Origin of the sequence: Pararhodobacter sp. CCB-MM2 (genome assembly GCF_001691415.1) — a bacterium.
Taxonomy (GTDB): Bacteria; Pseudomonadota; Alphaproteobacteria; order Rhodobacterales; family Rhodobacteraceae; genus Pararhodobacter.
The window spans coordinates 1-56,913 of record NZ_LRRR01000002.1 but is presented as its reverse complement, the minus strand read 5'-3'; the positions used below and the strand labels follow the sequence as shown (position 1 = coordinate 56,913).

The window sequence follows — 56,913 nt, the reverse complement described above, 5'->3', positions numbered from 1 at the left end:
CTCGGTGCCGAAATGCACGAGCGGCAGCGCCATGGCGATCGAGGTCGCGCCGACCAGATGCGAAACCGCGAACGAGGCGCGCGAGACTTCCTCTTTGGCGATGCAGGCCATGGTCGTGGTGCCGCCGGGGCCGCCGTATTGCTCGGGGACCATGATCTGGATCAGCCCGAGGTCGCCGAAGATCGGCACCAGCGAATGGGGCATGTGGTCGTCCTGGTCGATCTTCGCGGCGATCGGCGCGACTTCCTTCTCCGCCATGCGCCGCACGGTGTCGCGGAACATCAGCAGGTCTTCATCGATATGGGTGCTATCCAACATGGCCTGTCCTCCTCTGGCTAACCAAAGGTGTAATGGACCTACCAATGCGAGTCAATGTTGGAATCAGGTGCTTTGAGGGGTGCTCCAGAGGCGGCGATGAACGCGGTCCAGATGCTCAGAGAGTTCGGCCTTCGCGTCCTCGAAGCGCCCCGCCTGCAGATGCGACAGGAAGGCGCGACGCGAATTCACCAGCTTTTCGCCGTCCATGTCGGCCACGCGCAGGCGCAGGTAGGTCTGGATCATCTCGGTCTGAGCATCGATGGTGAATTCCAGAGCCCGATTGCCGGTCAGTGCCGCGATCTCGTGATAGAAGGCTCGCGCCAGAGGCACGCGCTTCGAGGCCTCGCCCTGCGCAACGGCCTCGGCGGTGGCGGCGACATTGGCCTCCAGCGCGGAAAGGTCCGGCGCCTTTCCCGATTGCGCGAGCCGGTCCAGCACCATGCCGAGCATCATCACCCGCGCTTCCAGCAGATCATCGAGGCTTATCGCGTTGAGGATCACCAGATCGTTCAGCGCGGCACTGATGCGCGCCGCACTGCCCTCTTCGATGAAGGCGCCGCCATGCGCGCCCTTTCGGGTCTTCAACATGCCGGCATTCTCCAGCGCCCGCAGGGCCTCACGCACGACATTGCGGCTGACATCGAGCTGCTTGGCCAACTCCCGCTCGGCCGGCAGCTTGTCGCCCGGCCGCAACTCGCCGGCGGCCAGCTTGTCCCGGATGCGCTGGACGACGATCTCGAAGGTGCGATCACTGCGGACGGGGTCGAACAGGGCGTCGCCCGCTGCCTTGGCCATGAGAGTCTCCGTATGCTTGCAGGACGTGAACAGGCGACCACCTTGCCATGACGGGGCCAGCGGGGCCAGTGCAATCGGCCTTGCGTCGCGTAGGCATCATTGGTAGGTCCAAATATAGATTTGGAGCCGCGATGACAGAGTCCCCCTCCCCGGCGCCCTCGCCCATCGGATCCGATGGCCGCTCGCGGATCGCCGCCGCGGCGATCGGAGCCGCCGCGCTGTTCACGCTGGCGGACATGCTCAGCCATCGGCATGGCTTTGCCGTGATGGCCGGGGCGCTGGTCTTGCTGCATGTCGCCCTTCGCTGGCCTGCGATCCGCTTCAATGCGCGGGCCATGCTGCTGGCAGCGCTGCTCATGGCGCTGGGGTTTCTGGCGAGCGGAGGCACGGCGGACGCTCTCGCCCTAGCCTTGAGCCGGGCGCTGTATCTGCCGGCCTTGCTGGCGGTGATGACCGTGCTGAGGGTCGCGGCACAGCGATCCCGTCAGGTCGGAGTCGCGGCGCGCTTCGTGGTGCAGCAACCCCCGGCCCGCCGCTATGCCTTCCTCGCGACGGGGGCACAGCTTCTTGGCATCCTGTTGAACATCGGCGGCTACCAGCTGTTGCTGGGGATCGCGCTGGGTCAGCGGGACGCGCCCGCCGCCTCGCCGCGTGCGGCCGAGATTCGCAGCCGGCGCATCGCCTGCGCGGTGATCCGCGGCTTCAACGGCACCGTGCTCTGGTCGCCGGTCGGGCTGGCGGTGAACCTGCTCATTCCGCTGATGCCGACCCTCGATTGGCTGGGCTATCTTCCCTACGGGCTGGCGATGCTGGCGGCCTTCACCCTGCTTGGCTGGGGGTTCGACCGCATGGGCCCCCGGCCCGCGGCACCCTTCCCGCCTCCCGCGGGCGAAGGGGCCTGGTCGGCGATTCTGGCCCTGCTGGCGCTGGTTCTGGCCATCACCGGCAGCGCCGCGGCGCTGGATGCCGTTGCTGGCATCCCGATGCGAGCGGCGATCCTGATGGTGATCCCGCTCATGGCCCTCCTCTGGGTGTTGTTGACCGAAGACGGCCCTGCCCCCGGACGCGCGCGCTCGCTGGCGGCGCAGACGGTGCGCGCGCTGCCCGGCTCGGCGAACGAGATCGGTCTTCTGGTCGCCTCAGGCTTTTTGGGTCTGATCGTCGCGCAGATGATCCCGCCAGAGGCCGTCCGCGACCTCGTGAACCTGTTGTCGTTGGGGCCAGGGCGGCTGGGCGCACTGGTGGCAATCACCATCACGCTGGTCAGCTTGGCCGGCATCTCGCCGATGATCAGCGGCTCGGCCTGCGCCGGTGCGGTGATCGCCTCGGGCGTTGCCATGCCCGAGCCGATGTTGATGGTGGCGACGCTGGGCGGCTGGGTTGCCGCGGCGATGCTGTCGCCGATGACCTCCACCGTCGCGATCGCAGCGGCCGAGACTGGCCAGCCCACCAGCGTCGTCGGCTGGCGCTGGAATGGCGTGTTCACGCTCAGCTTCCTCGGGCTGATCATCGTGGCGCTGCTGATCTGGGAGCGTCTCCTCTGAACCACGAATAAGGCCGGCACACGCGGTGCCGGCCCTGTCTCTCCCAACCACACTCCGGTGTCAGAAGTCGATCTGGCTGTAGATCTCGTCCCACAGCACCTGCGCAAGGGCCTCGGGATCTCCGTGGATGCGTTCCGCGGCAAGCTGCTGCCAATGGGCCAGGTTGCGCTGATAGGCCTCGGTGATGGCCTCGGCATCCGTTGCCCCCCGGGCCTGGGCGGCGGTGATGATGTCGGGCAGCCCTTCGGCGTTGATGCGGTCCAGCGCCTCGCGGATTTCGGGCACGGAATCGTTGAAGGTGACGCGACCCTCGTATTCGGCCCGGACATCGTTGTCGTCGGCGATATATCCGTCGATGGTGGCGCGGGCCACGATACCCGGCATTTCGCGCAGCACGGCCTGCTGCTGCTCCGCGCTCAAGCCGTCCCAGGCGTCGCGGTTCCAGGTAACGAGGCCGAGCCCCCCCAGCACGCCCAAAGGTTCGCCGAGGACCGAGCCGATCACCTCGCCCAGCGAATATTGGCGCAGCCAGGCGATCGGACCGACCACGCAATCCAGCTGACCGCGCTCGAGCGCCTCGTACATGTCGCCCGCCCCCATGTTCACCGGCGTCCCGCCGAGCGCCTGCGCGATCCGCGACATCGCCCCCGAGCCACCGCGCATCCGCAGCCCCTCGATATCGGCGAGGCTTGAGACATTCTCTCGGCACAGGAGCCGGTAAGGCGTCGGCACATGACCGCCGAGGAACACCAGATTGTTGTCGGCGAACTCATCGCGGCATTGCGGGCAATCCATGAGCATCGTCTGCAGCGAGGCCCCGGCGACGGCGATCGGATCGGCGCCATAGGGCATCATGTCCGAAATCACCACCGAGTTGGGCAGGTCGGAGGGCGCGTAGACCGGGATCACGAAGCCCAGATCGGCGATGCCGTCACGGACGCCGGCCAGCATGTCCTGCCCGCCCAGAAGTTGTCCGCCCGCGAAGATCTTGATTTCCACCTCGCCGTCGGTCGCCTCGTTGATGGCGTCAAAGGCAGGCTGCAAGCCGATGGTGTTGTTGGCCGCCTGTGGCGGGACGAATGTCGCATAGTTGTATTCGTTGGCGAAAGCCGGTGCCGTCGTCAGCCCGAACACCGCCAGCGCCGTCGTGGCGCGCAAAAGCGTCTTCATGTCTTCCTCCTCCGTTGAAACTGGGGCCGGGGCTCAGCTCATCAGACCCGGCAGAAACAGGGCGATCTGCGGAAAGATCACCAGCAACGCGACGACGATCAGTTCGCACACGAGGAACCAGCCGATGCCGCGGAAGATCTGGGTCAGGGCCACCCGGTCGCCGACCACTGTCTTGATCGTGTAGACCGACAGGCCCACGGGTGGGGTGATCAGGCCGATCTCGACGAATTTGATCGTCAGGATGCCGAACCAGATCAGATCGAAACCGCTCTGGTCGATGATCGGCAGCATCACCGGCAGCGCGATCAGCATGAGCCCGATCGGATCGAGGAACATGCCCAGAAACAGGAACACCAGCCCGCAGAACAGCACCACCGAATAGCCCTGCAACCCTCCGGCCCCGAACAGGTCGACGATCGCGTCGGGCACGCCCGAGAGTGCGACGAAGCGCGACAGCATCACCGCTCCGATCGAGACGAAGAAGATCACTGCGGTGCCGGTCACCGTGTCGATGATGCTTGCCCGAAGGACGGCCCAGCTGAGCCGGCGGTAGAAGGCCGCGATCAACAGCGCGAGGAAGGCACCCAGGGCCCCGGCCTCGGTCGCGGTGACATAGCCGCCATAGAGGCCGCCGATCACGCCGAGGATCAGCAGCGGCATCGGCCAGACCTGCGCCAGCGCCTGCATCCGCTCGCGCAGGGTCGGGTTGATGTCGACCGGGGGCGCAAGGTCGGGGCGGGCCAGGCAGCGCAGCCAGATCATCGCGGCATAGACCGCGGCGGTCAGGATGCCGGGCAGGATGCCAGCGATCATCAACCGGCCGATCGAAGCCTCGGCGAAGGTGCCGTAGAGGATCATCAGGATGGAGGGCGGGATCAGCGAGCCGAGCGTGCCCGCCGCTGCAACCACGCCCGTCGCAAGCCCTGGGTCGTAGCGGTAGCGCAGCATCTCGGGCACGGCGATCCGGCCCATGGCCGAGGCGGTCGCGACGGACGAACCCGAGGCCGCGGCAAAACCTGCACAGGCAAAATTCGAGGCGATGGCGAGACCGCCCGGTAGCCGGCACAGCCAGAGCCGCGCCGCCGAATACAAGGAGCTGACGATGCCGGAATGATAGGCCACCGCCCCCATCAGCAGGAACATCGGGATCGCCGAGAGCGACCAATGGGCCACGAACTGATAAGGAATGGTCCGCAGCGACCCCAGTGCCGGGCGCTCGCCCAGCAGGGCCCAGAGGCCGACGATGGACACGCTCATCAGCGCAAAGGCAATCGGTACGCGCAGGGCGAGCAGCACGAGGATCCCGGCGAGCCCGAAGCCCCCGATCGCGACATCAGACATCGAGCGACTCCCGGTGGTGCGGGATCGGGGCCTCGTTCCTCACGAGCGCCCGGATCAAGTCAAAGGCCTGCAACAGGCAAATCAAGGCGGTAGTCGCCATCGACAGTGGCACGAGCCAGCGGGTGGGCCAGACCGGGATCGTGCCGGTGCCCGCCTCGACCACGGCCATGCGGCTTGTCTGGCGCAGGGCTTCCTCGGTCGAGACCCAGATGAACAGGCCGAGAAGGGCCACACAGCCCAACAGGACCAAGAGGTCGATCCCCTGCTGCACGCGAGCCGGCACGGCGGCGGTGAACAGCTCGACCCGAATGTGATGACCGTGAGCCTGTGCCACGGGGATCGCCAGAAAGACCAGCGCGACCATGTACCAGAAGGACACGATCTCCAGCGTGCCGGAGAAGGGCACATGAACCTCGCGCAGGATCACGTCGAGAACGACATGTCCCAGCATCGCGATCAGGGCGAGCCCCGCAATCACAAGGTCCAGTGTGATGAGGCCGTCGATCGCTCGACGCAGGTGCCCCCGCTGCATACCTCGCTCCTCCCTGCTGAGTATCAGACTGGCCAATGAATGGCCTAACCATTTAAACATTGCAAGAAGAAACCTTCCGCGCAGATACACCTTGGTGCCGCAGGCGCGGGCCTACCGCCGGTCGATGGCTCGACCAGCCGCCTTCGAGGGCTCACTCGGGCGTCGAAAGCTCGCGCGAGAGCATGTAGGTGTGGAGCCGCTCCATATGCGAAATCATCTCGGCAATCGCGGCCTCGGTGTCGCGTTCACGCAGGTGCCGCACCACCTTGGTCCGCGAGGCCGCGACATCCCAGCTACGGTCCACGCCGATCTGCTTGATGTAATAGGCCAGCGGCTCGGTGACGGCGGACATCAGGATCTCCATCGCCTTGTTCTTGGTGGCGCGGGCCAGCAGGGCGTAGAACTGCACCGTCAGCGCCGTCCGGTCCTCGATCTGCGATTCGGAGGTCTTTTCGCGCGTGGCAGCGATATTGGCTTCGAGTGCCGCGAAATCGGCCTCGGTCGCCCGCTCGCAGGCAAGCCGAATGATCTCTTTCTGCAGGCATTTGCGCGCTTCAGTGTAGTCGGCCAGCGACAGCCCCCCCAGCGACAGCAGGTCCGAGATCGTCTGGTTGATCGGACGCACATCGCCGTGCATCACCACCGCGCCGCCCTTCACCCCCTTCTGCAGCGTCAGGACTCCGCCGATTTCCAGCGTCCGGAACGCCTCGCGCACGGTGGCGCGGCTGACCTGCAGCTGCTCGGCCAGATCCCGCTCGGAAGGCAATTTGTCGCCAGCGGCGATCCGACCCGCCTGAATCTCCGACCGGATCTGGTCGCAGACCTCTTCGAATGCGCGTTTCGTCTTCACCGGGCGAAAGCCCATCGCTGAGGACATATCCTGTCTCCTTGAGTACCTGACCAATTATCGGCCCAATCGATTACCCAAGGCAAGGGTCAGTTGACTTATTGGTTCTACCATTTAATGTTCGCCGCATTCCAGCACGTGACGGAGGAGAGAGCGTGACAGCGGAACCGACAGGGCGCCTTGCGTCCATCATCACCCCCGATGCGACGATCGATCAGGCGCTGCTGCAACAAAGGGCCAGTGCGGCCGCGGCCGGCTTTCGGGCCCTCGGGCTCCGAGAGGGCTCGACGGTTGCCATCCTGATGCGCAACGACATCCCCTTCATCGAAGCGTCGATCGCGGCACAGAAGATCGGCGCTTTCGCGGTGCCGATCAACTGGCACTCCACCGCCGCCGAGATTCTCTATGTCCTGAACGACTGCCGCCCCGATCTGCTGGTCGCGCAGGCCGATCTGCTGGCCACGCCGGGGCTGACCCTGCCCGAGGGCCTGAGAGTGATCGCCGCCGCGACGCCCCCGGCCACGGCCGCCGCCTTCCGCCTGTCGCCCGAGGCCTGCGCAGTGCCGACCAGCACGGCCGACTGGGACGCGTTCATCGCCGCGCATCCGCCGCGGACGACGCCCGACGCCGCCGCACGCGGGGCGATCATCTATACCTCGGGGACCACCGGCCATCCCAAGGGGGTCAAGCGCGTGCCGATGGATGCCGACCTGCTGGCGCGCAATGTCCGCTGCTTCGTCGACACCTACGGGCTGGCCCCAGATGTGCGCACGCTGCTGGTGACGCCGCTCTATCATGCCTCGCCGGGCGGATTCGCGCGCTACGCGGCAACGCGCGGCGAGCTTCTGGTGCTGGTGCCGCGCTTCGACCCCGAGGAATTCCTCGCGCTGATCGAGAAGCACCGCATCAACACCATCACCGCCGTGCCGACGATGTTCATCAAGCTGCTGAAGCTGCCCTCCGAGGTGCGCGCGCGGTATGATCTGAGCTCGCTCCGCTGGGTCAGTCACACCGCCGCGGCCTGTCCGGTCGATGTGAAGAAGGCGATGATCGACTGGTGGGGCCCGATCCTGCACGAGGTCTATGGCGGCACCGAGGTCGGCATCGCCATGCACTGCACCTCGCCGGAATGGCTGGCGCATCCGGGGACGGTGGGTCGTGTGGTCGAGGGCGCCGAGGTGCGCATCCTTGGCGAGGACGACCGCGTCCTGCCTCAGGGCGAGACTGGCGAGATCTATGTCCGCAATCCGAATTACGCCGATTTCACCTATATCAACCGCCCCGAGGCGAGGGCCGAGACCGAGAAGGACGGCTTCATCAGCATCGGTGACGTGGGTTGGCTGGACGAGGACGGCTTCCTGTTCCTCGGCGATCGCAAACGCGACATGATCATCTTCGGAGGCACCAACATCTACCCGGCCGAGATCGAATCCGCGCTGGTCCAGCATCCGCAGGTGGCGGATTGCGCCGTCATCGGCCTGCCGGATCCCGAATTCGGTGAGATCGTCTGTGCCTGGGTTCAACCGGCCCGGGGCGCCAAGCCGAACGAGGCCGAGATCGCGGACTTCCTCGGCCGCACCCTGGCCCGCTACAAGCTGCCGCGGCGCTACCTGTTCGTGGACAGCCTGCCGCGCGAGGAAAGCGGCAAGCTGATGAAGCGCAAGCTGCGGGAGGCGATGGTTCCGGGCTGAGGCCCGGAACCTTCTGCAACCTCAGAGATCAGGAAAGGACGGCGGGCGCTTTTCGGCCATCGCCGTCATCGCCTCACGGAAATCGGCGCTTTTCAGGCTGGCGGCGAGTTCGCGTTCGCCGCGGGCCAGGATCTCGGCCGGCGTATCGAAGCGCAGTCCCTGCAGCTGCCGCTTGATCACCGCCGCCGAGCGGGGCGAGACCTTGGCCGCCATCTCCGCCGCGTAGGCCTGCACGGCGCCTTTCAGGTCAGCGTCGGGGAAAACACCGCTCACCAACCCGATGCGCTCGGCCTCATCGGCGCCAAGCTTGCGCCCGGACAGCAGGAGTTCCGCCGCCCGCCCCTGCCCTACGATGCCCGCCAGCGCCCAGTCGATCCCCTTCTCGGCAATCAGGCCGAGGCGGGCGAAGGCCGCGATGAAGGATGCACTCGCGCCCGCGAAGCGAATGTCACTGTAAAGCGCCAGCGCATAGCCGATGCCGACCGCGGGGCCGTTCACGGCGGCGATCACCGGCTTGGGAACGGCGGCGGGCATGGCGAACTTGCCCTTCAACTCGGGCCGGGCTTCGGGCCAGGGATCCACGTCCGTCTGGGTGATCGCGGCTTCGCCCGTGCCCAGCTGCTTCAGGAACCCTGCATCCGCCCCGGCGCAAAAGGCCGCGCCCGCGCCTGTCAGCACGATAACGCGCACGGCGGGATCTCGGCTGCCCTCGATCAGCGCCGCGCGCAGGTCGGCCTCCATCTCGGCCGTCCAGGCATTGCGCCTTTCGGGCCGGTTGAGGGTCAGGGTCTGAACACCCTCGGCCCTGTCGCTCAGCACCGCTGTCATGCGGCACCTTCCAGTCCGACCTGCCCGCCCGCCAGAACGGTGACGCCGCGTTCGACCGTGGTCGCCTCGAAGAGCAGCCCGCCCGCCTCGGCCCAGATCGCCACCTCGAGCGTCTCGCCGGGATAGGTCGGGCGACTCATGCGGGCCGAGACCGCTGTGAGGCGCGCCGCGTTGCCCCCGGCCTGATTGTCGACCACCGCGCGCAGGGCGTGGCCGAGCGTGCAGAGCCCGTGCAGGATCGGACGGTCGAAGCCCAGCTTCGCCGCCATGGCGGGATCGGCGTGCAGCGGGTTCATGTCGCCGTTCAGCCGATAGAGCAGCGCCGCCTGCGACAGCGTGGCGATCCGCACGGTGGCATCGGGCGATCGATCCGGCCGGGACGGCGCCGGCGCCGGGCGCGAGGCGCTGCCGCCGAACCCGCCGTCCCCCATGCACATATAGGTCGACAGGACCCGGGCCACGGGGGCGCCGGCGTCGGTGGCAATCTCGCGCGTGACCTCGACCACGGCGCCCTTGTCTGCGCCCCGGTCGTACAGCCCCGAGATGACATTGCGCGCCACCAGCGCCGTGTCCAGCGGCACGGGCGCCAGGATCTTCAGCGCCTGCGCGCCATGCAGGACCTTGCGCGCATCTAGCCCCGCGCGGCCGAACCACATGCCGGGCGAACCCAGCACCACCGGCATCAGCGGATAGGGCACGAGGCCCTCCTCGTAGACATGCCGCAACTGGTTGGCGTCGGTCGGCTCGGCGCCCAGCCCTAGGCCCAGACCGTAGAGGATCGCCTCGCGCGCGGTCACGCGGAACGGGATCGGATCGAAGGTGAAGGAGCGGAGCCCCTCGTCGGTGATGCTCATGCACGGGTCTCCTCGTCGATGCGGTGCGCCAGCGCGGCGCGGATACGGGCGCGCGGCGCGGTCTCGCCCCCCAGCGCGGTGGCAAGGTGCAGAAGGCGTTTGAAAACGCGCCCGATTTCCATCTCGTCGGTCATGCCCATACCGCCATGCAGCTGCACCGCGGCCTCCCCCACCTCGCGGAAGGAGCGTGCCAGACCCGCCAGCGCGCGGTCGGTCATCCCCTCGGACGGCGGAGTGTCGCCCGGACACAGGATCGCGGCGAGGCCAAGCGCCAGCTCCCGCTCCACCAGCATGTCGGCGAGACGGTGCTGCAGCACCTGAAACTGCGCGAGCGGCTGCCCGAACTGGCGCCGCTCGCCGAGATAGCGCGCGGTCAGTGCCAAGGCGCGGCTCAGCGCGCCACAGCCTTCGGCGGCATGGCAGGCCAGCCGCTCGGCCCGCGCGCGGGCCACGGCGGCAACCGCCGGGGCGCCCTGCAACAGGATCTGCCGATCGGCAGGGGCGGCGCGATCCGACAATCGGCGCCCGTCCAGCCCCTGCCAGAACCGGCCCGGCGCCTCAGCGGCAGCGCACAGAGCCAGCGTCCGGGCCTCGGGGTCGAACACCAACAGGTCGGTGACCTCGTCCCCGCCCGCGACCGCCGCGGCAGGATCGTCCCACAGCGCGAGGATGCGCCTCCCCTCGGCCACGGCGGACAGAAGGTTTGCATCGGCGCCCGCGCTTGCCGCGAGGGGCGCGGCAATCAGCGCGCTTTCGATCAGGGGTTCGCGCAGGCCGATAGCACCGATCTCGTGCACCAGCGGGAGGCAGGCGGCCAGCGGCAGAGCCAGCCCGCCCGCCTCCTCCAGGAGGCGCAGCGCGGTCCAGCCCTGTTCGGCCATCGCCAGCCACATGGCGGGGGAAAAGCCCGACGGATCCGCGCGATAGCCCTGCGACAGCCAGCGCGCGCCGGCCTCGGCCAGCAGGGCCGCATCGGGGGCCGGGGTGAAGAGGTCCAGGAGGCTCATGCGCCCTCCGCCAAGGCTGCACGCGCGATCAGCCCGCGTTGAATTTCGCTGGAGCCGCCATAGATCGTGGAGGCCCGGTTATAGAGGTATTCCTCGAGCACGCCCTCGGCGCCCTCCCCCGGAGCGGCCCCATGGCGCAGCGCGTCGGCCCCGAGAGCTTCGCGCAAGAGGCGCGTCAGCTCTTGCTGGATCTCGGTGCCGCGCAGCTTCAGGATCGAGGCTCCGGCGCCGATCCCCTCGCCGCGCGCCTGCGCCGCGAGATAGCGCAATTCGGTCAACTCCAGTGCGGTCAGGGCGATGTCGGCCTCGGCGATCTGCGCCAGAAGACCGGCATCCGCGTCCGCCGCCAGCCCGCGCAACCGCGCCAATTGTCGGCGCGAGCGCCCGACCCCGGTGATGTCGCTGCGCTCGTTCGCCAACAAGAAGCGGGCATAGTCCCAGCCGCGCCCCGCCTCGCCGACGAGGTTCTCGACCGGGACCGACACATCGGTCAGGAAGACCTCGTTCAGGCTGTGGCTGCCGTCGATGCCGATGATCGGCCGCAACTCGATGCCGGGGCTGTCCATGTCGATCAGCAGCATCGAGATCCCCTCCTGCCGCCGCGTGCCGCCGCCGGTGCGCACCAGCGCGAACATGCGGTTGGCGTGCTGAGCCTTGGTGGTCCAGATCTTCTGCCCGTTGACGATCCAGCGATCGCCGACCCTGTCCGCCCGCGTCTGCAAGGCCGCAAGGTCCGATCCCGCGCCGGGTTCGGAGAACCCCTGACACCACCAATCCTCGGCCCGCTGGATGCGCGGCAGATAGAAATCCTTCTGCGCCTTGCTGCCGAAGGTATAGAGGACCGGCCCGATCATCTTGGTGCCGAAAGCCGGCACCTTGGGTGCGGACCCCAGCCCGCATTCCAGCGTGAAAAGATACAGTCGAACCGGATCCCAGCCGGTACCCCCGTATTCCTTCGGCCATGTCGGCGCAGCCCAGCCCTTGGCATAGAGGGCGCGCTGCCACTGCAGGACCTCGTCCTTCGTTGCATGGCGGCCAAGGTCGGCGTTGCGCCGCGCCTGTGCAGGCAGGGTGTCCCGGATGAAAGCCCGGACTTCCGCCCGAAAGGCCTGTTCCTCGGGCCCCAGCAGCGCGTCGATCGGGTCGGCACCCATCAGATTGCGTCCCAATGGAACACGTCCATCGTGGTTTCCGGCCCCGCGAGATCGCGCTTGACCGAGGGCAGGAAGACCTCGCGGATGCTGTCCTGCGTCCAGCCCTCGGCCCGATGCAGGCCCCGGACAGGGCGCGGCTGGCTCATCACGAAGATCTCGTTGCCGCGTACGGCGAAGACCTGACCGTTGACATCGGCCGCATCGTCCGAGGCAAGGAAGACGCTCATCGGCACCAGTTTCTCGGCAGTCATGTGGCGGCGCTTTTCGGCGAAGGCTTCGGGGTCGGATGTCGGAACCGAGGTGACCATCCGCGTCAGGGCGAACGGCGCAATGCAGTTCGACCGGACCCCGAAGCGGGCCAGATCGATCGAAATGGAGCGCGAAAGCCCCGCGATCGCGGCCTTTGCGGCGGCATAATTGGCCTGACCGAGATTGCCGATCAGACCCGCGGTCGAGGTGAAATGCACATAGGAGCCCGAGCCCTGTTCGCGGAACACCCCCGCCGCGGCGCGACTGACGTTGTAGCTGCCATAGAGATGGACCTTCACCACGCTGTCGAAATTCTCGAAGCTCATCTTGTGAAACAGCCCGTCGCGCACGATGCCCGCGTTGTTGACCACCGTGTCGAGCCGCCCGAACCTATCGAGCGCGCACTGCACGATAGCCGCGGCCTCGCCGGGGTCGGCCACGGAATGGCCATCGGCCACGGCCTGCCCGCCCTGCGCCTCGATCTCGCGCACGACTTCTTCGGCGGGGGAGGATCCGTCCCCCTGCCCTGACAGGTCCGTCCCGAGGTCGTTGACGACGACCTTCGCGCCAGCCGCAGCATAGCCAAGCGCTAGCGCGCGCCCGATACCGCGCCCCGCGCCGGTAATGATGGCAACTTTTCCGTCGAGCGGCTTCATGAGTTCCTCCGGTCTTTCTTTCAATGGTTCCACCTTTAAGACGGCACAGAGAGGCGCAATCACCCGGCTGGCCGGTCCCGGTGGATCAGCGGTCGTCGATGGCGGGCAGCGAGCCCTCGGGGAAATGGCGCAGGATCGCCGTGTGCACCGTTTCCAGATGCGCATTCATCTCTTCGATGGCGCCGGCAGCATCGCGGGCGCGCAACCGCGCCAGCACCGCGCGGCGCGACACGATCACCGGGGCCGTCGCGTGAATCCCTGCCGCCTGAACGAAACGGCGGACGATCTCGTAGATCGGGGTGATCACCAGCACCAGCACCGGGTTCTGCGTCGCTTCGGCCAAGAGATGGTAGAACTCGGCCGTCAACTCCAGCAGTTCCTCGTCGCGGCGGGCGATCAGCGCGGTCTCGGTGGCATCGATGTTGCGCTCGATCCGGCGCAGGGCCTCCGGCGTGGCGCGGCGCGCGGCGTTGTCGAGGATCACCTTCATGATGCCGATACGCGCCTCGGTCAGGTGATCGAGGCTGATCGACCCCAGCGCCATCATGTCCCGAAACGAGCGCAACACCGGCTGCTCTGAGGGCTCTAGCACGAAGGCGCCGCCATGGACCCCCTTCTGCAAGCCGATCAGCCCGGCATTCTCCAATCCGCGCAGAGCCTCGCGCACCGCATTGCGCGAGACGCCGAATTGCACGGCCAACTCGCGCTCGGGCGGCAGCTTGTCGCCGGGGCGCAAATGTCGCCCCTCGATCTGGGCGCGGATCTGCTCGGCGATCATCTCGAATGCGCGCGTGCCCGAAACCGGTTTGAACGCCATGAACAGCCCTCCGCCTGTGATCACCGCTCCAGCCCCAGAATGCCCGTCGCCTGGCTGGCCAGCGTGCCGCCATTGCCATGCACGAGGGCCAGCGTGCAATCGGAAACCTGCCGCGCGCCCGCCTCGCCGCGCAATTGCTGAACGGCTTCGATAATGGTGAAGATACCGTACATGCCGGGATGCGTGCACGACAGCCCGCCGCCGTTGGTATTGACCGGGATCCGTCCGCCGGGACGGGTGTGCCCCTCGGCAAAGAGCCGTCCGCCCTGCCCCTTGGCGCAGAAGCCGAGGTCCTCCATGAACAGGATCGGGTTGATGGTGAAGGCGTCGTACAGCTCGACCACATCGATATCCGCAGGCTGCACCCCGGCCATGCCGAAGGCCAGCGGACCCGAGATCGCCGCGGGCGTGACCGTCAGATCCGGCATCTCCATGATCGACTTGTGGGTATGGGCCACCCCGAAGCCGCGCACCCAGACGGAGGTCTTGCGCATCCGCGCCGCGCGGGCGGCCGAGACCAGCACCACCGCGCCGCCGCCATCCGTCACAAGACAGCAGTCGCGCACACTGAGCGGATCGGCGACCATGCGCGCGGCCAGCACCTCGTCCACGGTCAGCGGATCGCGCAGAAAGGCGTCGGGGTTGCGCTGCGCCCAGTCGCGCATCGATACCGCGACCTCGGCCAGATCGCGGCGGGTCGTGCCGTGTTCGTGCATGTGTCGGGCGGTGGCCAGCGCATAGGCGGTGATCGGATTGCGCGGCTGGTACGGGGCCTCGTAGGGCTGGGGCTCGACCGGCGAATGCAGCTTGCCCGAGGCGGTGCGCTGGTTCGATCCGTAGCAGATCAGCGCCACCTCGCAGAGCCCGATGGCAATCGCCATGCTCGCCGATTGCAGATAGGCCACGAAGGCCGAGCCGCCGAAATTCGTGGCGTCGGTCACACGCGGCACGATGCCGAGGTATTCCGCGACCGAGGGACCGGCCAGCAGATTGTTCATGTTGGTGGTGAACAGGCCGTCGACCTCGGCCAGCTCGATGCCGGCGTCGTCCAGGGCGATCTTCACCGCGCGGGCCATGATCTCCATATGCGTTTCGCCCGGCGCCTCGCCCAGACCGTAGAGCCCGACACCCGCCACCGCGGCGGTGCTGCGCAGATCCATGCTCATGCCGTACCCTCCTTGCGGAAGATGACGCGCGGGGTGTCGTCGATCTCGGCGCGCAGGCGGTCGCCTATGTGCAGGGCGTCGGGCGCGGTGCCGACCACGGTCGAGATCATCCGCACGCCCTCGGCCAGCTCGACCATCGCATAGAGGTAGTCGCCGCCCTTCTCGGGCTTCTGGCGCACGGTGGTCGCGGCGTAGAGGTGCCCCTTGCCCGAGGCCTCGACCCAGGCCAGTCGGTCGGCGCCGCAATGCTTGCACAGCACGCGCGGCGCAAAGCCATGCCGACCGCAGGCCTCGCAGCGCTGGATCATGAAACGGCCCTCGGCCAGATGGTGGCGGAAACGGGCGTCGGGCCCTTCGGGAAGTTCGGTCATCGGGATCACATCAGGTTGGGCAGGAAGGTGACGATCTGCGGGAAGCCGATCAGCAGGGCCATCACCAGCACCTCGGCCACGAGGAACAGCGACACGCCGCGGAAGATAGTGCCGAGCGGCACGCGGTCGCCGACCACCCCCTTCATCACGAAGACATTGAGGCCAAGGGGCGGCGTCAGCATTCCGATCTCGAGGTATTTGACGATGATGACGCCGATCCAGATCGGATCGATATCGGCGGCATGGAAGATCGGCAGCACCACCGGCAGGGTCAGCAGCAGGACACCAAGCGGGTCGAGGAAGCAGCCGAAGATCAGGTAGACGACCGAGGCCCCCAGCACGATCACCAGCGGGTCGGTGCCCATCTGGTCGATCAGACCGGCGATCTCGTAGGGCAATCCGGTCAGCGCGAGGAACCGTGTGAACAGCAGCGCGCCGGTGGCAATGAACAGGATCGAGGCGGTGGTCGACACAGTCTCATAGAGGCTGCGGCGGATCACCTCGGCGCTAAGGGCGCGGCGCAGGGCAGCAACGAGGAAGGCGAGCCCCGCGCCGAGCGCCCCTGCCTCGGTTGGTGAGACGAGGCCCGAATAGATGCCGCCGATCACGCCGAGGCTGAGCACCGGCAAGGGCCAGGTGCGCCACAGGATGCGGCGGGTTTCGGCGGGCGGCAGAGCTTCCGGGGCGAGGCGTGGCGCCATGCCGGGCCGCAGGCGCACGGAGAGGTTTATGACGAGGGCGTAGGCCGCCGCGGTCAGCAGGCCCGGGAGGATCCCCGCGATCAACATCTTGCCGGCCGAGACCTCGGCGAAGATCGCATAGACGATCATCATGATCGACGGCGGGATGATCGCGCCTAGGGTGCCGACCGCCGAGGCGACTCCGGTGGCCAGCGCCGGCGAATAGCCCGCGGCGAGCATCTCGGGAACGGCGATGCGGCCCAGGGTCGCGGTAGTCGCCATGCTGGACCCGCAGGCGGCGGCGAAGCCCGCGCCGGCGAAGTTGGTGGCGATGGCGATGCCGCCCTTGAGACGCCCGAACACCAGCCTGAGCGCACGGAACAGATCCGTCGTCAGACCGGAATTGCCCGCCAGCGCGCCCATCAGCAGGAACATCGGCACGGCAGTCAGCGTCCAATGGGCGGTGAATTCATAGGGCAGGTTCTGCAGGATCGAGGCGGCCGGACGCGGACCGCGCACGGCCCATGTGCCGCCGAAAGCCACCGCCGCCAAAGCGAAGCCGATCGGCACGCGCAGCGCCATCAGCGCCAGCAGGATGCCCACGGCCAGAAGCCCGATGGTGGTATTATCCATGCGACACCTCCGAGGCGCGCAGCGGGCGCCCGGCCAGTGCCAGAAAGGCCTGCAGGCAGAGGGTGATGAAGGTCGCGCCGTATCCGGCCACCAGAAGCCAGCGCGCGGGCCAGAGCGGAAAATCGATCACCGACAGATCGGTGTATTCGCCGGTGCGGGTCTTGTGCAGCGCCGAGATCAGCGAATGCCAGGTCAGCAGTCCGGTGATCCCAGCAGCCACGAGCAGCGCGAAGACGCTGACCACGCGCAGCACCCGGGGCGGCAGCGTCATGGTGAAGCTGTCGACGGTCAGATGGCCGCCCTCGACCTGCACGAAGGCCAACGGCAGGAAGCAGACGGCAATCATGTAGTAATTGGTCACCGTCTCGACCATGCCGACAGTCGGTCGGCCGAGCAGCGCGCGCGACAGCACGTCGGCGCCGATATGCAGCATCATCAGGATCACCGCGATGGCACCGGCCAGGAACAGCAGGCGCATCAGGTGCCGGGTGACGCGGGTCAGGCCCGTCATGGGAACATCCCTTGCCCTTGGTGCGGAAAGTCGCCGCGCCGCCCGGTCGGCGGCGCGGCCGAGGCTGCGTCACTCGGACGGGTAGTCGGCGTAGATCTCGGTCCAGAAGACCTCGGCGATGGCGGCTTCATCCTCGTCGGACGGCAGCAGCGCGTTCCAGCGGTCGATATAGGGCATGAAGCGGTCGACGATGGCTTGGGCGTCGGTCACGCCCCGCTCGGCTGCCCGTTCGGCCGCGCCGGTGCCATTCTCGGCGATCCAGCCCGCCAAGGCCGCCTGCACCGCGTCATCCACGGGCGCGACCGTGCTGCCATGGGCACGCGCCGCCTCCAGCGCGGCGGCATCCTCCTGCGCATAGGCGATCGCACCATGGGCCGAGGCCTCGGCAGTGGCATGCAGGATGGCCTGGCGCTCCTCGGGGGTGAACTCGGCCCATTTGTCGTGACTGAAGGTGAAGATCGAGCCGCCGAAGGACGCTCCAGAGGACAGCTCGACCACATGATCGGCGATGTCGATGAAGGAATAGGTCACATAGGTGCTGGCCGGGCCCGCATGGCAATCCACCTGCCCGCGCTGCAAGGCCTCATAGGATTCGGTGAGGCTGACGGTCACCGGTACGACCTCGCCCACCGCGCCGAACAGCCGCGAATAGGGCGGGATAGCCCGGATCCGCAAACCGTTGAAATCCTCGGGCGTGGTCACGGCGCGGGTGCAGAACAGGTAGTAATCCCCGAGGCTGTATCCGCCGAGGAATTGCTGGTTCCACTCGGCCAGCTCGGTCTGACATTCAGGGCAATCTTCGATGACGAATTCGTTGAATGCCCCGATGCGCGCGGCATTCGACTGGCCGAGGCCGATCAGCTCGGACAGCATGAACAGCACCGGCAGGTCCGAGGCATACGAGACCGTCACATAGAACGCGCCGTCCACCACCCCGTCGCGGATGCCGGACACGGCCGTGCGCATGTCGACGACACCGCCACCCGGGACATAATTGAACTGGACACTGCCATCTGTGGCGGCGGTGATGGCATCGATCCAGGGCTGGATGTAGCCGGTCGAGAAGGCCGAGGTGGCCGGGGCAAAACTGCCATAAAGCACATCCGTCTCGGCCCCCGCGATGCCCGGCAGGGCGAGCATGGGCAAAGCCAGAGACAGCCCGGCCGCGGCCGGTGACTGGAATTTCTTCAACATGATTTCCTCCCTCCGGCGCGAAGCCGTAGGTCAACTTACCAATGGTTCTACCTTTGTCAATATGGTAGAACCATTTAGGTATTGCAGGTCCTTGGTTCATGTCGAGGCGTGGGTACAGCCCGGCATCATGCGCCGATCAGGCCCCTACCTCCTTGACATATCTGTATTTTTCTCATCCTATGAAAGGCGGGTGCCGGAAGATTGCGTGGCGTGCAGCGGCGCCGTGCCGCGCGCGACTGCGCGACCGCCAACCAGTAACGCATATGCCAGAGTTCCCTAGATCGGTTGAGCGCGCCCATCTCCACGAGGTCCTGCAAGTCCCGAGTCGCAGTCGCCCGGGACGTTCTGCTTTTGCAAAGGTAATTCCTGGGGCTGATCCCTCCCCTGGATTCATAGCGGCCTTCGCGGAACAGGCGATCAATCACTTTGGCCGGCTCTGTTGCACAAATTCCATGAGGGATTCATCTCGTTGATCCAGTGCGGTAGCTGGGATGCCTGAGCAGACCGACACCCACGATCGACAGGTCCAGAAACTGGCCAGCCGACAATGAAGCGTCCAAGCGCCGGGGCTCGCTGACGATCTGGTTCGACCCCGAGATGAGCTGGCCCGAGATGAGCTGGGATGCCGCGCCGACAGGCAGGCGTGGCCGCCAGCAGACCGACAGCGATGTCGCCCTTCAGGCGTGCCTTTCGATGACGGTGCTATTTTGCATGGCGCTCAGGCAGTCGACCGGCGTCGTCGAGAGCCTGCTGCAGTTGGTTGGCTTTGACTGGACGGTGCCTGACGTCAGTACCCTGTCCCGCCGCCAAAAGACCCTGGCCGTGAACATCCCCTACCGCGGCTCCAAGGAGCCACTGCACTTGCCGATCTACAGCACTGGCATCAAGGTCGAGGGCGAAGGCGAGTGGCACGCCCGCAAGCTTGGCGGCCCGAAACGGCGCGTCTGGCGCAAGATCCATCTAGGGATTGATGAGGAAACGCTGGAGGTTCGGGCCATGGAGATCACAGCGAGCCACATGGGCCCCTCTCGGCAGCATGCTGAGCATGCGCCTGCTGGGCAATGGATGCGCCGGTGTGACCCGACCTGCTCAAACAGATCCCGGCGCACGAGCAGATCGGCAGCGTCACCGCCGACGGTGGCTAGGACACTCGCAAAGGCCACGATACCATCGCTGACCGCGGCGTCCACGCGTTCGGACACTCTCTCGAACCGAGGGCGTTCGTGTCTTCACTCCGCCCCGCAAGAACGCCAGACCGTGGAAGACAGTCACCGCCGGCGCGGTCGCACGAAACGAAGCACTGCGTGAAGCTTTTGGCGCAGCGCCTCATCGCAAGGGATTTCGACCGACAGGTCGCCGAGCTTCAGGTCCGTATCGCCATTCTGAACGGCGACACCGCACTTGGCATCCCGGTCACAGAGGCCGTGGGATAGGTCTGTCCGAGGAGAGGGAAACCCCGGCCATCAGTTCTTTTGTGCAACAGAGTCTGTTGCCCCGACCAGTTGAGCCCACCGTTTCTCACTCAGGGGTCCCGGCATCACACGACGGGAGCACGCAGCCGGACGGCATCTTCCCATCGCGGATCGACGCGGCCGTAGTGACGCAGGACATCCGGGTCGTGGCCGGGAACTATCTCGGCCCCTTCAACGATCATCTCACGCAGGACTCGGTAACCCTCGACGGTTGCGAGGTAATCTCCGAAGGCGGGGAAGATCCGGTCGTCATCAAGATAGCGGCTCAGGTGCAACGCGTCCGAGGCCAGGACCAAGGGTGCCGCCTCGCCGATCACCAGCATCTGCAGGCCCTTGGAATGGCCGCCGACCAGCTTGCCTGACAGGCCGGGATACAGGCGGAAATCGCCATCGTGGAACACAACACGATCCTTGTAGACCAGCTCCACCGCCGTCACGACGTCAGCGACGGAGAAAGGCTTCCGCATCCGTGCATGACACATGCAGCGGCCGGTCGCATAGGCCATCTCGGCATCCTGGAGATGCACGCGCGCGTTCGGGAAGCGCGAAAGATTGCCGGCGTGATCGTAGTGCAGATGGGTGATGAAGACATCGGTCACCGCCTCGGCTGCGATGCCGAGCCGCGCGAGGCCCTCGACGGGATCGAGGATCAGTGCCCGCCCGCGTCGACTGCCTTCGCCGGCCTCGAAGCCGGTATCGACCAGCACGATGCGGTCCCCTTGCCGGCAGACCCAGACGAAATAATCCAGCTGCCCGTCTGCCTCGTGTGGGTCGGCATCCAGCGCGAGATGCGCTGACGGCAGGGTCTTCGAAGCATAGCGCAGCGCAACAACGTCCCAGGCATCAGGTCTGATCATCGGTGTCCTCCATGGTCCCTCCGTTCCTGCACGGATCATCGTGCGACGTAAAGTCTGATAATCCTCTTTACAGATTGTTGGACAATCCTATAGTTGGATTCGCTGAGCTCATCGAGACTCAGCGGGAGGATTTCACGACGCAAGACCCTCGATGGCGCCGTTCCGCGCCTCGATCGCGCATGGCCATGGGCCGGGTGCGGCGGGTCAAACGCGGGGGGAGTTTGGGATGAACAGGCTGACGAAAGACGGACTGCAGGCGCTGACGGCGCGACTGCTGGCGATGTCAGGCGATGCCGAGCTGGCACGGCTCTCGCCGGGCCTCGAAGTCAGCCTGGCGGTCGACTGCGACGGCGCGCGCGTGGTGATCGGCCTCGCTTCGGGCGCGGTGACGCGGGTTGATGCCGACAGCGGCGATCTGACCCTCAACGTGACGCCCGAGGTCCTCGCCCGCGCGCTGCAAACCCCGCCACCGCCGCGCCATCAAGGCTTCACGGCCCTGCAGATCGCCAATCCGGAGGTCTCGTTCAGCGGCGATCCGATGCTGCTGGCACAGGCCCGGGCCGCGCTGGAGCGTCTGTTCGAGGGCGCTCTGGCCGCCCCGACCCTGCCCGCCACGCCACGTCCGCGCGATCTCACCGCGGTCTCGGGCCGCTACGTCCGGCTGGACACGCCGGAGGGCCCGCTTGAACTCTATGCCGACCGCGCGGGAAGCGGCGAGACGCCTCTGGTCTTCCTGCACACCGCCGGCGCGGATGCGCGCCAGTTTCAGGCGCAGATGAGCGACCTCGGCCTCGGCCAGCGGTTCGCGATGCACGCGCCGGACATGCCGTTCCATGGCCGCTCGCTGCCGCCGCTCGACTGGGACGGCGCGGCCTATGTGCTCGATGCCGACCGTTATGCGGGCTGGGTCATCGCCTATCTGGAGCAACAGGTCGGACGGCCGGCGCTGTTGGCCGGCTGCTCGATGGGAGCGGCGATCACGCTGGAGATCGCCGCGCGGCGGCCCGACCTTCTGCAGGGCGCGCTGGCGATCGAGCCGCCGTTCAAGGCGACGGGCCGGGTGAACCGCGGCCAGAACGATGTCGCCGTTCACGCGGGTCTGCACAATGGTGCCTTCGTGCGCGGGCTGATGGCCCCGACCTCGCCCGAGAGCTATCGCCGCCGCGCCAGCTGGATCTACGCGCAAGGCGGGCCCGGCGTCTATCAAGCCGATCTGCGCTTCTATTCGCTGGAATTCGACGGGGCTGTCACGGCGCCCCGGATCGACGCGCAGGCGCTGCCGGTGGTCCTTTTGTGCGGGGCCTATGATTATTCCGCCTCGCCCGAGGAAGGCGCGCGGCTCGAGGCGCTGATGCCCGGCGCGGTGCGGATCGTCATGCCGCAGCTGGGCCATTTTCCGATGACCGAACATCCCGATCTCTTCGCCGCCCCGCTGGACGAGGCGCTGGAGATCCTCGCCCGCCATCCGCGCGCCCGCTGAGGCGCGCCAGCCAAGCCCCAAGGAGGCCTCCATGACCCAAGAAACCCGCCGCCCGGATGGCGAGCCCGCCGGCGAGAAATTCGAGAACGGCCTGCGCACCCGTCGTGAGGTGCTGGGCGAGGCCTATGTCAACGCCTCGGTCAACAAGGCCAATGATTACAACTGGCCGATGCAGCAGCTGGTGACCGAATATTGCTGGGACGAGATCTGGAATCGTCCCGGCCTTGAGCGGCGCGAACGCTCGATCCTGAACATCGGCATGATCGCCGCGCTCGGCCGCAACCACGAGCTGCGGCTGCATGTGCGCGGCGCCATCAACAACGGTCTCACCAAGGAAGAGATCCGCGAGATGATGATGCAGGTGGCGATCTATTGCGGTGTGCCCGCCGCGCTCGACAGCTTCCGCACGGCGCAGGAAGTGTTCGACGAGATGGGGCTGTAACGCCTTCCCGTCCCGCGCGGTGACGGGCGGGACGGGTTCATATCGGTAACGGGAGGACCGGAGATGACCCAGAAGACCAAAACGACCCTGCTGATGACCCGCCGTCAGGCGCTGATCGCAGGCTCCGCCGCTGCGCTGGCCGCACCGCTCTATGCGCGGTCGAGCTTCGCGCAGTCGAACGTGATCAATGTCGGCGTGATCCAGCCGCTGTCGGGCGCCAATGCGCAGTTCGGCATCAACTCGCGCAACGGCATCCAGCTGGTGGCGGACGAGATCAACGCCAATGGCGGCATCGCGGCCTTGGGCGGCGCGCAGATCAATCTGGTGATCTCGGACGCGACCTCGAACCCGACGCAGGCGGCGACCGTCGCGCAGCGGATGATGAGCCAGGACAATGTCGTGGCGGTTCTGGGCGCCTTCGCCTCGTCGCTGACGCTGGCGATCTCCGAGGTGACCGAGCGCCGTCGCGTGCCGCTGCTGACGATGTCCTTCGCCGATCAGGTGACCGGCCGCGGGTTCCGCAACATCTTCCAGGTCGTGTCGAAAGCCTCGGCCCTCGGCGGCGCGACGGTCACGCATACGCGCGATCTGGCGCGGGCGAACGGCACCGAGATCTCGCGCATCGCCATCATGTACGAGGACACGGCCTATGGCACCGCGCAGGCCAACGGTCTGCGCAACTCGGCCGCGGCGAACGGCATCGAGGTGGTGATGGACGAGGCCTATCCGCTGGGCATCACCGATGTCTCGCCGTTGATCAACCAGCTGCGGCGGACCGAGGCGCAGGTGGTGTTCCCGGTATCCTATCTCAACGACTCGCTGCTGATCATCCGCAACATGCGCCAGCAGGGGATCACCACGCCCACCGTCGGCGGCGCTGCGGGCTATATCATCCCGGACTTCCGCAACGGCCTCGGCGATCTGTCCGAGAACGTGCTGTCGATCAGCCCTGCCGCCTATGATCAGGCGCCGGATTACACCGACCGTTTCCGCGACCGCTTCGGTTATTTCATGGTGCACGAGGCGCAGGAACACGCCGCCTGCATGGGCGTGCTCGCCTCGGCACTGGAGATCGCGGGCGAGGCCAATCCGCAGGCGATCCGCGAGGTTCTGGCCTCCACGACCTTCGATCAGGGCTGGGCGACCGTGATGTCGGGCGGGCGCATCGCCTTCGACGAGACCGGGCTCAACATCCATGCCGTGCCGATGATGGTGCAGTGGCGCGGCGACGAGCTGGTGACCGTCGCTCCTTCGGAATACGCCAAGGCCGAGGCCGTCTGGAACGCCTGATCCCTCAGGATCGCGCCAGCCGGGGGGCAGGTCCGACGCGGCCTGCCCCCTCCCTGATACCGCCCGCGCGGCCCTGCCGCCCGGCCCCATCGTGAGCCCTCCATGCAGTTGCTCTTCACCCTGTTACAAACCCTGCTCGACGGGATCATGCTGGGCGGCGTCTATGCCGTGCTGGCCGTGGGCCTCAGCCTCGTGTTCGGGGTCATGCATATCGTCAACTTCGCCCATGCCGAGTTCATGATGATCGGCATGTTCATCGGCTGGCTGTGCTGGCACTACCTCGGGCTCGACCCGATGCTGGGTGCCTTCGTGGCGCTGGTCGTGACCTTCTTCTTCGGCATGCTCGTGCAACGCTTCCTGATCCGCCCGATCCTCGGCGCGCCGCAGGTGGCGCAGATCTTCCTGACCGTGGGCCTGCTGTTCGCGCTGGAGAACGCCGCGCTGATGATCATGGGCGCCGAGTTCCGGTCGGTCACCACGCCCTACCAGACGCAATCGGTGATCCTGTTCGCCTCGGGGCCCGAGCGGCTCCTGGTCGGCATGGACAAGCTCTATGCCTTCCTGATGGCGCTGGCCTCGGGCGCGGCGGTCTGGCTGTTCCTCAACAAAACCCGCTTCGGCACGGCGATGCGCGCGACTTCGCAGGACCCGATGGCCGCCAAGCTGATGGGGGTGAACACGAACCTCATGTACGCCGTCGCCTTCGGCCTCGGCGTGGGCGTCACCGCCTTCGGCGGATCGGTCGTGCTGCCCTACATCACCGCGTCACCCGCAATCGGCACCAGCTTTGCCGTCTTGATGTTCACAGTCGTAGTACTCGGCGGCCTTGGCTCCGTCACCGGCGCGATCATCGGCGGCATCGCGGTCGGGCTGATCCAGTCGTTCTCGGCGCTGGTGCTGCCGATCCAGCTGCAGAACCTCGCGCTGTTCGCCGTCTTCATCCTCACCCTCGCGCTGCGCCCCGAGGGCCTTGTCGCCCGGAGGCGCTCATGACCCGCTCCCATCCCCTCGCGCGGCTGCTGCTGGTTGCCACCATCGCGGCGCTGGCCGTGGTACCCCTGTTCCTCGATCCCTTCGGCTATGCCCTGCGCATCCTCTGCCTGATGCTGCTGTTCGGCGCGCTCGGACAGGCCTGGAACATCGTCGGCGGCCTTGCGAACCAGATCTCGCTGGGGCACGCCGCCTATTTCGGCATCGGCGCCTACAGCTCGACGATCCTGTTCGGCAGCTTCGGCCTGACGCCGATCCTCGGCGCTGTCGTCGGAGCCGTGCTAGCCTCGATCTTCGCGCTGTTGCTGTCGATCCCGACCCTGCGCCTGAAGGGCCATTACTTCGCGCTCGCCACGCTGGCGGCGGGCGAGATGGCCCGGATCGTCGCCAACAGCTGGACCTCGGTCACCGGCGGGCCGGTCGGCATCTCGGTCCCCTTCCGTCCCGAGGCCGGCCCTTGGGCCCTGCAATTCGAGACGGCGCTGCCGAATTACTACCTGTTCTTCGCCGCCTTCCTGATCGTCACACTGATCTTCTGGCGGGTGAAGACCTCGGCCTTCGGCTATCGTCTGCGGGCGATCAAGGAGAACGAGATCGCCGCCGAAGTCGTGGGCGTCGACACTTACCGCGTGAAGCTGCAGGCCTCGGTCCTGTCGGCCGCGCTGACGGCGGTCCTGGGCACGCTCTATGCGCAGTTCCAGTTCTTCTTCGATCCCGACACGATCTTCGGCGTGGCGACGATCTCGGTGAAGATGGCGCTGATCGCAATCCTGGGCGGTGTCGGCACGATCTTCGGCCCCTGGGTCGGCGCGCTGGTCATCATCCCGCTCGAGGAGCTGGCCAATTCCTGGCTGGGCAATTCCCTCGCCGGCCTGTCGCAATTCACCTACGGCGTGCTGCTGATCGTGGTGATCCTTCTCAACCCGCGCGGCCTGATCTCGCTGGCCGAGACGCTGCGCGACCGCCTGAGCCGGAGGAACGGCCAATGAGCGCCCTTCTGGAAATCCGCCATGTCACGCGCCGTTTCGGCGGGCTCGTGGCCAATTCCGATGTCAGTTTCGACGTCGCCCCGGGCGAGATCGTCGGTCTGATCGGCCCCAACGGCGCGGGCAAGACCACGCTGTTCAACGCGCTGGTCGGGATCTATCCGCCCTCGGAGGGCGAAGTGATCTTCAACGGACAGCCGATCGCCGGCTGGAAGCCGCACCGCATCGCAAAGGCCGGTCTGACGAAGACCTTCCAGAACGTCGCCCTGTTCGCGGAATCGACGGTTCTGGACAATGTGGTCACCGGCGGGCTGGTGAACCGCTCGCTGCCCGAGGCCCGCGCGCTGGCGGCCCGGATCCTCGACCGGGTGGGCCTTCGCGCCATTGCCGACAAGCGGGCCGGCGACCTGTCCTTTCCCGAACGCGCCCGCGTCGAGGTCGCGCGCGCCCTGTGTACCGAGCCGAAGCTTCTGCTTCTCGACGAGGTCATGGCCGCGCTCACGCCGATCGAGATGGAGGAGATCATCACGCTGGTGCGGGGCTTGCGCGACGAGGGGATGACCTTCGTCGTCGTCGAACACCACATGAAGGCGGTGATGAAACTCTGCGAGCGGCTGGTGGTGCTGAATTTCGGCGAGAAGATCGCCGATGGCACGCCCGAGCAGATCACCCGAAACCAGAAGGTCCTCGACGCCTATCTCGGCGCGGGATTCTCGACCGACGCGGAGGCGCATTGATGGCGCAGGATAGTCTCTCCCCACCGCTGCTGCAGGTGGACGGCCTGACCGGCGGCTATGGCGCGCTGCCGGTGCTGCACGATCTGTCGCTGCAGGTGGGCACGCGCGAGTTCGTTGCGGTGATCGGTGCGAACACGGCCGGCAAAAGCACCCTGTTGCGGGCGATTTCAGGCCTCTTGCCCAAGGTCTCGGGGCGCATCCTGTTCGAGGGGCAGGATCTGACCGCGATGCCGGCGCATGAGATCGCAGGCCTCGGCATCGCTCATGTTCCCGAGGGGCGGCACGTCTTCCCCGACATGAGTGTCGAGGAGAACCTGCTGATGGGCGGCTATGCCCGCAAGGATCCGGCCGGCGCGAAACGGACGCTAGAGCATGTCTACACCCTGTTCCCGCGGCTGCGCGAGAGGCGACAACAGGCGGCCGGATCGATGTCCGGAGGCGAGCAGCAGATGGTCGCCGTCGGCCGCGGGCTGATGCTGGAGCCGAAGCTTCTGATCCTCGACGAGCCCAGCCTCGGCCTTGCGCCGCTGGTCGTCGAAGAGATGCATCAGCGGTTCCTCGACATCCACCGCGCCGGCGTGACAGTGCTGCTGGTCGAGCAGAATGTCTCGCTCGCCCTGCACAGCGCCGAGCGCGCCTATGTCATGTCCAGCGGCCGGATCGAGCTGGAGGGTGCGGCGCGCGCACTGCTTCACGACGACCGGATTCGCCGGGCCTATCTGGGGATCTGAACCCGGCGCACCCATCGCCGGATATAATTGTCCAACAATCCTATTGTTGCATTGACAGTCATCCGGTCGGGCGATACCCAAGGACGACGTGATGATGGAACAAGGGAGGAGGAACCCATGACCCGGACTATTGCCCTCGCACTCGGCACCACCCTGCTGACCGGCCTCGCGGCTCAGGCGCAGGACTATCCGACGCAGCCGATCCGCATGGTCGTGCCGTTCTCGGCCGGCGGGACCACCGATGTGCTGGCGCGGATCGTGGCCCCGGCAATGGCCGAGCATCTGGGTCAGAACGTGCTGGTGGAGAATGTCGGCGGCGCCGGCGGCCGGATCGGCACCGAGCAGGTCTCGCGGGCCGAGGCCGATGGCTACACCATCCTGTTCGGCAACATGGGACCGATGGCCGTGGCCATGGCGCTGTTCGACGACATGACCTACGACCCGCGAGAGGCGCTGGCCCCGGTCGGTATCGTCGCCGATGTGCCGATGGTGCTGTCGGTGTCGAATGCCAGCGGCGTCACGGATCTGGAGGCCTTCCTGGAACGGCTGCGCACCGAAGGTGAGGATGTGAACTTCGGCACCGCCGGCTTCGGGGCGACCTCGAACCTCGCGCCGACGCTCTTGCTCCACCAGACCGGGCTCGAGGGCACGCTGATCCCCTATCAGGGTGCAGGTCCGGCGATCGTGGACCTGATGGCGGGCATGGTCGATGCGGTGATCGACCAGACTCCGACGCTGGTTCCGGCGCATCTCAACAACCAGTCGGTTGCCGTCGCGGTCAGCGGTGACGCGCGCCTCGCGGCCCTGCCCGACGTGCCGACCTTCGCCGAGGGCGGCGTCGATTTCGACATGACGGTCTGGAACGCGATCGCCGCCCCGGTCGGCACCCCGGACGAGGTGATCGCCCGTCTCGCCGAGGCGCTGGAAGCCGCCCTCACCGACGAGCGTGTGCGCGCCCGTTTCGACGAACTCTCGGTGCCGCCGCTGGCCGAGGGCAAGCACGGCCACGAGGCTCTGGCGACCCAGATCGCCTTCGAAATCGACCGCTGGGGCGCGATCCTCGGCACCGAGTGATCCGCCTGTGATCTCAGGGACGGGCCGGCCGCTGCGCCGGGCCGCCCCTCGCCCGCCCTGCGGGTATCCCTTCGACCTCCCAGACCGACCGGACCCGACATGACCGCCGCTCCCCTGCCGCTCGATCCCGCCCTAACCTGCCCGTTCCCGGCTGTCGCCACCCGCATTCCGGTGCTGGACCCGGCGACCGCGCAGCCGATGGGCGACGTGCCGGATCTGTCGGTGGCCGAGGCGATGGCCGCGCTCGACCGGGCCGAGGCCGCCGCCGCCGGCTGGGCCGCGACCGCGCCGCGCCAACGATCCGAGATCCTGCGCCGCGCCTTCGAGCTGATGATCGCCCGGCGCGAGAGGCTGGCGCTGCTCATGGTGCGCGAGAACGGCAAGGCGATGCGCGATGCGCTGGCCGAGGTCGATTACGCCGCCGAATTCTTCCGATGGTTTGCCGAGGAGGCCGTTCGCGCCCCGGGTGACTACGGCACCTCGCCGGCCGGCACCGGCAACATTCTGGTCAAATACCATCCGGTCGGCATCGCGCTTCTGATCACGCCCTGGAACTTCCCGGCCGCGATGGCCACGCGGAAGATCGGCCCGGCACTGGCGGCGGGATGCACCTGCCTGTTGAAGCCCGCGACCGAGACGCCCCTGACCGCCTATGCGATCGCCGGGATCCTGAGCGAGGCCGGCCTTCCCGAGGGCGTCGTCTCCGTCGTGTCGACCCGGCAGACCGGCGCCGTCGTCGATGCGCTTCTGGACGATCCACGGGTGCGCAAGCTGTCCTTCACCGGCTCGACCCCGGTGGGCCGGATGCTGCTGGAAAAGGCCTCGCGGCAGGTGATCAACTGCTCGATGGAGCTGGGCGGAGACGCGCCGCTGATCGTCTTCGACAGCGCCGATCTGCAGACGGCGCTCGATGGCGCGATGATCGCCAAAATGCGCAACGGCGGGCAGGCCTGCACGGCGGCGAACCGGCTGTTCGTGCAGAGCGCCATCGCGCCGGCCTTCATCGAGGCCTTCACCGCGCGCATGGCCGGGCTGACCCTCGGGCCCGGTGATCAGCCGGGCGTCGATTGCGGACCCGTCGTCAGCGCCAAGGCGCTGACCGGCCTGCAGCGGCTGATCGACGACGCGGTCGAGCGGGGCGCCACGGTACTCGCCGGCGGCGCGCGGGGCGCAGGCGAGGGCTACTTCCTCGCGCCGACGGTGCTGACTGACATCCCCGCAGACGCCGAGATCGCCACGGCCGAGATCTTCGGCCCGATCGCCGCTTTGCAGATCTTCGATACCGAGGACGAGGTGATCGCACGGGCGAATGCCACCGAGTATGGCCTCGCTGGCTATGTGTTCTCGGGCGATCTGGCGCAGGCGATGCGGGTCGCGGATCGGCTCGAATGCGGGATGATCGGCATCAACAAGGGAGCGATCTCGGACCCCGCGGCCCCGTTCGGCGGCGTCAAGCAGAGCGGCCTCGGACGCGAAGGCGGGCGGCACGGCATGCAGGAATTCATGGAGCCCCGCTATGTCGCCGTCAGCTGGTGAGCGCGGCACTCTGCCTGTGGCAAGCACAGGCCCGAACTGTCATATTGTCACCTTGTTCGACAAAGCGAGGTTGGAACGATGACGATCAAGGCAACTTCCGGCATTCAGGCGCTCAGCCGCGATGACCTGACCCTCAGCGGCCGGTTGGTGACGGCGGTGCGCGACGCGATCCTGCGCGGCGATCTGGCCCCGGGCGAGCATCTGAAGGAAAAAGAACTGTGCGACATGTTTCAGGTCAGCCGGGGCCTGTTGCGCGAAGCGGTGCAGAAACTGGCGGGCGAAGGTCTGCTGGTCTCGGTGCCGCACAAGGGCCTGCAGGTCTGGGCGCCCGACCGTCGCGCAGCGCAGGAGCTCTACAGCGTGCGCGGCGTGCTCGAAGGTCTGATCGCCGCCGAATTCGCGCGCAACGCCAATGAATCCTCGCGCAGCGACCTGTTCGCCATCTTCGAGACGATCCGCGCCCTGCCGCTGGAAAGCACGGCACAGGAACTGGTCGAGGCCAAGAACCGCTTCTACCGCTGCCTCCTCGATGGCTGCGGCAACCGGGTCGCGGCGCAGACCTTCACGCAGCTCAACAACCGGATCGTCATGCTGCGCCGGCTCACGCTGTCGCAGCCCGGCCGTCTGCCCCAGATGATCGCCGAGATCGACGCGATCATCACCGCGATCCGCGATCGCGACCCCGAAACCGCGCGGCGCATGACGGAAGAACATGTCCGTCTCGCCGCCGCCGTCGTCGACCTGCGGTTCGACGAACTGGAAACACCCGCCTAGCACTTCAGGAGAGCAACATGAGTGACAGCAAGCAGGAAACCTTCGATCTGGGCATGACGATCCGTCGCGCCACGCTGGGCGATGCCTATGTCGATCGCGCCGTCGCCGGCATCGACGATTTCACCGATGACCTGCAGACGCTTGTCACCACCTATTGCTGGGGCGAGGTCTGGGGCCGTCCCGGGCTCGACCGCAAGACCCGCTCGACCATCAACCTCGCGATGATCAGCGCCCTGAACCGTCAGCACGAGCTGGCCGCCCATGTCCGCGGCGCGATCAACAACGGGCTGACCAAGCAGGAGATCAAGGAGATCCTGCTGCAGGTCGGCATCTATTGCGGCGTGCCGGCGATGGTCGACAGCTTCCGCACCGCCAAGACCGTGCTGGGAGAGATCGATGCCGAGTGATCCGAGCGCCTCGGGCGCAACGCCGCGGGTGGGTCTCGTCGGCCTCGGCATGATGGGCAAGCCGTTCGCGGCCCTGCTGGCCAAGGCCGGCTACCCGCTGTTCCTCTATGACATCGACGCCTCGACGCGCGACGCCGTCGCATCCGAGGTCGGGGCCACGGCGCAGCCGACGCTGGCCGAGCTGGGCCAGTCCTGCGACATCGTCATCACCATGCTGCCGAATTCGGCCATCGTGCGCAGCGCGGTGCTGGGCGACGGCAACACGCCGGGACTGGCCAAGAGCATGGCGCGGGGCGGGCTGATCGTCGACATGTCCTCGTCCTTCCCCACCGACACCGTCGCCCTCGGCGCCGAGCTGGAGGCGCGCGGCCTTGTCCTGATGGATGCGCCCGTGTCCGGCGGCGTCGCCAAGGCCATCACCGGCACGCTGGCGATCATGCTGGGCGGCAACGACAGCGCGGCGCTCGACCGGGCCGAGCCTGTCCTCGCCACCATGGGCCGCATCTTCCGCACTGGCGGGCTGGGGTCTGGGCACGCGATCAAGGCGCTGAACAACTACGTCTCGGCAGCGGGTCTCGCGGCCGCCTGCGAAGCGGTGATCGTCGGCCAGAAATTCGGCCTCGATCTGGAGCTGATGGTCGATGTGATCAACGCTTCGACCGGGCGCAACAATTCGACCGAGAACAAGCTGAAGCCCTATATCCTGACCGGCGACTACCAGCGGGCGGGCTTTGCGCTGCCGCTGATGGCCAAGGACGTGGGTATGGCCGCCGATCTGGCGCAGACGTTGGAGCTGGACCTTCCCGGGTTGAAAGCCGCCAAGGCGCTCTGGGCCTCGGCGCGCGAGGATCTAGGTCAGGGCGCCGATCACACGGCGATCCACGCCTATCTCGACAAACTGGCGGCCCGCGCCTGACGCGCCCGCCCCGGCGCCGCTTCCTGGGATGCGGCGCCTCTCCCCTTCTTGAGACGCGCCCGTGCGGCGTGATCGATCCGGGCCGCGCAGGCCCTGCCCCGCCAGCGGAACGGAGGACAGATGCTGACACGCGATTACAGGGATATCGTCGGAGGAGGCGTGCTGTTGTGCTTCGGCCTCTGGGTGGCGTGGTATGCGGCGTCGCATTACGACCTCGGGACGCTGCGGCGCATGGGGCCGGGAATGTTCCCGATGCTTCTGGCCATCGTCCTTGCGGGCCTTGGGCTGCTCATGGCCGTGCCCGCCTTCTTCCGCGAGGGACCCAAGGTGCAGCTGAGGCTGTTCGTCCCGGCCGTGATCCTGCTGTCGGTCCTGTCCTTTGCCTTGCTCATCGGCCCGTTCGGCCTGATCCCGGCGATCGTCGCGGTGACCTGCCTCTCGGCCCTCGGCGAGGAGAAATTCCGCCCGCTGGCGATCGTGCTTCTGTGCCTCGTGCTGAGCGTCATCGCCTGGCTGATCTTCAGCGTCGGTCTGGGTCTGACGCTGCCGATGTTCCGCTGGCCGTTCTGAGGAGATCGCGATGGATATGCTTGCCAATATCTCGCTGGGCATCGGCGTCGCCCTGTCCGGCACCAACCTGTTCTACTGCTTCCTCGGCGTCGTCGTCGGCACGGTGATCGGCGTGATCCCCGGCGTGGGGGCGATCTCGGCGATCTCGCTCCTGCTGCCCGTCACCTTCTATCTCGATCCGACCACGGCGCTGATCATGCTGGGCGGGATCTGGTACGGCGCGACCTATGGGGGGTCGACCGCGGCGATCTTGCTCAACATCCCCGGCACGCCGGCGAATGCGGTGACCTGCATGGACGGCTATCCGCTGGCCCGGCAGGGACGTGGCGGGGTCGCCCTGTTGATGGCGGCGCTGGCCTCGTTCACCGGCGGGACGATCGGCATCATCATCCTGATGTTCTTCTCGCCGCTGCTGGCCAGCTACGCGCTGAGCTTCGGCGCCGCCGAGTATTTCGCGCTGATGTTCATGGGCCTCGTCGCCGCCTCGACGATCACCGACGGCTCGGCGGTGAAGGGCCTCGCCATGGTGACGCTGGGGATCCTGTTCGGCTGCGTCGGGGCTGATATCTACACCGGCGTGCCGCGCTTCAACTTCGGCACGCTCGAGCTGCAGGACACGATCTCGCTGGTGGCGCTGGCGATGGGCGTGTTCGGCGTCTCCGAGGTCATTGCCACGGTGCGCAACGTGCATGTCTCGCCGATCGACCGCTCCAGCGTATCCTTCCGCGCGATGAGGCCCACGGGCGAGGAATTGCGCCGGGCCGGAACTTCCGCGTTGCGGGGCTCGGGCATCGGGTCGTTCTTCGGCGCGCTGCCGGGGGCGGGTCCGTCGATCGCCGCCTTCATCGCCTATGCCTTTGAAAAGAAGGTCTCTCCACGGTCGAAACTGTTTGGCAAAGGCGCCGTCGAAGGCATCGCCGCCCCGGAATCCGCCAATAACGCGGCCGATCAGACGGCGTTCATCCCGACCCTGTCGCTGGGCATCCCCGGCAGCCCGACAATGGCACTGATGCTGGGCGCGCTGATGATCCATGGCATCGCGCCGGGGCCCGGTCTGGTGGTCGAGCAGCCCTCGCTGTTCTGGGGCCTGATCATGTCCTTCTGGATCGGCAACCTGATGCTGGTGATCCTGAACGTGCCGATGATCGGGCTCTGGGTGCGGCTTCTGACCATCCCCTACCATCTGCTCTACCCTGCCGTTCTGGTGTTCATCTGCATTGGCACCTATTCGGTCCATCAATCCGCCTTCGAAGTCGGGCTCGTCGCCTTCTTCGGCGCCCTGGGCTATCTGATGCGGGTCTTCGACTGGCCGGCCGCGCCGCTGCTGCTCGGCTTCGTCCTCGGCCCGATGATGGAGGAGCATTTCCGCCGCGCCATGCTGTTCTCGCGCGGGGATGTCCTGACCTTCTTCGAGCGTCCGATCAGTGCGACGGTCATGGCAATCGCGATCCTGATGTTGGTCTGGGGGGTGATTTCGACCATCCGTCAGAAGCGCCGCGCGCGCCTTGAAGAATGACAATTGCTAGTCGACGGAAGAAGAGAGATCCCGTGGCAGGTCAGATGGAATTCAGATCCATCTCAGCAGTGTTCGGCTAAGTCAACGCGCGGGGCCGCGCTCACTCGAGATGATCAGTGTGGTTAGTCAATCCAGCGGGGCCCCATGCGCATAGAGCTACAAGCCACTGGGTTGACTATCATCTCAACTGTCCGAATTCCGATTTGCATCGGATCCCGTATCCGACGGAATTTGCGCTTGGCGCGCCTTTTGCCCCGCCAAACCAGACCTCAGGATTGAAAATGGGCTGTCGAGGACAATCAGCACTCTAGTTGCTGATCGCTTCCACAGCTGCAAAGATCGCATTCACCACTTCCCGCGGCGGCGACAGCTGCGGCACGTTCCTCTGCAGTTCCGACGTGCGTAGCGCAACGGCGTGCTCGATCTGGATCGGCGCAGTTCTGATTGTGGATTCGTCAGAACCACATTCCCCTGAGGAGCCCGAAGGCTCGCAGGCCATTGGGTCCATGCGGGGACTCCGTCATCTCTGGCAGCGACCGCCGCCACGGCATCCGACCGGAAGTTGGCGTCATTGACCCCCAACCCTCGCCCGACGCGCAGCATCCGACGATCGGGGCGATCTTCCCGTCCAGTCTGAACATACTCAAGTCTTTGACATCCCTCCCGACAGGCCCAAGGCCTGCGCGCCATGGTTGCATCCGCAACCCGGAGAGGGAAGCCCGTTCTCATGTCCTATGCCCGGCGCAGGCTTTCGGTCAGGACCTCGACAAAGCGTTGGGCGGCGGGGGTCAGTGTGCGGTGCCGCTTGCGCACCAGGGAGATCGGCCGCTGTACCGTCGGAGAACAGAGGGGCAGCACCACCAGCATCTCATTGAAGAACAGCCGCGCAAGACGTTCGGGCAGCACGCAGATCCCCATCCCGGTCGAGGCCATCCACGTCGCCGAGCTGAGGAAGCCCACCTCGGCCGCGACCTTCGGATGCCGGCCGGTCGCCGCATGCAGCGTGCTGTCGACGATGTCGCGTACCCCGTAGTCGCGGCGCGACAGGATCAGCGGCTCGTCGGCCAGCGCCTGCCACGGGACTTCGGTCAGCGCGGCCAGCGGGTGCAGGGCCGGCAAAACGGCGCAAAGACGGTCTTCGGTCAGGGGCTCGCTCTCGAAGGCCGCGTCGCCCGGCGGGGCCACGCCGATGCCGAATTCCGCCCGTTCCTCAAGGATGTTGGTCAGGAACTGATCCGGCGCGCAATCGTCGATCACCAGCTCGATCGCCGGCCAGAGGGCGCGGAAGCGGCGCACGGCATCGGGCAGCACCGCCATCCCGGTCGCGGGCGTCGCCGTCAGGCGGACGGTGCCCCGGTTCAGATCCCGCATATCGCGGATCGACAGGTCCAGCATGCGCAGATCATCGAGGATCCGCTCGACCGGGCCGATGGCGTTCTTGCAAGCCGTCGTGGGCACCAACCGGCGCGTGGTGCGGTCGAACAGGGGCACCTGCAGAACGGTCTCGATCTGCTTGATCAACACGCTGACCGCTGATTGCGTGATGTTCAGATCCCGCGCGGCGGCGGACAATTGCCCGGCCCGATAGACCGCCGCCAGCGCCCGCAGCTGCTTCAGGGTCAATTGCTCCAGCGACATGGGCAGGCTCCACTTTCAATGACTTTATGAATTATTGAAAATAATTCGTTTTATCAATGCCGATCCCGCCGCTAACCTGAAAGCAGGTGAGGAGAATCCACAGTGACAAACGCAAGACCCGATCGCGGCTTCCGCCGGATCGCAACGGAGGAGGCTTGGTGTTCGCCCGAGCTGTTCCGCCTGTTCCGCAAGGAGCTGGACGAAAAGACCATCGACGAGCCGGGCTTCCACAGCCTCTACGGCTTCTTCGCCAGCGAGGCCCCGCGCGCCAAGGATCTGGCCCGCCGCATCCAGTCCTTGGGCGACGAGCGCATCGCCGACATGGATGCCTCGGGGATCGACATGCAGATCCTGTCGCTGACCGCGCCCGGTGTGCAGCTGTTCGATCCGGTCGAGGGCTCGGCGCTGGCCGTGCGCTTCAACGACGAGCTGGCCGAGGGCGTGGCGCGGCATCCCGACCGTCTGGCGGGCCTCGCGGCCTTCTCGCCGCTCGATCCCGCCGCCGCAGCGCGTGAGCTGGAGCGGGGCGTGACCAAGCTGGGTTTGAAGGGCGGCATCCTGAACGGCCATACCCGCGGGACCTATCTGGACGATCCGCAATATTGGGAGGTGTTCGAAGCCGCCGAGGCGCTGGACGTGCCGATCTACCTGCATCCCAACTGCCTGCCGCGCGACATGGTGCAGCCCTTCCTGCCGCGCGGCCTCGATGCCGCGGTCTACGGCTTTGCCTGTGACACCGGGCTGCATGCCTTGCGGCTGGTCGTCTCGGGCCTGTTCGACCGCTTCCCCAAGCTGCAGATCATCCTCGGTCATTGCGGCGAGGCCCTGCCCTATTGGCTCTATCGCATCAGCTACATGCACGGCCATATCTCGAAGACCGGGCGCTATCCGGGAGTGGGGCCGCTGCAACGCTCGGCCCGCGATTACCTGCGCGAAAACTTCATCTACACCAACAGCGGCGTCGCCGATCCGGACCCGATCCAGTACATCCACAAGGTCATCGGCAAGGACCGGATGATGTATGCGATGGATTATCCGTGGCAGTTCGAGCCCTCGGAAGTGGCGATCCTCGATGCGATGGACCTGTCGCCAGAAGACCTCGCGCAGTTCTACGAGGGCAATGCGGTGCGGGTGTTCAAGCTGTGAGCGGCGCGCCCGAATATCGCTGGGCGGTGACGGCACCCGGCGCGCCGCTGGAGCGGCTGGCAGTGCCGCCCCGCGCTGCGCTGGGGCCGCGCGAGGTGCTGCTGGAGGTCACGCATTGCGGCGTGTGCCATTCCGACGTGCATTTCTGGGAAGGCTTCGTCGATCTCGGCGACCGCAAGATCCCCGTGTCTGCGATGGGGGTGGAGACGCCCTACACCTTGGGGCACGAGGTCGTCGGCCGGGTCGTCGCCGTTGGCGATGCGGTTACCGAGGTGGCGCCCAGCGATCTGCGGCTGGTCTATCCGTGGATCGGCTGCGGCGACTGCGAGGATTGCGCGCGCGGCCATGACAATGCCTGCGCCCAGCCGCGCAGCATCGGTGTGCGCAAAGCCGGCGGGTTCGCGGACCGCGTGCTGGTGCCCGATGCGCGTTATCTCTTCGACATCGCGGGCCTCGATCCGGCGATGGCGGCGACCTATGCCTGCGCCGGGCTGACCGTGTTCTCGGCCATTGCCAAGCTGCAACCGCTCTCGCCCGAGGCGCCCTTGGTGCTGATCGGCGCGGGCGGGCTGGGGATGAGCGCACTGGCGATCCTGAAGGCGCAGGGCCACCGCAACACCGTGGTGATCGAAGCCCGGCCCGAGGCGCGCGCCGATGCGCTGTCGGCGGGCGCGCGGCTGGCCTTCGACCCCGCCGACCCCGAGCTGCCCGAGCAGCTGGCCACGCAGGCCGGCGGGCCGCTGAAATCGGTGATCGATCTGGTGAATTCGCCCCAGACCGCGACGCTGGCGCTGGCTTTGCTGGCCCGTGGCGGGACGCTGGTGATGGTTGGCCTGCACGGCGGAGCGATCAGCCTGCCGTTGAGCGGCCTTCCGGTCCGGGGCCAGACGATCATCGGCAATTACACCGGCACGCCCGCTGAACTGGGCGCGCTGCTGGAACTGGCGCGCGGTGGGGCGCTGTCGCCGATCCCGCTGACCCGTCGGCCCGCGAACACCGTGACCGATGCGCTAGAGGAGCTGCGCGCGGGCAAGGTGCGGGGCCGCATCATACTGACACAGGACCACGATTGAGACCCTTTGGGAGGAGGAACCATGAAACGACTTTTTGCCCTGACCACCGCTGTCGCCTTGGCCATCTCGGCCCCCGTTGCCGCGTTGGACCGGCTGACCATTGGCACCGGCCCGGCCGGGTCGCTCTACAACCAGATCGGCACCACGCTCTCGACACTGGTGCAGGAGCATCTCGGCACGACCGGCGCCGCGCGGCCCTTCACCGGGACCACCAGCTATTTGCCGATGGTGCATACCGGCGATATCGAGGCCGGCATCCTCGGCGGTCTGGAATCGCGTGATGCCTATGCCGGGGTCGATCCCTACCCGGCCGCGATGACCAACATGCGCGCGCTTCTGGTCGTCTCGCGCCCCTCGTTCCAGTTCTTCACAAGGGGCAGCGACGGCCTGACCTCGGTCGCCGATCTGCGCGGTCGCCGCGTGGTCACCCAGTTCCGCGCCATCCGCGCCTTTGACGAGGTGATCCGCGCCACGCTGGCCTCGGCCGGGTTGACCTTCGACGACGTGGAATCGGTGGTGACGGCGGGTATCGACGATGCGATCACCGGGGTGCAGGACGGGCGCATCGACGCCTCGATGGTGGCGCTGGGGATCCCGCCCCTGCGGCAGGCCGACGCGACCATTCCGGGTGGCATCCGCGTGCTGACCTTGGGCGAGAACCACGAGGCGATCACCGATGTCGTCGGCTTGCAGATCAACGCCGTCGGCCCCTCGCCCGCGCAGGTCGGCATCCCCGAGCCCATCGACGCCGTGTCCTTCAACACCTTCCTCAACGTCGGCACCGCGATGTCGGACGAGGACGCCTATGCCCTGACGCAGACGATCCATCAGAACTGGGCGCAAGCGCAGGAGGCCCTGCCGCCGTTGCGCGGGATGCGGGCCGAGAACATGGTGCCCGAGACGCTGTCGCATCCCTATCACCCCGGCGCGATCACCTATTTCCGCGAAGTGGGGCTGTGGACCGATGCCCATCAGGCGCAGCAAGATGCCTTGCTGAACTGACGAGACGGATGGCAGGACAGGCAGAACGATGACCCGCGCGACAACGCTTCTCTACCAGGTCTATCTGGTCTGGCTCTTTCTCGGCGGGCTGGCCTGGATCTTTGACGTGCCGGGCCGCATCGGCCTGCCGCTCATCCAATACGAATGGCTGGCGCCCTATCTGGGCGTCGCCACCGCCGCCGTCTTCCTGCGTTATCCCTACGGCGCCAAGGCCGGCCCGGTCGAGGTACTGATCGGCTGGGCCGGGATCGCCGCGTGGATCTGGTCGGCCTCGCAGACCGAGGCGTGGATGTTCTCGCTCTCGGGCTATTCGCCGGACAAGGTGATCCCCGGCGCCATCGCCCTGCTGGCGCTTATGGAAGGGCTCCGCAAATCCTGCGGTCTGTCGATCACGCTTCTGGTCTATGCGCTGGTGGCCTATGGCCTTCTGGGCCACCACCTGCCGCAGCCGTTTCAGGCGAATTACTCCAGCGCGCGGGCGCTGACCTATTACCTCTACACCGATTCCAACGCCGTCGTGGGCATGATCCTGTCCATCGTCGCCACGCTGGTCCTGGCCTTCCTCGTGTTCGGGCGGATGCTGGAAGTCTCGGGCGCCACCAGCTTCTTCACCGATCTATGCCTCTCGGCCTTCGGGCATCGCCGAGGCGGGCCGGCCAAGGTTGCGGTGATCGCTTCGGGGCTGTTCGGCTCGGTCTCAAGCTCGCCCGTGGGCAACATCATGTCGACGGGCGTGGTCACCATCCCTTTGATGCAACGCACCGGATTGCGCGCGCATCAGGCGGCAGCGATCGAGGCCGTGGCCTCGACCGGCGGGCAATTGGCTCCGCCGGTGATGGGCGCGACGGCCTTCCTGATGGCCGAGTTCCTGCAGATTTCCTATGCCGAGGTCGTGCTGGCCGCGCTTCTGCCCGCGATCTTCTACTATGCCTGCCTCTATTTCCACGTCGACGCGCTGGCCGTCCGGCAAGGGGCCAGCGGCTTGCCCAAGGCCGAGCTGCCCCGCGCATGGCCGGTGCTGAAACGCGGCTGGATCTTCGTGCTGCCGCTGGCATGGCTGATGTATCTGCTGTTCTGGCGCGGCAGCCAGCCGACCATTGCCGCGCTTGGATCTGCTGCCTTGCTCATGGTGCTGGCGCTGCTGAAGAAGCGGTTCCTCAACCGGGCCGACTGGAAGGGGCTGATCCTCGACGGCGGCGAGGGGATGCTGCCGATCCTGATGATCGCCGGCGGCGCCGGCATTGTCGTCGGCGTGATGAACCTCAGCGGCCTCGCGCAATCGCTGTCCTTCCTGTTGACGCAGGCGGGTGCGGCCTTGGGACTGTTCCCGGTGCTGCTGTTGACGGGCGTGTTGTGCATCATCCTCGGCATGGGCATGCCCTCGACGGCGATCTACATCGTGCTGGCCACGGTCATCGGCCCCTCGATCATCGCCATGGGGGTCACGCCTCTGGCCGCGCATATGTTCATCTTCTATTTCGGCGTGATGTCGTTCCTGACCCCGCCGGTCGCCGTGTCTTCCTATGTCGCGGCGGGACTGGCCAAGGCGAACATGTGGAAGACCAGCCTTCTCGCCCTGCGCGCGGCGGGGGCGGCCTTCGTGCTGCCCTTCGTCTGGTGCTACCGCGAGGAATTGCTGCTGTCGGGCGACCCTCTGTCGATCGCCGCACTGGCGCTGTCCGTGCTGCTGGCGCTGCGGATCTATGCTGCGGCCTCGGGCCGGATGTCGGTCGCCTTCCGGCTCGGCCATTTCGTGCTGGCAGCGGTGCTGGTCCTTGCGCCGGTGCTGTGGAACCCTTTGTCGCCCGTGGCGCTGGTGCTGATGGCACTGGCCGGGGCGAAGATCCTGTGGGAGCGTCTCGCCAATCCTTCCGCGCCGGCGGGGCAGGTCTCATGACCTCGACCGCCAAGCCCGCCAGCGCCGCCACCATCGCCCTGAACCGCGCGGCGGCACAGGCCCTGCCCGAGGATCTGGCGCTGAACCGCGCCGAGGCCGAGCGTGGGCTGATCGCCGCGCTCGACCCCGGCGTTATCCTGTCCAAGGATGGCAGTCGCCCGGTCTGGGATCTGACCCGCTATGCCTTCCTCGACCCCGAGGAGACGCCCGATACCGTTCATCCCGCCCTCTGGCAGCAGGCGCGCCTCAACCGCATCGCCGGGCTGTTCGAAGTCGTGCCCGGCGTCTACCAGCTGCGCGGCTTCGATCTGTCGAACATGACCCTGATCGAGGGCGAGCGCGGGGTGATCGTTGTCGATCCCCTCGTCAGCGCCGATGCCGCCGCCGCGGCGCTGGCCTTCTATCGCCGCCATCGCGGTCCGCGCCCGGTAACGGCGATCGTCTACACCCATTGTCACGCGGATCATTACGGCGGCGCGCGCGGTATCGTCACCGAGGAAGAGGCCACCAAGCTGCCGATCCTCGCGCCCGAAGGGTTCCTGCACGAGGCGATCTCGGAGACGCTGCTCGCCGGCCATGCCATGTACCGCCGCACGGTCTATTTCTCGGGCGCGATGCTGGAGAAGGGGCCACTGGGGCAGGTTGATTCCGGTCTCGGGAAATCCGTCTCGACCGGCCGCGTGACGCTGATCGCCCCGAATGACGAAATCCGCGAAACCGGCGAGCGGCGGGTTCTGGACGGCGTGGAGTTCGTCTTCCAAATGGCCCCGGACACCGAAGCCCCGGCCGAATTCCTGTTCTATCTGCCCGCCTTCCGCACCCTCTGCGCGGCCGAGCTGGCGACGCGGACGATGCACAACCTCTACACCCTGCGCGGCGCGGCGGTGCGTAGCGCGGTGGCGTGGTGGCAAGCGCTGGATCAAGCGGTCGCCTTGTTCGGCGATCAAGTCGAGGCGATGATCGCCCAGCACCATTGGCCGGCCTGGGGCCGCGACCGGATTGTCGCCCTGCTGGAGCGGCAACGCGACCTCTACAAGCATCTGCATGACCAGACCCTTCGGCTGGCCAATCAGGGCCTCACGGCGCCCGAGATCGCCGAAGCCCTCACCCTGCCCGTGGGCCTCTCGCAGGCTTGGGATTGCCTGCCCTTCTACGGCACCGCCTCGCATAACGCGAAAGGGGTCTTTCAGCGCTATCTCGGCTGGTACGACTCGCATCCGGCGACGCTGAACCCCCACCCGCCGCGTGCCGCTGCCGAACGCTATGTCGCTTTCATGGGAGGCGCGGATGCGGTAGTCGCGAAGGCGCGCGAGAGCTTCGACGCCGGCGACTACCGCTGGGTGGCCGAGGTGCTGCGCCATGTGGTCTTTGCCCGGCCCGACCACCGCCCCGCCCGCGACCTGCAGGCCGACGCGCTGGAGCAGCTGGGCTACCAAAGCAGCGCCGCCAGTTGGCGCAACGAATACCTGACCGCCGCGCATGAATTGCGGCACGGCATCCTGACATGGCCCGCGCCCAAGACCGCGAATCCGGATCAGAAACGCGCGATGACGGCGCCGATGCTGCTGGATTACCTTGGCATTCGCCTGAACGCCGCCCGAGCCGAGGGGCTGGACCGGTCCGAGGACATCACCCTAGCCGAAACGGGTGAGAGCTATCGCCTGACCCTGCGCAACGGCGCCCTGACCTATCGCCCGCTGCCGCCGGCGTCGGATGCCCTGACGGTACCGCGCAAGGCACTGGAGGATCTGGCATTCGGCGGGCCGGACGCCGGGGCTACCCCGCTGTTCCGCCTGATTGCCGGACTACTGGACAGCTTCGACCCCGGTTTTCCGGTCATCGACCGCCCGGCTTGACCACCGCCGACAAATTTGAAGGACTGCAGAGTCTGCTTCACACTTAGGCTCAGGACACGTCCATTCCCGTCTGTCGGCACGATTCTCCGCCGGAAGAACGAGCGGTGACATCCCTGATCTGTTCTGGCTGACGGATGCGCAGATGGCGCGTCTGGAGAGCTACTTTCCCAAGTCCCGCGGCAAGCCTCGCGTTGATGATCGGCGTGTTTTGAGCGGGATAGTCTTCATCAATCGCAATGGCTTGCGGTGGCGGGATGCACCGAAGGAAGATGACCCGCACGAGACCCTTCACAACCGTTGGAAGCGGTGGAGCGACAGGGGGATCTTCGCTCAGTTGATGGTCGGTCTGGCGGCTGATCACGGCGAGGAATGGCCCGCGATGATCGATGTGAACAGGCCAACGCCATGCGTTCGAGTGAGCCGGCGCAAGTCCCTCAAAGCCCATCGCACGGCGTCCAGTCTGGCTGCCAAGAAGGGGGCATGGCCGCCTGATTGGATGCACCAAAGCCGGCAAGAATACGAAGCGGCACGCGATCTGCGACAGCAAGGGTGGTCCGATCAGCCTCTTTGTCAGCACCGGTCAAGGCCGCGATTACATCGGCGCCGCGGCCTCGCTCGAGAGCCTGCCAAGAGTGGAATGGCTGCTCGGGGATCGTGGCTATGACGCCGATTGATTGAGAGATGCTTTGAGAGACAAAGGCATACGGGCATGTATCCCCGGCCAGAAGCAGCGCTCCAAAACCGTCAAATACGACAAGCGTCGCTACAAACGCCGCAACCGCATCGCGATCATGTTCGGCAGGCTGAAGGACTTGAGCCGTATCATCGAATGCCATGCCCGATGCACCATCATCAGTTCCCCTCTTCCAGAGTGTGTTGAGGGGATGAACCGCGCCTCAATCGCGCGGCCCCAGCTTCTCCAGGCGCTTGGCGCGGTTGGTTAGCCACCAACCGAGCTGAGGAATCCAGTCCTGATAAAGAGATTCGGCGGTAGCTGGGTTCAACTGCTGCCGAGCATTCGCTGCAAATTAGGGGTCTCGCAGCGCCGCATGTCCAATCGCGACGATGTCTGCGCGACCGCTTGTGACAATGTCCTCAGCTTGCTTCGCGTCGACAATCAACCCAACCGCCATGGTTGCAACGGGCACATCGCGCTTGATCCGCTCTGCATACGGGACCTGAAAACCATAGCCCATCGGATAGTGGAAGACGCCAAATCCACCTGAGGAATTGTCCACCACGTCAACGCCCAAAGCAGAAAGCTCGTGCGCGTAAGCAACCGAGTCTTCGATCGTCCACCTGTCTCGAGAGCCGTCTACGGCCGATATGCGGACAAACAGAGGCATGCTTTCCGGGATTGCAGCTCTGATGGCACTGACGACCTCGAGCGGGAAGCGCATCCGATTTTCCCTGGATCCCCCGTATGCGTCGCTGCGCTCATTGGTCAGGGGCGACAAGAAAGAATTGAGCAAGAAGCCATGCGCACTATGAACTTCGATGACGTCGAATCCGGCACGAACGGCGCGTCGCGCAGCGGCGACGAATTCACCTTTCATCCGGTCCAATCCAGTGTCGTCAAGAGCGACAGGGGCAATGTCTCTCGGCTCGCATGTGATTGAGGACGCAGAGACGGTTGGCCAAGCGTGTTCGCCAGCCAGCTCTGTTTCGGCTGGGATCGGCGTGTTGCCGTGCCATGGCTGCAGGGTTGACGCTCTCGGGCCGGCATGCCCGATCTGTATGCCAGCTAAGGCGTTGTTGGTCTTGATGATAGTCGCGATGCGCTCCAACCCGTCGACTTGCATGTCGTTCCAGATCCCGAGATCGCCGTGAGTTATGCGCCCTTCCGGAGCGACACTTGTTGCCTCCACCATGACCAGCCCAAAGCCCCCGATCGCAAACTTCGCGTAGTGCGCGATGTGGTAGTCATTCGCGAAGCCATTCGTCGCCGAGTATTGGCACATCGGGGAGAGAGCAAGGCGATTGCGCATCGTAACGCCTCGCAGCTGCAGTGGCTGAAGGATCCCGGGAGCTTCCCGCCGAACGACCACTGCGATGGCGTTAGCGGTGTCTGCGTCAACCAGCTCCAGAAGCGCTGCGGGCTATCGGCTTCGGCGACCTCAACCCACATTGCAGTCCTGCAACGCGCAGGGCTTGTCCTTCCTACGCGCGTTGGACAGTGGACATTCTATCGTCGAAACGAAGAAGCCCTGAAGGCGTTTTCCGATACTGTCGCAAGGGATCTGTAACGCGGTCATCGGTCGGAATTTTCTCACCCACTCTCATTCATCGATGAAGCACGCCCTTTGACAGCCGCAGGCGATCTGCGTGGTCTCGGCACGGACAATTCGTGCTTCAACCCAAGAACCCGCTGGGCAGGAGCGCCTGATGCAGGAACATCAGGTTCTCGCGCAGGCTCTCCCGGCTGAGCTGGCCGCCAAGGGAGACCCGCAGCTTATCCTCGGGGATGCCGTCCACCGTGAAGGCGTCCGACGGGATGAGGCCGAGCGGCCTGCCGGCCATCTTGACCACCACATCCGCGCGCCCCACGCCCTCGGGCAGGGTCAGCCAGACGTTGAAGGCATTCTCCGACGCGTCGAAGCTGAAGCCCTCCAGCGCCTCGCGGGCGATGGCCTGCCGCGCCGCGCTTTCCGCCCGGATGAAGCGCCGGATGCCATCAGCCGTGCCATCCTCGATCCATTGCGTCGTCAGGGCAGCGGACAGGGGCGAAGGCATCACCGACATCGCCCGGATCGCCTGCGAGAGCCGGATCGCACAGCGCGGTGAGGGGGCGATGGTGAAGGCCAGCCGAAGCCCGGCGCCGATGCATTTGGCCAGACCGCCGATATGCCAGGTCATATCAGGTGCGGACAGCGCCAGCGGCGCGGGAGCCTTGGCCGGAATGAAGCCATAGGCGTCATCCTCGATCAGCGTGAGCCCGGTCGCATTGAGTACCTCGGCCAGGGCCAGACGCCGCTCGACCGGGATGGTCAGTGTCGTCGGGTTCTGAAGCGTCGGATTCAGGTAGAGCGCCTTGGGCTGATGCCGGGCGATGGCCGCGCGCAGGGCGTCCGGCGTGATGCCGTGTTCGTCCATCTCCAACCCGATCAGAGTCACGCCGAACCGCGCCGCGATGTTGCGGATGCCGGGATAGGTGACGCGCTCGCAGAGGATCCGGTCGCCGGGCCGGGTGATGATCGACAGGATCGCGCTCATCGTCGCATGGGCCCCAGGCGTGACGGCAACACGCTCCATCGACGGGACCATGCCGCGCAGGCTCAGCCAGATCGACGCGGCGATCCGGTCGCGTTCCGCGCCGATCGGCGACTGATAGCGTAGCAGATCGACGAGATTGGCCGAAACATAGCCCAGACCTGCCTGCATCCGGGCTACAAGATCGGGATCCGTCGGCTCCGGCGGCATGTTCATCGACAGATCCCCCGCGCGCTTGCGCTCGGGATCCTCGGCGGCCGAGGAGCGGGAGGTGACGAAGGTGCCGCGGCCGACATGGCTCGACACGAGGCCCCGGCTCTGCGCTTCGGCATAGGCCCGCGAGACGGTGGTGAAATCGAGGCCCAGGCTCGCCGCGAGGCGGCGCTGCGGCGGCAGGCGGTCGCCACTGCCCAGCCGACCCTGCTGGATATCCTGCGCAATGGCATCGGCGATCGCCAGATAGCGCGGCTTGCCGGTGTCATCCAGCCGGGGAATCCAATCCATCATCGAAACATCTCCTGTTCCCGGCGACGCTAGTCGATTGATTCGAGAGATTGAAGGGGTGTTGTATGGATCTTTCACCTTGGTGCGGCCGTTGGGCGCAGGCTTCCTTGGCATTTCGCCCGCCCTGAGCTCAAAGAGGCTGCGCGCCGCCCAAATCTTGAACAGCAAGCCCTGCCATTATTGGCTATATTGTATGCATATTGTTACTTTGATTGACTGCATATTGCCCATCAAAGAACGCTTTCCTCGTACCAATCAAGGAGGGCGGGATGCCACAGGTCACCAAGGAAGCACACAAGGACGGCGATTTCTTCGTCAATTATGAAGAGAAAGTCTTCGAGGACGTGAAGGCCGACGCGGGCGAAAAGGCCCTTGTCACCTTCCACACCGTCGCCTTCGAGGGCTCGATCGGGCTGGTGAACATTCTCAATGCGATCCGGCTGAACCGGAAGGGCTATGAGACCTCGATCCTGCTCTACGGCCCCGGCGTCACGCTGGGCATTCAGCGCGGCTTCCCGACGCTGGGCGACGAGGCGTTCCCGGGCCATCAGAACTTTGCGGTGAACCTGAAGAAGTTCATGGGCGAAGGCGGCAAGGTCTATGCTTGCCGCTTCGCGCTGCAGGCGCTCTATGGCCATGGCGAGCCCTCGCTCCTGCCGGGCATCACCCCGATCGCGCCGCAGGACGTTCTGGACTGCATCCTTCTTCACAAGAAGGCCAATGCCGTGATCCTCGACACTTGGACGGTGTGACGATCCCGGGCCGGGGCAACCCTGCGCCGGCCCGCTGACCCTCCCCGCCTCGATCCTGAAAGGTTCGCCATGAGAACGGACATCATTCGCGCCGCCGCGGTGCAGATCGCCCCGGACCTGTCCGGTCGCGCCGGCACCATCGAGCGGGTCCTGAACGCCATCGCCGAGGCCGCCGACAAGGGTGCGGCGTTCATCGTCTTCCCCGAGACTTTCGTTCCCTATTATCCCTATTTCAGCTTCGTCCTGCCGCCGGTCCAGCAAGGCGCGCCGCATCTCGAGCTGATGAAGGAAGCCGTCGTGGTCCCCTCGCCCGAGACGCAGGCCGTGGCCGAGGCCTGCCGCAAGCGCGGCGTCGTGGTCGTGCTGGGCGTCAACGAGCGCGATCACGGCTCGCTCTACAACACGCAGCTCATTTTCGACGCCGATGGCACGCTGGCCCTGAAACGGCGCAAGATCACCCCGACTTACCACGAGCGCATGGTCTGGGGTCAGGGCGACGGCGCCGGGCTGAGCGTGGTCGAGACCAAGGTGGGCCGGGTCGGCGCTCTGGCATGCTGGGAGCATTACAATCCGCTCGCCCGCTACGCGCTGATGACCCAGCACGAGGAAATCCACGCCGGCCACTACCCCGGCTCGCTGGTGGGCGACATCTTCCGCGACCAGATCGAGGTCACCATGCGCCATCACGCGCTGGAATCGGGCTGTTTCGTGGTCTGTGCCACCGGCTGGCTGACCGAGGAGCAGATCGCCCAGATCCATCCCGACCTCGCCCTGCAGGCCGCGATGCGCAGCGGGTGCATGACCTGCGTCATTTCGCCCGAAGGCCGCCATCTGGCCGAGCCCCGCACCTCGGGCGAGGGTCTCGTGATCGCCGATCTGGACATGAGGCTGGTCGCCAAACGCAAGCGGATGATGGACAGCGTCGGCCACTACGCGCGCCCGGAACTGCTGTCGCTTCTGCACGACACGCGCCCGGCGCCGACGCGCCATGTCCAGGGCATCCCGCAACAGCCGCCTCTCTCGCCCCAGTTTCAGGAGGATCATCCCGATGCTTGATACGGCCACGCTGATCAACGAATTGCAGACCCATGGCATGCGACTGGTCGATCCGGGCGTCGGCCACGAGAGCCGGCGCGGCGGGGCCGGACCGTCGGATCACAAGGCGATCACCATTGGCGACCGGACGGTGATGATCCCGGTCCATACCGCGCCCAGCTTCGACAGCCCCTATCTGGTCGAGGCGCCAGACGACACCGGCGCGGCCCGCGTGACCCGGGATGGGGTCGAGGTGGCGATGGTCCGCTTTCCGACCCGCGCCCGGTTCTACCAGCTGAAGACGGCGGACGGCATTCCCTACAGCCAGATCGCGGCGCTGCATTCGCGCGACGTGCTGGCGACCACGGTGCTGCAGACCTGCATCCGCTACGAGAGCCGCAAGAAAACCTGCCAGTTCTGCGCCATCGGCCAGAGCCTCGCGGCCGGGCGCACCATCGCCCACAAGACGCCGCAGCAGCTGGCCGAGGTCGCCAAGGCCGCGGTCGAGCTGGACGGCGTCACGCATATGGTGCTGACCACCGGGACGCCTGCCGGGAGCGACCGGGGGGCCAAGGTGCTGTGCGAAAGCGCCGCGGCGATCAAGGCAGCGGTCGATCTGCCCCTGCAGGGCCAATGCGAGCCGCCCGAGGACGACATCTGGCACCAGCGCATGTTTGACGCAGGGATCGACACGCTCGGGATGCATCTAGAGGCGGTGACGCCCGAGGTGCGCCAGCGGATCATGCCGGGCAAGGCCTCGGTTCCGCTGGAGAAGTACTTCTCCAGCTTCGAGGCGGCGGTGAAGGTCTTCGGGCGCGGGCAGGTCTCGACCTATATCCTCGCGGGTCTCGGCGACACGCGCGAGGCGATCCTGTCCATGGGCGAGCGGCTTTGCGCGATGGGGGTCTATCCCTTCGTGGTGCCCTTCGTGCCGATCTCGGGCACGCCGCTGGAAAGCCATCCTGCGCCGTCGTCGGACTTCATGGCCTCCATCCTCGAGCCGCTCGGCCAGATGATCGCGCGCGCGGGCATCCGCTCCGCCGAGATGAAGGCGGGTTGCGGCAAATGCGGCGCCTGCTCCGCGCTCTCGTCCTACGAGACACTCAAGCTGCCGCGGAGGATCCCCGCATGATCGAACTCGAACCGCGCCAGTTCCAGAGCCCGGGCTACTACATTCGCGCCGCCTCGACGCGTTTCGAGGCCGAGGGCGCGGCCCGGTTGCGCCACCGGGTCTTCGTCGAGGAACAGGGGGTGTTCAGCGTGCATGATCGTGACCCGATCGACCTGATCGCCACCCATCTCGTCGCGCTGTCCACCTATGCCCATGAAGCCGATCAGGTGGTGGGGACCGTGCGCGTGCATGAAGTGGCGCCGCGTCTGTGGTGGGGATCGCGCCTCGCGGTGGACGAGGGCTTCCGCGCGGTCGGACGATTGGGGACCGAGCTGATCCGCCTTGCGGTCTGCCTGGCCAACGCCCGTGGTTGCGACCGGTTCCTTGCGCATGTGCAGATCCAGAACGTGCCGTTGTTTCGCAGGCTCAACTGGCATCCGCTGGAAGAGGTGATGTTCCACGGAACAGCGCATATGCGGATGGAAGCCGACCTCCGCCATTACCCGGCCTGCGCCGATCCCGTCGCGGGTTGGTATCTCCGCCCCCGTCTGCGCAAGGCCCTGTCATGAGCGATCCCATCCTGACATCCCTCGCCGAGTCCCTGCGGGCGCATCCCTCGATCCGGTCGAAGCTGGCGATCGCCAAGGCCACGCGCATGTTGGGTCTGACGGCCGCAAGTGCGGGGCATCCGGGCGACGATGCCGCCGTGCTGCCGCTTGACGACGGGAGCTTCGACCTTCTCGCCGGCGAGGGCTTCATCCCGGCTTTCGTCGCGGCCGATCCGTGGTTCGCGGGTTGGTGTGCCGTCATGGTCAACCTGTCCGACATCGCCGCCATGGGCGGGCGGGCGACCGGGATCGTCAATCAGGTCTGGGCCCCGGATGCCGCGACGGCGGAGCCCGTCCTGCACGGAATGCGGGACGCGGCGCTGGCCTATGGCGTGCCGTTGGTGGGCGGGCATACCAACCTGTCCGCGCCTTCGCTGGGCCTCGCGGCCTCGGTCCTTGGCAAGGCACATCGCCTGATCACCAGTGTCGACGCGCGTCCCGGCGATTGCCTGATCGCGGCGATCGATCACCGAGGGTCCCACTACAATTTCGACAACTTCTGCGCCGCGCTGAACGCTCCGGCCGAGCGTCTGCGCGGCGATCTGGCGCTCCTGCCGGCTCTGGCCGAGGACGGGCTTCTGCGCGCCGGCAAGGACATCAGCCAGGGGGGGATCGTCGGCACCGCGCTCATGCTGGCGGAATGCTCGGGCGTCGCTATCGAGATCGACCTCGACGCGCTCGATCCCCCGTCCGGTGTCGATGTGGAACGATGGCTGCGCAGCTTTCCCAGCTTCGGCTTTCTGCTGTCCGTCGCGCCGGAGAATGCGAACGCCGTCTGTTCGGCCTTTGCCCGTCGCGGCATCGAAGCGGCGGCGATCGGGCGGGTGAAACCGGGCAGCGCGGTCAGCCTGCGCCGCGAGGGCGAGAGCGTGACCTTCTGGGACCATGCGCAGGACCCCTATCTTGATCTGGGAGGCGTCGATGCCTGAGACCTACTGGACCGTCCGCTGGCCCGACGGCACCGAGGAGCGCCTGTATTCGCCCTCGAGCGTCGTGACCGAGTTGTTCGAACCGGGGCGGCGCTATCCCACGCTCGATTTCTTGCAACGCGCCCGCATCGCACTGGTCCGGGCATCCAACCGGGTCGAGCGGAAATACGGCTTCGCCTGCAGCTCGGCCATGGACCAGCTCGACCGCATCGAGGCCCGCATCGAGGCCATCCCGGACAAACAGGGCAGCGAGATCGCCTGCCTGTCGATTACGCAATGAGGAACGAACCGATGAAAGACACTCTGACCCCGCATGTCCCGGTGGTGATCGTCGGCGGCGGGCAGGCCGGCCTGTCGGTGGCCTCGTGCCTGAAGGCCATGGGCATCGACTCTCTGGTCTTCGAACGCCACGCGAAGTTCCATTCGTGGCGCCACAACCGTTGGGACAGCTTCTGTCTGGTGACCCCGAACTGGCAATGCCGCCTGCCCGATTTCCACTACGACCGGGAGTTCGGCGGCACCGACCCGGACGGCTTCATGCTCAGGGACCAGATAACCGAGTACCTCGACGCCTTTTCCGAGAAGACCCGGCCGAACCTGCGCGAGGGCGTTGCGGTCACCCGCGTCGCGCCCCTCCGCCACGGCGGATACAGCGTCGAAACTTCGGCCGGCACCTGGACCTGCGATCAGGTGGTGATCGCGACTGGCGGCTATGACACGCCGATCGAGCCGCCCTATGCCAAGGATCTCGCGCCGGAGATCGTCCAGATGCATTCTGTCGATTATCGGAATGTCGACCAGTTCCCCGAGGGCGGGGTGCTGATCGTCGGGACAGGTCAGTCCGGTGTGCAGTTGATGGAAGATTTCACCCGCGCCGGGCGGCCCGTCCACCTCGCCGTCGGGCCCGCGCCCCGCTCGCCCCGGAAGTACCGGGGCCGGGACGCGACGGACTGGCTGTACGAGGCGGGTCACTATGCGATCACGATCGCTTCGCATCCCGATCCGGTGAAGGCGCTGACCCAAACCAACCACTACATGTCCGGCCGGGATGGCGGCAAGGAGATCGACCTACGCCGGTTCCATGTCGAACAGGGTGTCGAACTCTATGGCTCGCTGGCGAACATGGCGGGGACCGAGGTATCGTTCCTGCCCGACCTGAAAAAGAACCTCGACGATGCGGATCGGTCCTATCTGGGCATCTGCAGCCAGATCGACGCCTATATCACCCGCGAGGGCATCGACGCGCCCGAGGAGCCGCCTTTCGCCAAGCTCTGGGAGCCCGAGGCCGAGCGCACCCGGCTTGATCTTGCCGAAGCGGGGATCACCTCGGTCCTCTGGGCCATCGGCTTTCGCCCGGATTACAGCTGGATCGAGGCCGATGTCTTCGACGCGCGCGGCAAGCCGGTGTTCGATCGCGGCGTGACCGCGCAGCCCGGACTGCATTTCATCGGCCTGGGTTGGCTGAACACCTGGGGATCCGGGCGCTTCCTGGGCATCGAGGAAGACTCGCGGCACCTCGCCGGGCAGATCGCGGCTCAGCTGGGCGTGGAACCGGCGACGCGGCCATGAATGCGGCCCCGCGCCTTGCAAGCCCCGTCCTGCGCCCGGTCGAACGGCACGAGGATCTCCGGCTCGGCATGCGGCATCTCGCGCCGGTCGGGCTGTCGGAACCCCGGTGGCTTCGGGATGGCGGCGATCGCCATTGGGAGCTGATCGCCGAGGCGCTCGGGCAGGAGGGAACGGCGTTTCGGGACCCCGAGGGCCATGCGGTCTATGCCGCCTTCTGCGCCACCGATCTGCAGCTCGCGCCGGTGATCCGGCCCTTGCTGGCGGCACGTGTCACAATCCGGTCGCGGCTCCATGCGGTCAGCCCGAATGCCCTCGGCTCCGAGCAGCAGATCCTGGGCCCCGACGGCCCGCTGGGATGTCTGCGGATGATCTCGTGCTTCCTCCGCCACGACGAGACCGGCTCCAATCGGCGGCTCCTGCGCGGCAATCTGCCGGGGATGGCTCCCCTGCCCCCGGCCACCGCAGCGTTGGACCGGCTGCAGGCCACGGCGCGATGCATCGCCCGCCTCATGCGACGGGATAGCCCGACGGGGCCGGCGATCCTGCGCTACAAGCCCGTTCCCACGATGGATTTCAACGCGGCCGGGCTGCTCTATTTTCCGACCTTCTCCAAGATCGCGGAAATGGCCTGTCCCGGCTCCACGCCCCTGCTCCGCCGCCAGATCGTCTATCTCGGCAATCTGGACCCTGGAGAGGACATCTCTGTCGAGGCGATGCAGGATGATGGAACGGCGACGACACTGCTCTTGCGGGCGAAGGGTCGGGTCTTGGCGCAGGTCACGACGCAAAGAGGCCAGGTCGATTATCCTACCTTTGACGTGACTAAGGGATACGGCGGCCCCTCAGGGTCGCCGGATTACAATAGCCATCAATACAGACACAATGCCGCATAATGACTGTATGATTGACTGTTTAATTTGTGGCGCTCTAGGCGTATTTCTCTGTCCTCCGTCTTGACCGAGAGTGAGTCTATCATGTGCGCCACCGAGACCCGGGACACCAAACTAGCCGTTCGTCGCGGCCTCCTGCTGCGCTGCCCTGCTTGTGGTGTCGGCAAGCTGTTCGGAGGGTATCTGAAGGTCAACGCCACCTGCCCGGCCTGCGGCGAGGAACTGCACCACCACAGGGCGGATGACGGCCCGGCCTATCTAACGATCCTTGTGGTCGTGCATGTCGTCGGCATCGCGTTGCACCAGATGGTGGGGCGATATCAGGACAGCCCCCTGCAACTCGCCCTGATCCTGTCCACCGTAGCCCTGATCCTGTCTCTCCTCCTGTTGCCTCGCATGAAGGGGCTGATGATCGGCATCCAATGGGCGAAGGAAATGCACGGCTTCGGCCGTCCGGACCGCTGATCTCGAACAAAGCACCCCAGCGGCGAAGCAGGCCCGCCAGCGACTTCCCTAAATCGCAGCGGAGGTCGTGCATCGGCCACCGTTGCGCCGACAATGGCCGGCAAGATCAGATCGCCGCCAAGACACCCTGTGATAGTGTTGCCGGTCCGCACCGACGCCCAAATCGCCGAGAGCAACCGCCTGCAGCAGAGTCTGACGCCCGTCGTGCCCAAGCTGGTGCTCGGGCGCGTGCGAGAACGCCTTATTCTCAAGGGGAGGCAATTTTTCGAGGCGCCGGCCCGGTGCTGGCGATGATCGCCGACCTAAAAGCCCGATCCAGCAGCGGGGCCGGGCACAGACACGCGCTTACCCAGTCACGAAACCGGCGCAGGCCGGGGTCCGCCTCGGCCTGCGTGCTCCGGCACATCGTCATGGGCGAACTGTTCAAGCGCATTGGCACCGACAGTACCCGCGCCCGAGGTGACCTCCCCGGCACCTCTCCATACCCGCCGGGGCGATGCGAGGACCCATTTGGGCGCCCAGACGCCATTGCGGAGGCATACATCACCCAAGCCCCTCACCTGCGGAATCTCCCGAACCGACCTCAGGTCAGCCAGCATCTTCTCCAAGCTCGAACGCAAGGCCGCCGCAAACGCTGGATCAGGCCGAATGATGGTGAGGATCCTCTTTCTCAAGGACGACTAACTGCGCCATGTTTGTCGATGGATCCAGTTGTTTCGCTGTCCCAATAGGCACCCTCGAACACCTCCGTGGCTCGCCCCGACACAGAGGCGCCCCTCTATTCATCGTCTTCGATTGCCAAGCTGCGCCCCGACCGGAGTAGCGCAGGTTTCCATGCCACCGTTTGATTGCTCTTGCCGCCTTGCAGTCCTCGATCTGTCCCCGGCTCCTTGCGAGACTACCGCAAAACTTTCGCATTGCATTGGTATCGGTAATCGGTAGTATATCACATGTGACGCATGAATCGGCGATTTGCGGCTGCGCAAGCCTGGCGCGGACCGAAAGCCACCGACGGCGCATGTCGTGACATTCGGGACAGAACGGCCACATGCGCCGCCCAACCAAGAAGACGTGCAACGCCCTGCCAACATGGAGCTATCGATGACCAAGTTTCACCGGACCATGATCAGAACCGCGCTTCTGGCGACCAGCCTGATCCTGCCGCAAGCGCTTCTCGCCCAGACCGAGATCGCCCCGGTCCCCGAAATCGCCGCCCTGCTGCCCGAAAGCATCCGCGAGGCCGGCGTGCTGCGCATCGCCATCCCTGACGTGGGCCGCCCGCTGTCCTATCAGGAGAACGGCACCTACGAAGGCCTCGACCCCGATTTCGCCCGCGCCATCAGCGCCGTGCTGGGGCTGGAGCCGCAGATGGAGATGATCCCCTTCCCCGCCGCGCTGACCGGCCTGCAGGCGGACCGCTTCGACCTGTCCTACGGTGAATTCTATGTCACCGCCGAACGTCTTCAGGTCGCCGATTTCGTCACCAGCTGGCAGGATTATTCGTCCTTCCTCGTCCGGGCCGACACCGATTTCGCCCCCACCGCAATCGACGAGATCTGCGGCAAGACCGTCGGTGCGATGGCCGGCTCGGCCGAACTGGCGCTGCTGCAATCGGCGACCGCGGGTTGCGCCGAGGCGGCCACCGTCAACGCCTATCCCTCGGTCTCCAACGCCGTTCTGGCGATCAACTCGGGCCGCGTCGACGGCGTGCTGATCAACCGTGGCGGTGCGCAGGAATCGATCAACCTCGATGCAGGCCTTGCCGCCAGTGGTGAATTTGGAGGCGGCCCGACCGCGACCGCCGTCGCCCGCACCGACAACAGCCCCGAGCTGCTGGCGGCCCTGAAAGCCGCCTACGACCACCTGATCGAGAGCGGCGCCTACATGGCGATCCTTGAAGAAAACGACGTGGTCTACGGCGCTGTCGAGGAAGCCGAGATCTACACGCAGGAATCGACCCCGCCGAACTACTCGTTCTGATCCTCCTCCTGCCTGCCTCCGATCCGTCGGGGGCAGGCCCCCCGGCTCGACCCGCAGCGGCCAGCCGACGGGATGCCTCGTGACCCCTGCAGACTTGCCATGACGGGTCCGACGTGCATCCATGACAGGTAATCCGTAACCCGTCGCCTATTGCCGCTACGACAGACCGCAGGAGACATGCCTTGGCATCCGTTGACCCCACCCATTCGCTTTCCCGCTACGAGGACATGCCGGTCGTCCCGCTGCGCTATTGGGGCCGTTGGGTCTCGGCCGCCCTTTTGGGCGTCGTGGTCCTCGGCTTCGCGGTCTCGATGGTGCTGAACCCCCGGTTCCGCTGGGATGTCGTGGCGGATTACATGTTCTCGCCGCAGATCCTGTCGGGGCTGTACATGACCGTGCTCTTGACGGTCAGCGCGATAGCGATCGGGATCGTGCTGGGCGTAATCCTTGCCCTGATGCGCCTGACCGGAAACCCTGTCCTGACCGCGATGGCGTCGGGATACCTGTGGCTGTTCCGTGGCACGCCGCTGCTGGTGCAGCTGATCTTTTGGTACAACCTCTCGGCGCTGTATCCGCAGATCACGCTGGGCTTCCCGATCGGCCCCAATCTGGGCACCTTCTCCGCCAACCAGTACATCACCGTCTTCGTCGCCGCCCTTCTGGGTCTTGGCCTGAACGAAAGCGCCTACATGGCCGAGATCGTCCGCTCGGGCCTCAACGCCGTGAACAAGGGCCAGAACGAGGCGGCCGAGGCCCTTGGGATGACCCGTGCCCGCGTGATCCGGCGGATCATCCTGCCGCAAGCGATGCGCATCATCATTCCGCCGACTGGCAACCAGCTGATCGGGATGCTGAAGACCACCTCGCTGGTCAGCGTCATCGCCATGCAGGAACTGCTGTATTCGGCCCAGCTGATCTACACCGCGAATTTCCAGACGATCCCGCTGCTGATCGTGGCCTCGATCTGGTACCTCGTGCTGACCACGATCCTCTCGATCGGCCAGCATTTCCTGGAAAAGCACTTTGCCCGCGGCGACCGGCGCACCACCGCCAAACCGGCCAAGTGATCGCCAAGGACGACAGAATGCAGGACCTTTCCATGACCCCCAAAG

General features: G+C 66.3%; 53 protein-coding genes and 2 pseudogenes (1 of these 55 only partly in view). 34 read left to right on the top strand and 21 right to left on the bottom strand.

Annotated elements, in window-relative coordinates:
- Positions 1-318: the 5' end (the start) of an acyl-CoA dehydrogenase family protein gene (locus BCY78_RS03210; RefSeq protein ID WP_068297795.1), read on the bottom strand. It extends 840 nt beyond the left edge of the window; 318 of the gene's 1,158 nt are visible here — the first part of the coding sequence; it begins with the start codon at positions 316-318; its stop codon lies off the left edge, out of view.
- Positions 319-381: 63 nt separating this feature from the next.
- Positions 382-1,113: a FadR/GntR family transcriptional regulator gene (locus tag BCY78_RS03205; RefSeq protein ID WP_068297789.1), complete on the bottom strand. Its 732-nt coding sequence runs from the start codon at positions 1,111-1,113 to the stop codon at positions 382-384.
- Positions 1,114-1,244: 131 nt separating this feature from the next.
- Here BCY78_RS03205 and BCY78_RS03200 point away from each other — a divergent pair, with 131 nt between their 5' ends.
- Complete coding sequence (locus tag BCY78_RS03200; RefSeq protein ID WP_083194791.1) at positions 1,245-2,657, top strand: hypothetical protein; 1,413 nt, start codon at positions 1,245-1,247, stop codon at positions 2,655-2,657.
- Positions 2,658-2,717: 60 nt separating this feature from the next.
- Here BCY78_RS03200 and BCY78_RS03195 read toward each other — a convergent pair whose 3' ends face one another.
- The 4 genes from BCY78_RS03195 to BCY78_RS03180 form a co-directional block, all read right to left on the bottom strand.
- Positions 2,718-3,827, bottom strand: a complete 1,110-nt coding sequence (locus BCY78_RS03195; protein ID WP_068297788.1) for a C4-dicarboxylate TRAP transporter substrate-binding protein — start codon at positions 3,825-3,827, stop codon at positions 2,718-2,720.
- 33 nt (positions 3,828-3,860) lie between these two features.
- Positions 3,861-5,168, bottom strand: coding sequence for a TRAP transporter large permease (locus BCY78_RS03190; protein ID WP_068297786.1), 1,308 nt, complete (start codon positions 5,166-5,168; stop codon positions 3,861-3,863).
- Positions 5,161-5,700 carry a TRAP transporter small permease gene (locus BCY78_RS03185; protein ID WP_068297783.1) on the bottom strand — a complete coding sequence of 180 codons (540 nt, stop codon included), beginning with the start codon at positions 5,698-5,700 and terminating at the stop codon, positions 5,161-5,163. Before BCY78_RS03185 ends, BCY78_RS03190 begins: the two co-directional genes overlap by 8 nt.
- A gap of 151 nt (positions 5,701-5,851) precedes the next feature.
- The gene (locus tag BCY78_RS03180) at positions 5,852-6,577 is read right to left on the bottom strand and encodes a FadR/GntR family transcriptional regulator (RefSeq protein ID WP_068297781.1); all 726 of its coding nucleotides are present in this window, start codon (positions 6,575-6,577) and stop codon (positions 5,852-5,854) included.
- A gap of 125 nt (positions 6,578-6,702) precedes the next feature.
- Between BCY78_RS03180 and BCY78_RS03175 the strand changes: the two genes are divergently transcribed.
- A complete protein-coding gene (locus tag BCY78_RS03175) occupies positions 6,703-8,238 on the top strand; it encodes an AMP-binding protein (protein WP_199523101.1) in 1,536 nt (511 codons plus the stop codon).
- A 21-nt stretch (positions 8,239-8,259) separates the two neighbouring features.
- Here BCY78_RS03175 and BCY78_RS03170 read toward each other — a convergent pair whose 3' ends face one another.
- From BCY78_RS03170 to BCY78_RS03120, 11 genes are all read right to left on the bottom strand, one after another.
- On the bottom strand, positions 8,260-9,066 hold the full coding sequence (locus BCY78_RS03170) for an enoyl-CoA hydratase-related protein (RefSeq protein ID WP_068297777.1): 807 nt from the start codon (positions 9,064-9,066) through the stop codon (positions 8,260-8,262).
- Positions 9,063-9,920, bottom strand: coding sequence for a MaoC family dehydratase (locus BCY78_RS03165; protein ID WP_068297774.1), 858 nt, complete (start codon positions 9,918-9,920; stop codon positions 9,063-9,065). Before BCY78_RS03165 ends, BCY78_RS03170 begins: the two co-directional genes overlap by 4 nt.
- Entirely contained in the window at positions 9,917-10,927 is a 1,011-nt protein-coding gene (locus BCY78_RS03160) for an acyl-CoA dehydrogenase (RefSeq protein WP_068297770.1), read from the bottom strand. The genes BCY78_RS03165 and BCY78_RS03160 overlap by 4 nt, the downstream gene beginning before the upstream one ends.
- Complete coding sequence (locus BCY78_RS03155) at positions 10,924-12,081, bottom strand: acyl-CoA dehydrogenase family protein (RefSeq protein ID WP_068297768.1); 1,158 nt, start codon at positions 12,079-12,081, stop codon at positions 10,924-10,926. The genes BCY78_RS03160 and BCY78_RS03155 overlap by 4 nt, the downstream gene beginning before the upstream one ends.
- The gene (locus BCY78_RS03150; RefSeq protein ID WP_068297766.1) at positions 12,081-12,986 is read right to left on the bottom strand and encodes an SDR family NAD(P)-dependent oxidoreductase; all 906 of its coding nucleotides are present in this window, start codon (positions 12,984-12,986) and stop codon (positions 12,081-12,083) included. Before BCY78_RS03150 ends, BCY78_RS03155 begins: the two co-directional genes overlap by 1 nt.
- Before the next feature lie 85 nt (positions 12,987-13,071).
- Positions 13,072-13,803, bottom strand: a complete 732-nt coding sequence (locus BCY78_RS03145) for a FadR/GntR family transcriptional regulator (RefSeq protein WP_068297764.1) — start codon at positions 13,801-13,803, stop codon at positions 13,072-13,074.
- A 20-nt stretch (positions 13,804-13,823) separates the two neighbouring features.
- Entirely contained in the window at positions 13,824-14,969 is a 1,146-nt protein-coding gene (locus BCY78_RS03140; RefSeq protein ID WP_068297762.1) for an acetyl-CoA acetyltransferase, read from the bottom strand.
- The gene (locus tag BCY78_RS03135; RefSeq protein WP_068297761.1) at positions 14,966-15,340 is read right to left on the bottom strand and encodes a Zn-ribbon domain-containing OB-fold protein; all 375 of its coding nucleotides are present in this window, start codon (positions 15,338-15,340) and stop codon (positions 14,966-14,968) included. Before BCY78_RS03135 ends, BCY78_RS03140 begins: the two co-directional genes overlap by 4 nt.
- Before the next feature lie 5 nt (positions 15,341-15,345).
- Positions 15,346-16,653, bottom strand: a complete 1,308-nt coding sequence (locus tag BCY78_RS03130) for a TRAP transporter large permease (RefSeq protein WP_068297760.1) — start codon at positions 16,651-16,653, stop codon at positions 15,346-15,348.
- Positions 16,646-17,164, bottom strand: a complete 519-nt coding sequence (locus tag BCY78_RS03125) for a TRAP transporter small permease (protein WP_068297757.1) — start codon at positions 17,162-17,164, stop codon at positions 16,646-16,648. The genes BCY78_RS03130 and BCY78_RS03125 overlap by 8 nt, the downstream gene beginning before the upstream one ends.
- 69 nt (positions 17,165-17,233) lie before the next feature.
- Positions 17,234-18,358 carry a C4-dicarboxylate TRAP transporter substrate-binding protein gene (locus BCY78_RS03120; RefSeq protein WP_068297755.1) on the bottom strand — a complete coding sequence of 375 codons (1,125 nt, stop codon included), beginning with the start codon at positions 18,356-18,358 and terminating at the stop codon, positions 17,234-17,236.
- A gap of 495 nt (positions 18,359-18,853) precedes the next feature.
- Between BCY78_RS03120 and BCY78_RS03115 the strand changes: the two are divergent.
- A pseudogene (locus BCY78_RS03115) lies at positions 18,854-19,791 on the top strand (IS5 family transposase).
- A gap of 104 nt (positions 19,792-19,895) precedes the next feature.
- Here BCY78_RS03115 and BCY78_RS03110 read toward each other — a convergent pair.
- Entirely contained in the window at positions 19,896-20,687 is a 792-nt protein-coding gene (locus tag BCY78_RS03110) for an N-acyl homoserine lactonase family protein (RefSeq protein ID WP_068297752.1), read from the bottom strand.
- Positions 20,688-20,913: 226 nt separating this feature from the next.
- On the opposite strand from BCY78_RS03110, the gene BCY78_RS03105 reads away from it, so the two are divergent.
- From BCY78_RS03105 to BCY78_RS03040, 14 genes are all read left to right on the top strand, one after another.
- Positions 20,914-22,167, top strand: a complete 1,254-nt coding sequence (locus tag BCY78_RS03105) for an alpha/beta fold hydrolase (RefSeq protein ID WP_199523100.1) — start codon at positions 20,914-20,916, stop codon at positions 22,165-22,167.
- 31 nt (positions 22,168-22,198) lie between these two features.
- The gene (locus tag BCY78_RS03100; protein WP_068297750.1) at positions 22,199-22,609 is read left to right on the top strand and encodes a carboxymuconolactone decarboxylase family protein; all 411 of its coding nucleotides are present in this window, start codon (positions 22,199-22,201) and stop codon (positions 22,607-22,609) included.
- 63 nt (positions 22,610-22,672) lie between these two features.
- Positions 22,673-23,899, top strand: a complete 1,227-nt coding sequence (locus BCY78_RS03095) for an ABC transporter substrate-binding protein (protein ID WP_199523099.1) — start codon at positions 22,673-22,675, stop codon at positions 23,897-23,899.
- 102 nt (positions 23,900-24,001) lie between these two features.
- Positions 24,002-24,892 (top strand): branched-chain amino acid ABC transporter permease, encoded by an 891-nt coding sequence (locus tag BCY78_RS03090; protein ID WP_068297748.1) that lies wholly within the window; start codon positions 24,002-24,004, stop codon positions 24,890-24,892.
- On the top strand, positions 24,889-25,878 hold the full coding sequence (locus tag BCY78_RS03085) for a branched-chain amino acid ABC transporter permease (protein WP_068297747.1): 990 nt from the start codon (positions 24,889-24,891) through the stop codon (positions 25,876-25,878). The genes BCY78_RS03090 and BCY78_RS03085 overlap by 4 nt, the downstream gene beginning before the upstream one ends.
- Positions 25,875-26,612 (top strand): ABC transporter ATP-binding protein, encoded by a 738-nt coding sequence (locus BCY78_RS03080; RefSeq protein WP_068297746.1) that lies wholly within the window; start codon positions 25,875-25,877, stop codon positions 26,610-26,612. Before BCY78_RS03085 ends, BCY78_RS03080 begins: the two co-directional genes overlap by 4 nt.
- Positions 26,612-27,343, top strand: a complete 732-nt coding sequence (locus tag BCY78_RS03075; RefSeq protein ID WP_369808690.1) for an ABC transporter ATP-binding protein — start codon at positions 26,612-26,614, stop codon at positions 27,341-27,343. The genes BCY78_RS03080 and BCY78_RS03075 overlap by 1 nt, the downstream gene beginning before the upstream one ends.
- Positions 27,344-27,460: 117 nt before the next feature.
- Entirely contained in the window at positions 27,461-28,417 is a 957-nt protein-coding gene (locus BCY78_RS03070; protein ID WP_068297745.1) for a tripartite tricarboxylate transporter substrate binding protein, read from the top strand.
- 99 nt (positions 28,418-28,516) lie between these two features.
- A complete protein-coding gene (locus BCY78_RS03065) occupies positions 28,517-29,953 on the top strand; it encodes an NAD-dependent succinate-semialdehyde dehydrogenase (RefSeq protein ID WP_068297742.1) in 1,437 nt (478 codons plus the stop codon).
- Between the two features lie 78 nt (positions 29,954-30,031).
- A complete protein-coding gene (locus BCY78_RS03060; protein WP_068297741.1) occupies positions 30,032-30,727 on the top strand; it encodes a GntR family transcriptional regulator in 696 nt (231 codons plus the stop codon).
- A 17-nt stretch (positions 30,728-30,744) separates the two neighbouring features.
- The gene (locus BCY78_RS03055; protein WP_068297740.1) at positions 30,745-31,134 is read left to right on the top strand and encodes a carboxymuconolactone decarboxylase family protein; all 390 of its coding nucleotides are present in this window, start codon (positions 30,745-30,747) and stop codon (positions 31,132-31,134) included.
- Positions 31,124-32,050 carry an NAD(P)-dependent oxidoreductase gene (locus BCY78_RS03050; RefSeq protein ID WP_068297739.1) on the top strand — a complete coding sequence of 309 codons (927 nt, stop codon included), beginning with the start codon at positions 31,124-31,126 and terminating at the stop codon, positions 32,048-32,050. The genes BCY78_RS03055 and BCY78_RS03050 overlap by 11 nt, the downstream gene beginning before the upstream one ends.
- A 120-nt stretch (positions 32,051-32,170) precedes the next feature.
- Positions 32,171-32,620, top strand: coding sequence for a tripartite tricarboxylate transporter TctB family protein (locus BCY78_RS03045; protein WP_068297738.1), 450 nt, complete (start codon positions 32,171-32,173; stop codon positions 32,618-32,620).
- A 10-nt stretch (positions 32,621-32,630) separates the two neighbouring features.
- Complete coding sequence (locus BCY78_RS03040; RefSeq protein WP_068297737.1) at positions 32,631-34,136, top strand: tripartite tricarboxylate transporter permease; 1,506 nt, start codon at positions 32,631-32,633, stop codon at positions 34,134-34,136.
- Positions 34,137-34,868: 732 nt separating this feature from the next.
- Here the strand turns inward: BCY78_RS03040 and BCY78_RS03030 are convergent.
- Positions 34,869-35,774: a LysR family transcriptional regulator gene (locus BCY78_RS03030; RefSeq protein WP_068297729.1), complete on the bottom strand. Its 906-nt coding sequence runs from the start codon at positions 35,772-35,774 to the stop codon at positions 34,869-34,871.
- Between the two features lie 102 nt (positions 35,775-35,876).
- On the opposite strand from BCY78_RS03030, the gene BCY78_RS03025 reads away from it, so the two are divergent.
- From BCY78_RS03025 to BCY78_RS24520, 6 genes and pseudogenes are all read left to right on the top strand, one after another.
- Positions 35,877-36,920, top strand: coding sequence for an amidohydrolase family protein (locus tag BCY78_RS03025; RefSeq protein ID WP_068297726.1), 1,044 nt, complete (start codon positions 35,877-35,879; stop codon positions 36,918-36,920).
- Positions 36,917-37,993, top strand: a complete 1,077-nt coding sequence (locus tag BCY78_RS03020) for an alcohol dehydrogenase (RefSeq protein WP_068297723.1) — start codon at positions 36,917-36,919, stop codon at positions 37,991-37,993. The genes BCY78_RS03025 and BCY78_RS03020 overlap by 4 nt, the downstream gene beginning before the upstream one ends.
- Before the next feature lie 21 nt (positions 37,994-38,014).
- Positions 38,015-38,995: a TAXI family TRAP transporter solute-binding subunit gene (locus BCY78_RS03015; RefSeq protein WP_068297720.1), complete on the top strand. Its 981-nt coding sequence runs from the start codon at positions 38,015-38,017 to the stop codon at positions 38,993-38,995.
- Positions 38,996-39,023: 28 nt separating this feature from the next.
- On the top strand, positions 39,024-40,892 hold the full coding sequence (locus BCY78_RS03010; protein ID WP_068297717.1) for a TRAP transporter fused permease subunit: 1,869 nt from the start codon (positions 39,024-39,026) through the stop codon (positions 40,890-40,892).
- A complete protein-coding gene (locus BCY78_RS03005; protein WP_068297715.1) occupies positions 40,889-42,748 on the top strand; it encodes an alkyl/aryl-sulfatase in 1,860 nt (619 codons plus the stop codon). Before BCY78_RS03010 ends, BCY78_RS03005 begins: the two co-directional genes overlap by 4 nt.
- A gap of 109 nt (positions 42,749-42,857) precedes the next feature.
- Positions 42,858-43,692, top strand: a pseudogene (locus BCY78_RS24520) (IS5 family transposase).
- A gap of 84 nt (positions 43,693-43,776) precedes the next feature.
- Here BCY78_RS24520 and BCY78_RS03000 read toward each other — a convergent pair.
- Entirely contained in the window at positions 43,777-44,796 is a 1,020-nt protein-coding gene (locus BCY78_RS03000) for an NADH:flavin oxidoreductase/NADH oxidase (RefSeq protein WP_369808689.1), read from the bottom strand.
- 304 nt (positions 44,797-45,100) lie between these two features.
- Positions 45,101-46,465, bottom strand: a complete 1,365-nt coding sequence (locus BCY78_RS02995) for a PLP-dependent aminotransferase family protein (protein ID WP_068297712.1) — start codon at positions 46,463-46,465, stop codon at positions 45,101-45,103.
- A gap of 266 nt (positions 46,466-46,731) precedes the next feature.
- On the opposite strand from BCY78_RS02995, the gene BCY78_RS02990 reads away from it, so the two are divergent.
- The 11 genes from BCY78_RS02990 (at position 46,732) to BCY78_RS02940 (ending at position 56,868) form a co-directional block, all read left to right on the top strand.
- The gene (locus tag BCY78_RS02990; RefSeq protein WP_068297710.1) at positions 46,732-47,214 is read left to right on the top strand and encodes an MSMEG_0572/Sll0783 family nitrogen starvation response protein; all 483 of its coding nucleotides are present in this window, start codon (positions 46,732-46,734) and stop codon (positions 47,212-47,214) included.
- A 69-nt stretch (positions 47,215-47,283) separates the two neighbouring features.
- The gene (locus tag BCY78_RS02985) at positions 47,284-48,270 is read left to right on the top strand and encodes a Nit6803 family nitrilase (RefSeq protein ID WP_068297708.1); all 987 of its coding nucleotides are present in this window, start codon (positions 47,284-47,286) and stop codon (positions 48,268-48,270) included.
- Positions 48,263-49,381, top strand: coding sequence for an MSMEG_0568 family radical SAM protein (locus BCY78_RS02980; RefSeq protein WP_068297705.1), 1,119 nt, complete (start codon positions 48,263-48,265; stop codon positions 49,379-49,381). The genes BCY78_RS02985 and BCY78_RS02980 overlap by 8 nt, the downstream gene beginning before the upstream one ends.
- A complete protein-coding gene (locus tag BCY78_RS02975; protein ID WP_068297703.1) occupies positions 49,378-49,929 on the top strand; it encodes an MSMEG_0567/Sll0786 family nitrogen starvation N-acetyltransferase in 552 nt (183 codons plus the stop codon). The genes BCY78_RS02980 and BCY78_RS02975 overlap by 4 nt, the downstream gene beginning before the upstream one ends.
- Positions 49,926-50,897 (top strand): sll0787 family AIR synthase-like protein, encoded by a 972-nt coding sequence (locus tag BCY78_RS02970; protein ID WP_068297701.1) that lies wholly within the window; start codon positions 49,926-49,928, stop codon positions 50,895-50,897. The genes BCY78_RS02975 and BCY78_RS02970 overlap by 4 nt, the downstream gene beginning before the upstream one ends.
- Entirely contained in the window at positions 50,890-51,177 is a 288-nt protein-coding gene (locus BCY78_RS02965; RefSeq protein WP_068298612.1) for an MSMEG_0570 family nitrogen starvation response protein, read from the top strand. The genes BCY78_RS02970 and BCY78_RS02965 overlap by 8 nt, the downstream gene beginning before the upstream one ends.
- 11 nt (positions 51,178-51,188) lie before the next feature.
- Positions 51,189-52,466: an MSMEG_0569 family flavin-dependent oxidoreductase gene (locus BCY78_RS02960; protein WP_068297700.1), complete on the top strand. Its 1,278-nt coding sequence runs from the start codon at positions 51,189-51,191 to the stop codon at positions 52,464-52,466.
- Positions 52,463-53,359 carry a Pnap_2097 family protein gene (locus BCY78_RS02955; protein ID WP_068297699.1) on the top strand — a complete coding sequence of 299 codons (897 nt, stop codon included), beginning with the start codon at positions 52,463-52,465 and terminating at the stop codon, positions 53,357-53,359. The genes BCY78_RS02960 and BCY78_RS02955 overlap by 4 nt, the downstream gene beginning before the upstream one ends.
- Before the next feature lie 81 nt (positions 53,360-53,440).
- On the top strand, positions 53,441-53,821 hold the full coding sequence (locus BCY78_RS02950) for a DUF983 domain-containing protein (protein ID WP_068297696.1): 381 nt from the start codon (positions 53,441-53,443) through the stop codon (positions 53,819-53,821).
- Between the two features lie 1,101 nt (positions 53,822-54,922).
- Complete coding sequence (locus BCY78_RS02945) at positions 54,923-55,801, top strand: transporter substrate-binding domain-containing protein (protein WP_068297693.1); 879 nt, start codon at positions 54,923-54,925, stop codon at positions 55,799-55,801.
- A 182-nt stretch (positions 55,802-55,983) separates the two neighbouring features.
- The gene (locus tag BCY78_RS02940) at positions 55,984-56,868 is read left to right on the top strand and encodes an amino acid ABC transporter permease (protein WP_068297690.1); all 885 of its coding nucleotides are present in this window, start codon (positions 55,984-55,986) and stop codon (positions 56,866-56,868) included.
- Positions 56,869-56,913 lie beyond the last annotated feature (45 nt).

Coding starts and splice junctions, on each gene's coding strand:
- BCY78_RS03190 (WP_068297786.1), bottom strand. CDS start 5,168: ATGTCTGATGTCGCGATCGGGGGCTTCGGGCTCGCCGGGATCCTCGTG.
- BCY78_RS02950 (WP_068297696.1), top strand. CDS start 53,441: ATGTGCGCCACCGAGACCCGGGACACCAAACTAGCCGTTCGTCGCGGC.
- BCY78_RS03185 (WP_068297783.1), bottom strand. CDS start 5,700: ATGCAGCGGGGGCACCTGCGTCGAGCGATCGACGGCCTCATCACACTG.
- BCY78_RS02995 (WP_068297712.1), bottom strand. CDS start 46,465: ATGATGGATTGGATTCCCCGGCTGGATGACACCGGCAAGCCGCGCTAT.
- BCY78_RS02985 (WP_068297708.1), top strand. CDS start 47,284: ATGAGAACGGACATCATTCGCGCCGCCGCGGTGCAGATCGCCCCGGAC.
- BCY78_RS03095 (WP_199523099.1), top strand. CDS start 22,673: ATGACCCAGAAGACCAAAACGACCCTGCTGATGACCCGCCGTCAGGCG.
- BCY78_RS03045 (WP_068297738.1), top strand. CDS start 32,171: ATGCTGACACGCGATTACAGGGATATCGTCGGAGGAGGCGTGCTGTTG.
- BCY78_RS03170 (WP_068297777.1), bottom strand. CDS start 9,066: ATGACAGCGGTGCTGAGCGACAGGGCCGAGGGTGTTCAGACCCTGACC.
- BCY78_RS03065 (WP_068297742.1), top strand. CDS start 28,517: ATGACCGCCGCTCCCCTGCCGCTCGATCCCGCCCTAACCTGCCCGTTC.
- BCY78_RS03120 (WP_068297755.1), bottom strand. CDS start 18,358: ATGTTGAAGAAATTCCAGTCACCGGCCGCGGCCGGGCTGTCTCTGGCT.
- BCY78_RS03050 (WP_068297739.1), top strand. CDS start 31,124: ATGCCGAGTGATCCGAGCGCCTCGGGCGCAACGCCGCGGGTGGGTCTC.
- BCY78_RS03160 (WP_068297770.1), bottom strand. CDS start 10,927: ATGAGCCTCCTGGACCTCTTCACCCCGGCCCCCGATGCGGCCCTGCTG.
- BCY78_RS03145 (WP_068297764.1), bottom strand. CDS start 13,803: ATGGCGTTCAAACCGGTTTCGGGCACGCGCGCATTCGAGATGATCGCC.
- BCY78_RS02965 (WP_068298612.1), top strand. CDS start 50,890: ATGCCTGAGACCTACTGGACCGTCCGCTGGCCCGACGGCACCGAGGAG.
- BCY78_RS02945 (WP_068297693.1), top strand. CDS start 54,923: ATGACCAAGTTTCACCGGACCATGATCAGAACCGCGCTTCTGGCGACC.
- BCY78_RS03195 (WP_068297788.1), bottom strand. CDS start 3,827: ATGAAGACGCTTTTGCGCGCCACGACGGCGCTGGCGGTGTTCGGGCTG.
- BCY78_RS03130 (WP_068297760.1), bottom strand. CDS start 16,653: ATGGATAATACCACCATCGGGCTTCTGGCCGTGGGCATCCTGCTGGCG.
- BCY78_RS02960 (WP_068297700.1), top strand. CDS start 51,189: ATGAAAGACACTCTGACCCCGCATGTCCCGGTGGTGATCGTCGGCGGC.
- BCY78_RS03010 (WP_068297717.1), top strand. CDS start 39,024: ATGACCCGCGCGACAACGCTTCTCTACCAGGTCTATCTGGTCTGGCTC.
- BCY78_RS02980 (WP_068297705.1), top strand. CDS start 48,263: ATGCTTGATACGGCCACGCTGATCAACGAATTGCAGACCCATGGCATG.
- BCY78_RS02955 (WP_068297699.1), top strand. CDS start 52,463: ATGAATGCGGCCCCGCGCCTTGCAAGCCCCGTCCTGCGCCCGGTCGAA.
- BCY78_RS03150 (WP_068297766.1), bottom strand. CDS start 12,986: ATGAAGCCGCTCGACGGAAAAGTTGCCATCATTACCGGCGCGGGGCGC.
- BCY78_RS03005 (WP_068297715.1), top strand. CDS start 40,889: ATGACCTCGACCGCCAAGCCCGCCAGCGCCGCCACCATCGCCCTGAAC.
- BCY78_RS03125 (WP_068297757.1), bottom strand. CDS start 17,164: ATGACGGGCCTGACCCGCGTCACCCGGCACCTGATGCGCCTGCTGTTC.
- BCY78_RS03100 (WP_068297750.1), top strand. CDS start 22,199: ATGACCCAAGAAACCCGCCGCCCGGATGGCGAGCCCGCCGGCGAGAAA.
- BCY78_RS03060 (WP_068297741.1), top strand. CDS start 30,032: ATGACGATCAAGGCAACTTCCGGCATTCAGGCGCTCAGCCGCGATGAC.
- BCY78_RS02975 (WP_068297703.1), top strand. CDS start 49,378: ATGATCGAACTCGAACCGCGCCAGTTCCAGAGCCCGGGCTACTACATT.
- BCY78_RS03080 (WP_068297746.1), top strand. CDS start 25,875: ATGAGCGCCCTTCTGGAAATCCGCCATGTCACGCGCCGTTTCGGCGGG.
- BCY78_RS02970 (WP_068297701.1), top strand. CDS start 49,926: ATGAGCGATCCCATCCTGACATCCCTCGCCGAGTCCCTGCGGGCGCAT.
- BCY78_RS03165 (WP_068297774.1), bottom strand. CDS start 9,920: ATGAGCATCACCGACGAGGGGCTCCGCTCCTTCACCTTCGATCCGATC.
- BCY78_RS03030 (WP_068297729.1), bottom strand. CDS start 35,774: ATGTCGCTGGAGCAATTGACCCTGAAGCAGCTGCGGGCGCTGGCGGCG.
- BCY78_RS03055 (WP_068297740.1), top strand. CDS start 30,745: ATGAGTGACAGCAAGCAGGAAACCTTCGATCTGGGCATGACGATCCGT.
- BCY78_RS03085 (WP_068297747.1), top strand. CDS start 24,889: ATGACCCGCTCCCATCCCCTCGCGCGGCTGCTGCTGGTTGCCACCATC.
- BCY78_RS02990 (WP_068297710.1), top strand. CDS start 46,732: ATGCCACAGGTCACCAAGGAAGCACACAAGGACGGCGATTTCTTCGTC.
- BCY78_RS03015 (WP_068297720.1), top strand. CDS start 38,015: ATGAAACGACTTTTTGCCCTGACCACCGCTGTCGCCTTGGCCATCTCG.
- BCY78_RS03075 (WP_369808690.1), top strand. CDS start 26,612: ATGGCGCAGGATAGTCTCTCCCCACCGCTGCTGCAGGTGGACGGCCTG.
- BCY78_RS03135 (WP_068297761.1), bottom strand. CDS start 15,340: ATGACCGAACTTCCCGAAGGGCCCGACGCCCGTTTCCGCCACCATCTG.
- BCY78_RS03090 (WP_068297748.1), top strand. CDS start 24,002: ATGCAGTTGCTCTTCACCCTGTTACAAACCCTGCTCGACGGGATCATG.
- BCY78_RS03205 (WP_068297789.1), bottom strand. CDS start 1,113: ATGGCCAAGGCAGCGGGCGACGCCCTGTTCGACCCCGTCCGCAGTGAT.
- BCY78_RS03105 (WP_199523100.1), top strand. CDS start 20,914: ATGAACAGGCTGACGAAAGACGGACTGCAGGCGCTGACGGCGCGACTG.
- BCY78_RS03155 (WP_068297768.1), bottom strand. CDS start 12,081: ATGGGTGCCGACCCGATCGACGCGCTGCTGGGGCCCGAGGAACAGGCC.
- BCY78_RS03070 (WP_068297745.1), top strand. CDS start 27,461: ATGACCCGGACTATTGCCCTCGCACTCGGCACCACCCTGCTGACCGGC.
- BCY78_RS03200 (WP_083194791.1), top strand. CDS start 1,245: ATGACAGAGTCCCCCTCCCCGGCGCCCTCGCCCATCGGATCCGATGGC.
- BCY78_RS03040 (WP_068297737.1), top strand. CDS start 32,631: ATGGATATGCTTGCCAATATCTCGCTGGGCATCGGCGTCGCCCTGTCC.
- BCY78_RS03110 (WP_068297752.1), bottom strand. CDS start 20,687: ATGATCAGACCTGATGCCTGGGACGTTGTTGCGCTGCGCTATGCTTCG.
- BCY78_RS03180 (WP_068297781.1), bottom strand. CDS start 6,577: ATGTCCTCAGCGATGGGCTTTCGCCCGGTGAAGACGAAACGCGCATTC.
- BCY78_RS03140 (WP_068297762.1), bottom strand. CDS start 14,969: ATGAGCATGGATCTGCGCAGCACCGCCGCGGTGGCGGGTGTCGGGCTC.